General features: G+C 74.3%; 39 protein-coding genes, 1 tRNA gene, 2 pseudogenes and 1 riboswitch (1 of these 43 running past the window's edge). Of the genes and pseudogenes, 25 read left to right on the top strand and 17 right to left on the bottom strand.

What is annotated here, in order from left to right; translation table 11 throughout:
• Both ACFY30_RS36070 and ACFY30_RS36065 read right to left on the bottom strand, forming a co-directional pair.
• Window positions 1-3755: the 5' portion of a beta-ketoacyl synthase N-terminal-like domain-containing protein gene (locus ACFY30_RS36070; protein ID WP_390849436.1), read on the bottom strand. It extends 1093 nt beyond the left edge of the window; 3755 of the gene's 4848 nt are visible here — the first part of the coding sequence; it begins with the start codon at window positions 3753-3755; its stop codon lies beyond the left edge, outside the window.
• Between the two features lie 80 nt (window positions 3756-3835).
• Window positions 3836-10900: an SDR family oxidoreductase gene (locus tag ACFY30_RS36065; protein ID WP_390849357.1), complete on the bottom strand. Its 7065-nt coding sequence runs from the start codon at window positions 10898-10900 to the stop codon at window positions 3836-3838.
• Between the two features lie 536 nt (window positions 10901-11436).
• On the opposite strand from ACFY30_RS36065, the gene ACFY30_RS36060 reads away from it, so the two are divergent.
• From ACFY30_RS36060 to ACFY30_RS36045, 4 genes are all read left to right on the top strand, one after another.
• Entirely contained in the window at window positions 11437-12462 is a 1026-nt protein-coding gene (locus ACFY30_RS36060) for a substrate-binding domain-containing protein (RefSeq protein ID WP_390849356.1), read from the top strand.
• 240 nt (window positions 12463-12702) lie between these two features.
• Window positions 12703-12776 (top strand) — tRNA-Pro (locus ACFY30_RS36055).
• A gap of 289 nt (window positions 12777-13065) precedes the next feature.
• Complete coding sequence (locus ACFY30_RS36050; protein WP_390849355.1) at window positions 13066-14061, top strand: GerMN domain-containing protein; 996 nt, start codon at window positions 13066-13068, stop codon at window positions 14059-14061.
• Window positions 14062-14222: 161 nt separating this feature from the next.
• Window positions 14223-14732, top strand: a complete 510-nt coding sequence (locus tag ACFY30_RS36045; protein ID WP_390849354.1) for a flavodoxin domain-containing protein — start codon at window positions 14223-14225, stop codon at window positions 14730-14732.
• Window positions 14733-14854: 122 nt separating this feature from the next.
• Here ACFY30_RS36045 and ACFY30_RS36040 read toward each other — a convergent pair whose 3' ends face one another.
• The gene (locus ACFY30_RS36040; protein WP_390849353.1) at window positions 14855-15493 is read right to left on the bottom strand and encodes a TetR family transcriptional regulator; all 639 of its coding nucleotides are present in this window, start codon (window positions 15491-15493) and stop codon (window positions 14855-14857) included.
• Between the two features lie 57 nt (window positions 15494-15550).
• Here ACFY30_RS36040 and ACFY30_RS36035 point away from each other — a divergent pair, with 57 nt between their 5' ends.
• From ACFY30_RS36035 to ACFY30_RS36010, 6 genes and pseudogenes are all read left to right on the top strand, one after another.
• Complete coding sequence (locus ACFY30_RS36035; RefSeq protein ID WP_390849352.1) at window positions 15551-16237, top strand: class II aldolase/adducin family protein; 687 nt, start codon at window positions 15551-15553, stop codon at window positions 16235-16237.
• Window positions 16238-16262: 25 nt separating this feature from the next.
• On the top strand, window positions 16263-17192 hold the full coding sequence (locus tag ACFY30_RS36030) for a carbohydrate kinase family protein (protein ID WP_390849435.1): 930 nt from the start codon (window positions 16263-16265) through the stop codon (window positions 17190-17192).
• 587 nt (window positions 17193-17779) lie between these two features.
• Window positions 17780-17902 carry a putative leader peptide gene (locus tag ACFY30_RS36025; RefSeq protein ID WP_390849351.1) on the top strand — a complete coding sequence of 41 codons (123 nt, stop codon included), beginning with the start codon at window positions 17780-17782 and terminating at the stop codon, window positions 17900-17902.
• 145 nt (window positions 17903-18047) lie between these two features.
• Window positions 18048-18917 carry a glutathione S-transferase C-terminal domain-containing protein gene (locus ACFY30_RS36020; protein ID WP_390849350.1) on the top strand — a complete coding sequence of 290 codons (870 nt, stop codon included), beginning with the start codon at window positions 18048-18050 and terminating at the stop codon, window positions 18915-18917.
• Between the two features lie 65 nt (window positions 18918-18982).
• Window positions 18983-19106: riboswitch (SAM riboswitch) on the top strand.
• A gap of 358 nt (window positions 19107-19464) precedes the next feature.
• Window positions 19465-20442 carry an amino acid ABC transporter permease gene (locus ACFY30_RS36015; RefSeq protein WP_390849349.1) on the top strand — a complete coding sequence of 326 codons (978 nt, stop codon included), beginning with the start codon at window positions 19465-19467 and terminating at the stop codon, window positions 20440-20442.
• A 96-nt stretch (window positions 20443-20538) separates the two neighbouring features.
• Window positions 20539-21617 (top strand): annotated as a pseudogene (locus ACFY30_RS36010) (NtaA/DmoA family FMN-dependent monooxygenase); the annotation flags it as partial.
• A gap of 166 nt (window positions 21618-21783) precedes the next feature.
• Here ACFY30_RS36010 and ACFY30_RS36005 read toward each other — a convergent pair.
• On the bottom strand, window positions 21784-22869 hold the full coding sequence (locus ACFY30_RS36005) for a M12 family metallopeptidase (RefSeq protein WP_390849348.1): 1086 nt from the start codon (window positions 22867-22869) through the stop codon (window positions 21784-21786).
• A 132-nt stretch (window positions 22870-23001) separates the two neighbouring features.
• On the opposite strand from ACFY30_RS36005, the gene ACFY30_RS36000 reads away from it, so the two are divergent.
• Window positions 23002-24705 carry a LuxR C-terminal-related transcriptional regulator gene (locus ACFY30_RS36000; RefSeq protein ID WP_390849434.1) on the top strand — a complete coding sequence of 568 codons (1704 nt, stop codon included), beginning with the start codon at window positions 23002-23004 and terminating at the stop codon, window positions 24703-24705.
• 31 nt (window positions 24706-24736) lie between these two features.
• On the opposite strand, the gene ACFY30_RS35995 is transcribed toward ACFY30_RS36000, so the two are convergent.
• Window positions 24737-27301 (bottom strand): CHAT domain-containing protein, encoded by a 2565-nt coding sequence (locus tag ACFY30_RS35995; protein WP_390849433.1) that lies wholly within the window; start codon window positions 27299-27301, stop codon window positions 24737-24739.
• Between the two features lie 351 nt (window positions 27302-27652).
• On the opposite strand from ACFY30_RS35995, the gene ACFY30_RS35990 reads away from it, so the two are divergent.
• From ACFY30_RS35990 to ACFY30_RS35980, 3 genes are all read left to right on the top strand, one after another.
• Window positions 27653-29065: a S8/S53 family peptidase gene (locus ACFY30_RS35990; RefSeq protein ID WP_390849347.1), complete on the top strand. Its 1413-nt coding sequence runs from the start codon at window positions 27653-27655 to the stop codon at window positions 29063-29065.
• A 142-nt stretch (window positions 29066-29207) separates the two neighbouring features.
• On the top strand, window positions 29208-29783 hold the full coding sequence (locus ACFY30_RS35985) for an RNA polymerase sigma factor (protein WP_390849346.1): 576 nt from the start codon (window positions 29208-29210) through the stop codon (window positions 29781-29783).
• Window positions 29784-29788: 5 nt separating this feature from the next.
• Window positions 29789-30277, top strand: coding sequence for a hypothetical protein (locus tag ACFY30_RS35980; protein ID WP_390849345.1), 489 nt, complete (start codon window positions 29789-29791; stop codon window positions 30275-30277).
• 15 nt (window positions 30278-30292) lie between these two features.
• Here ACFY30_RS35980 and ACFY30_RS35975 read toward each other — a convergent pair whose 3' ends face one another.
• Both ACFY30_RS35975 and ACFY30_RS35970 read right to left on the bottom strand, forming a co-directional pair.
• Window positions 30293-31087 carry an N-formylglutamate amidohydrolase gene (locus tag ACFY30_RS35975; protein ID WP_390849344.1) on the bottom strand — a complete coding sequence of 265 codons (795 nt, stop codon included), beginning with the start codon at window positions 31085-31087 and terminating at the stop codon, window positions 30293-30295.
• 152 nt (window positions 31088-31239) lie between these two features.
• A complete protein-coding gene (locus tag ACFY30_RS35970) occupies window positions 31240-33459 on the bottom strand; it encodes an NADP-dependent isocitrate dehydrogenase (protein WP_390849343.1) in 2220 nt (739 codons plus the stop codon).
• Between the two features lie 218 nt (window positions 33460-33677).
• On the opposite strand from ACFY30_RS35970, the gene ACFY30_RS35965 reads away from it, so the two are divergent.
• Window positions 33678-35243, top strand: coding sequence for a M1 family metallopeptidase (locus tag ACFY30_RS35965; protein ID WP_390849342.1), 1566 nt, complete (start codon window positions 33678-33680; stop codon window positions 35241-35243).
• 99 nt (window positions 35244-35342) lie between these two features.
• Here ACFY30_RS35965 and ACFY30_RS35960 read toward each other — a convergent pair whose 3' ends face one another.
• On the bottom strand, window positions 35343-36440 hold the full coding sequence (locus ACFY30_RS35960; RefSeq protein ID WP_390849340.1) for a mechanosensitive ion channel family protein: 1098 nt from the start codon (window positions 36438-36440) through the stop codon (window positions 35343-35345).
• A gap of 235 nt (window positions 36441-36675) precedes the next feature.
• Window positions 36676-37635, bottom strand: coding sequence for a YbhN family protein (locus tag ACFY30_RS35955; protein ID WP_390849338.1), 960 nt, complete (start codon window positions 37633-37635; stop codon window positions 36676-36678).
• A gap of 162 nt (window positions 37636-37797) precedes the next feature.
• On the opposite strand from ACFY30_RS35955, the gene ACFY30_RS35950 reads away from it, so the two are divergent.
• Complete coding sequence (locus tag ACFY30_RS35950; protein WP_390849432.1) at window positions 37798-39666, top strand: ABC transporter ATP-binding protein; 1869 nt, start codon at window positions 37798-37800, stop codon at window positions 39664-39666.
• 10 nt (window positions 39667-39676) lie between these two features.
• On the opposite strand, the gene ACFY30_RS35945 is transcribed toward ACFY30_RS35950, so the two are convergent.
• From ACFY30_RS35945 to ACFY30_RS35935, 3 genes are read right to left on the bottom strand one after another with little or no spacing between them, the layout of a single operon-like run.
• Complete coding sequence (locus tag ACFY30_RS35945; protein WP_390849337.1) at window positions 39677-41845, bottom strand: bifunctional serine/threonine-protein kinase/ABC transporter substrate-binding protein; 2169 nt, start codon at window positions 41843-41845, stop codon at window positions 39677-39679.
• A gap of 10 nt (window positions 41846-41855) precedes the next feature.
• On the bottom strand, window positions 41856-44234 hold the full coding sequence (locus tag ACFY30_RS35940; protein WP_390849336.1) for a bifunctional serine/threonine-protein kinase/ABC transporter substrate-binding protein: 2379 nt from the start codon (window positions 44232-44234) through the stop codon (window positions 41856-41858).
• The gene (locus ACFY30_RS35935; RefSeq protein WP_390849335.1) at window positions 44234-45055 is read right to left on the bottom strand and encodes a hypothetical protein; all 822 of its coding nucleotides are present in this window, start codon (window positions 45053-45055) and stop codon (window positions 44234-44236) included. The genes ACFY30_RS35940 and ACFY30_RS35935 overlap by 1 nt, the downstream gene beginning before the upstream one ends.
• 294 nt (window positions 45056-45349) lie before the next feature.
• Between ACFY30_RS35935 and ACFY30_RS35930 the strand changes: the two genes are divergently transcribed.
• The 6 genes from ACFY30_RS35930 (at window position 45350) to pqqE (ending at window position 49840) form a co-directional block, all read left to right on the top strand.
• Window positions 45350-46471, top strand: coding sequence for a PQQ-dependent sugar dehydrogenase (locus ACFY30_RS35930; RefSeq protein WP_390849334.1), 1122 nt, complete (start codon window positions 45350-45352; stop codon window positions 46469-46471).
• 63 nt (window positions 46472-46534) lie between these two features.
• Window positions 46535-46684 carry a pyrroloquinoline quinone precursor peptide PqqA gene (gene pqqA, locus ACFY30_RS35925; protein WP_390849333.1) on the top strand — a complete coding sequence of 50 codons (150 nt, stop codon included), beginning with the start codon at window positions 46535-46537 and terminating at the stop codon, window positions 46682-46684.
• A gap of 9 nt (window positions 46685-46693) precedes the next feature.
• On the top strand, window positions 46694-47593 hold the full coding sequence (pqqB, locus tag ACFY30_RS35920; RefSeq protein ID WP_390849332.1) for a pyrroloquinoline quinone biosynthesis protein PqqB: 900 nt from the start codon (window positions 46694-46696) through the stop codon (window positions 47591-47593).
• Window positions 47590-48411, top strand: coding sequence for a pyrroloquinoline-quinone synthase PqqC (pqqC, locus tag ACFY30_RS35915; protein ID WP_390849331.1), 822 nt, complete (start codon window positions 47590-47592; stop codon window positions 48409-48411). The genes pqqB and pqqC overlap by 4 nt, the downstream gene beginning before the upstream one ends.
• 47 nt (window positions 48412-48458) lie before the next feature.
• Window positions 48459-48680, top strand: coding sequence for a pyrroloquinoline quinone biosynthesis peptide chaperone PqqD (gene pqqD / locus ACFY30_RS35910; RefSeq protein ID WP_390849431.1), 222 nt, complete (start codon window positions 48459-48461; stop codon window positions 48678-48680).
• Window positions 48677-49840, top strand: coding sequence for a pyrroloquinoline quinone biosynthesis protein PqqE (gene pqqE, locus ACFY30_RS35905; RefSeq protein WP_390849330.1), 1164 nt, complete (start codon window positions 48677-48679; stop codon window positions 49838-49840). Before pqqD ends, pqqE begins: the two co-directional genes overlap by 4 nt.
• On the opposite strand, the gene ACFY30_RS35900 is transcribed toward pqqE, so the two are convergent.
• The 3 genes from ACFY30_RS35900 to ACFY30_RS35890 all read right to left on the bottom strand — a co-directional run bounded on the left by ACFY30_RS35900 (window position 49800) and on the right by ACFY30_RS35890 (window position 52588).
• A complete protein-coding gene (locus tag ACFY30_RS35900; RefSeq protein ID WP_390849329.1) occupies window positions 49800-50261 on the bottom strand; it encodes a hypothetical protein in 462 nt (153 codons plus the stop codon). The genes pqqE and ACFY30_RS35900 overlap by 41 nt on opposite strands.
• A 78-nt stretch (window positions 50262-50339) precedes the next feature.
• Window positions 50340-51812, bottom strand: coding sequence for an APC family permease (locus ACFY30_RS35895; protein WP_390849327.1), 1473 nt, complete (start codon window positions 51810-51812; stop codon window positions 50340-50342).
• A gap of 77 nt (window positions 51813-51889) precedes the next feature.
• Window positions 51890-52588, bottom strand: coding sequence for a FadR/GntR family transcriptional regulator (locus tag ACFY30_RS35890; protein WP_390849326.1), 699 nt, complete (start codon window positions 52586-52588; stop codon window positions 51890-51892).
• A gap of 184 nt (window positions 52589-52772) precedes the next feature.
• Between ACFY30_RS35890 and ACFY30_RS35885 the strand changes: the two genes are divergently transcribed.
• Entirely contained in the window at window positions 52773-54236 is a 1464-nt protein-coding gene (locus ACFY30_RS35885) for an amino acid permease (protein WP_390849324.1), read from the top strand.
• Window positions 54237-54552: 316 nt separating this feature from the next.
• Here ACFY30_RS35885 and ACFY30_RS35880 read toward each other — a convergent pair whose 3' ends face one another.
• Both ACFY30_RS35880 and ACFY30_RS35875 read right to left on the bottom strand, forming a co-directional pair.
• Entirely contained in the window at window positions 54553-55419 is an 867-nt protein-coding gene (locus ACFY30_RS35880; protein ID WP_390849322.1) for a sugar phosphate isomerase/epimerase family protein, read from the bottom strand.
• Window positions 55416-55667: pseudogene (locus ACFY30_RS35875) on the bottom strand (inositol 2-dehydrogenase); the annotation flags it as partial. The gene ACFY30_RS35880 and the pseudogene ACFY30_RS35875, both read right to left, overlap by 4 nt.
• Window positions 55668-55790: 123 nt before the next feature.
• On the opposite strand from ACFY30_RS35875, the gene ACFY30_RS35870 reads away from it, so the two are divergent.
• Together ACFY30_RS35870 and ACFY30_RS35865 are read left to right on the top strand one after the other, a co-directional pair.
• The gene (locus ACFY30_RS35870; protein WP_390849321.1) at window positions 55791-56897 is read left to right on the top strand and encodes an NAD(P)/FAD-dependent oxidoreductase; all 1107 of its coding nucleotides are present in this window, start codon (window positions 55791-55793) and stop codon (window positions 56895-56897) included.
• Between the two features lie 203 nt (window positions 56898-57100).
• Window positions 57101-57514, top strand: a complete 414-nt coding sequence (locus ACFY30_RS35865) for a DUF6069 family protein (RefSeq protein ID WP_390849320.1) — start codon at window positions 57101-57103, stop codon at window positions 57512-57514.
• Window positions 57515-57671 lie beyond the last annotated feature (157 nt).

Below are 57671 nucleotides of genomic sequence, written 5' to 3'. Positions count from 1 at the left end.
ATCGCGGTCAGCTCGGTGACGCCCTGGAACGCCGGGCCGTGGAACATCCACCGTTCGCCGTAGAGCTGGGCGGCGGTGTGGCCGGGGGTGTGCTCGGCGGCGCGGACCGGCCAGGGGGCCGGAGGCGGCGCGGGATGGCGCGGGGCCAGTTCGACGGTGGCGCGGGCGCGGGGGCCGAAGGACACCGCCATGCGGTCCGGGCCCTCGGGCGTCGCGGTCACCGGGACGTCGACGGCCGGGGTGGCGGTGAGCCACTCCTCGAACCGGGCGCCGTGCACCGCGACCGGCACCGTGCCGGGCGCGGCCTCGGCCGCCGCGTCCATGATGTGCTGCACGATCGTCGTCGCCGGGACCACCGGCCACCGGTCGGCCACGTCGGGCCAGCCCGGGCGCTGCGGGAAGAAGCAGTGGTCCAGGAGGTGGGGCATGGTGTCGGGGGAGACGCGGACGGTGGTGCGGCGGGGGGTGAGCGGGGCGGGGACGCGGGGCGGGGCGGTCCGGGCCGGCGCGGGCGCCGCGGCGGTGTCCGCCCTCCCGCGCAGGAGAATCGCTGCCGTGTCCGCCGTCTCACGCATCAGGGCGTTCAACTCGGCGGCCAGCGGGGAACGTTCGGCGAGCGCGTCCAGCGGTGAGGTGCCGCCGGGGCCGGGCGCGGGGCCGGGGCCGGGCGCGGAGCTGGTGCCGGGGCGGGGGCGCAGTCGCGCACGGAGCGGGGCGAGGGTCTCGGGCGCGAGAGACACGAGCGCCCCGCCGAGGTCCAGCCGGACGGGCGGCCGTCGCGCCCCCGTGGCCGGCCGGGGCCGGTTCGGCGAGGGTGCCACTCCGGCCCCCGCCGTCCACAGGGCGGTGGCCACCCGGCGCAACTGCGCCAGGCCGGTGCGCTGAGGCGAGTTGGCGGCCACGACCAGGTGATCGTGTCCGCCGAGGGTGTCCCCCACGAGGGAGCCGAGCCGGCCGGGGCCCACCTGGACGAACACCCGGTGCCCGGACGCGTGCAGGGCCTGTGCCAACTGCCGGAAACGGACGGGCTCCAGCAGATGCCGGACGAACAACTCCCGTATCTCCGACTCCGCTTCGGGGAAGGGGGCGGCGGTCGTGCCCGACCAGACGGGAGTGTGCGGCGGGTGCAGCCGGAAGCGTTCGGCGGCCGCCTTGATCGGCCCGAGGTGGGGCTCCAGCATCGGCGTGTGGAAGCCCGACCGGAACGGCAGCACCTGGCTGAGCACACCCCGGGAGCGGAACAGGCGGACGAAGTCCTCCACCGCCGCCTCCGGCCCGCAGACCATCGACTGGCCGGGCGCGTTGTCGTGGGAGAGGACGAGCCCCGCCCCGGCCCCGCCCTCGTCGCGCAGGGCGGCCAGCACCCGGTCGGCGGACGCGCCGATCGCACCGAAGGCCAGCCCGGGGACGGTCACCGAGCCGGGGTCGAAGCCGGCCATGAAGGCGTCGACCTCGTGCCCGGCGTACAGTCCGCCCGCCGCCATCGCCGTCCACTCGCCCACGCTGTGCCCGGCGACCGCGTCCGGCACGATCCCGGTGCGGCGCAGCGCGGTGTCGAGGAGGCGGCCCACGGCGACCACACCGAAGCCGTGGTGGCCGATGTCCTCCGTCCGGCCCCGCGGGAGCGCGGGGGCGGGCAGGCCGAAGTGGGCGGCGACGTCGTCGACCCGGGGCGTGAAGTCGCCCTCCAGGCCGGGGAAGAGGAACGCCAGCTTGCCGCCCCCCGCGCCGAGCAGGGGATCCGGCCGGAACCAGACGTCGCCGCGGCCGTGCCAGGCACGCCCCTTGCCGACCGCGCGCCGGGCCAGCGCGAGCCGCTTGGCGGTCGGCTCGACGATCCCGAGCCGGACCGGTCCCGCGTCCGGATGGGGTCGCGCGGGATCGAGCCCGGCCGCGCGTAGGGCGTCGTCGTCACGGTCGAGCAGTGCGAGGAGGCCCTCCGGGGACCCGGCGGCGAGCAGCAGAACGCGTTCGGTCTCACCGACCTGCGCGACGGCGGCGGGGCGGGCCGCCGGTGTGCCGGCAGCGGAGGAGGAGGGGCGGGCCGCGGGCGAGCCGGTGCCGGTGCCGGGGTGGGGCGTGGGGGTGTCCGTGCCGGTCGCGGGGTGGGGCGGGGGCGCGTCGGCCGGGGCGGCGGGTCGGGACCCCGGTCTGTCCGCAGCGGCCGGGCGCATGCCCGGCGGGCCGGCGGCGGGGGAGGAGGGGCGGGCCGAGTTCGTGATCGCGGCGGTGGCGGGGCGGGCCGCTGGGGCCTCGGCAGCGGCGGCCGTGGTGTCCCTCGGGGTGTCCGGAGCGGTGGTGGGGTGGGCCGGGGGCAGGAGCGGGCCGGTGGGCGGACGCGTCACCGGGGTGAGGGCAGCGGTTGCCGTGTGGGTGCCCGGGGCCTGTTCCAGCACGACGTGAGCGTTGATTCCGCCGAAGCCGAAGGCGTTGACGGCTGCCCGGCGCACCGGGCGGTCCCGGGTGGTCTCCCACTCCGCCGCCTTCTCCAGCGTGCGGAACCGGGTGCGGGCCAGCGCGGGATGCGGATCTTCGCAGTGCAGCGTGGGCAGCAGCGTGGCGTGGTGGACGGCGAGCGCGGCCTTGACCAGACCGGCGACACCGGCGGCCGGCATGGTGTGCCCGATCATCGACTTCACCGAGCCCAGGACGGCGTCCGCGCCCCCGTCCCCCGGCCCGAACACCTCGGCGAGGGTGGTCAGTTCGGCACTGTCGCCTGCCGGGGTCGCGGTGCCGTGCGCCTCCAGCAGGCCGAGCGAGCCGGGCGCCGCGGGGTCGAGCCCGGCGGCCCGCCACGCCTGCCGTACGGCCTGTGCCTGTCCGCCGGGGTCGGGGTTGACCAGCCCGGCCGCCCGGCCGTCGCTCGCCACTCCGGTGCCCCGGATCACCGCGTAGATCCGGTCGCCGTCCCGCTCGGCGTCGGCCAGCCGCTTGAGGACGACGACCCCCGTGCCCTCGCCGATCAGGAGGCCGTCGGCGTCCCGGTGGAAGGGGCGGATGCGCTGGCTGGGCGAGAGGGCGCGGAGCTGGGAGAACACGCTCCACAGGGTGATGTCGTGGCAGTGGTGGACGCCTCCGGCGAGCATCAGGTCGCAGCGCCCGGAGGCCAGTTCGCCGACCGCCTGGTCGACGGCGACCAGTGACGACGCGCACGCGGCGTCCACGGTGTACGCCGGGCCGCGCAGGTCGAGCCGGTTGGCGACCCGGGAGGCGGCGAGGTTGGGCACCAGACCGATCGCCGACTCGGGACTGTCCGGGCCGAGCCGCTCGGTGAACGCGTCTCGTACAAGGTCGAGTTGGCCGGCCGTCAGGTCGGGCAGCAGCTCGCCGAGCGTGCGCACGAGCTGGCCCGCCGTGCGCACCCGCTGGTCGAGCCGGACCAGCCCGGGCGTGAGGTAGCCGCCCCGGCCGAGGACGACGCCGACGCGCCCCCGGTCGGGGAGACGGTCCGGGCCGCCCGCGTCGTCGAGGGCGGCGGAGGCCACGTGCAGGGCGATGAGCTGGTCGGGCTCGGTGCCGGCCACCGAGTTCGGCATGATCCCGAACCGGGTGACCTCGACCTCCGCCAGCCCGTCCACGAACCCGCCGCGCCGGGCGTAGACCCGGTGCGCGACGGCCGGTTCGGCCGCGGTGCCGGGCCGGTAGTAGTCGGCGTCCCAGCGGCCGTCCGGGACCTCGCCGATCGCGTCGACGCCGTCCCGGAGGTTCTGCCAGTACGCGTCCAGGCCGGCGGCGCCCGGCAGCAGCACCGCCATCCCGACCAGGGCGACGGGCACGTGACGGGCCGTCGAGGGGGCCGGGGCGGACCCCGGGTGGAGTGCTGTCACCGTGCCCGTCACCAGCCCGACGCGGTGTGGACCACGGCGGTGGCCGACTGCTCGCCCCAGGCCAGCTCCCGCAGCAGCGCCGCGGTCCCCTCCTCGGGGTCGATCAGCCGGATGCCGCGCCGGGCGTACTCGCGGGCCAGCTCCGCCCCGACCATCCCGGCGTGCCCGGGCGCGGGCGCCCACGGGCCCCAGTGCACGGTCACCGCCCGCCGCCCGGTGCGGGCGGCGAAGGCGGCGCCGAGGGTCTCCAGCGCGTCGTTGGCGGCCGCGTAGTCCACCTGGCCCCGGTTGCCGAGGACGGCGGAGATGCTGCCGAACAGCACGGTGAACGAGGGCGCGGACGGCAGTTCCTCCAGCGCCGTGAGCAGGGCGTCCGCGCCGGTCGCCTTGGTGCCGTAGACCCGCTGGAAGGACTCGGCGGTCTTCTCCGCGATCAGCCGGTCCTCGATGATCCCGGCCGCGTGCACCACGCCGTCGAGCCGGCCGTGCTCGGCGTGGATCTCCTTGACCGCCTGCACCACCGCCTCGGGCTCCCGGAAGTCGACCGAGCGGTAGCGCACCCGGGCGCCGAGCGCGGTGAGTTCGGCGAGCGTGGCGGTGATCTCCCGCTGCGCCAGCAGGAGTTCGGCGGTCCGGTTGATCTCGGCCGGCTTCAGCCCGCCGCGCCCGGCGAGCACGGAGCGCAGCTCGGCCGGGGTGCGGGCGGCGGCCGTGTCGGCGGCCTCGGGCCCGTCCGGGGCGGGCGTACGGCCCAGCAGCTCCAGCCGGCAGCGGGCGGCACCGGCGAGCGCGGCGGCGAACTGCGCGGTGATGCCACGGGCCCCGCCCGTCAGCACCACCACCGAGTCCCGCTCCAGGCCGAGCGCGGCCGCCTCCGCGACGCCGTCCCCGGCGGGCCCGGCGCCCGTCCCGGCGAGCGCCCCCAGCGGCTCCTCGGCCAGCTCGAAGCCGTGGCGTCCGTGCGCCGAGCGCACCACCACCGGCGTCCGGTCGGCGGCGACGGCCTCGGCGACCACCGCGTCCGCGACGGCGGACGCCGAGACATCGGCCAGGTCGACGACCCGGGCGACCGTCTCGGGGTACTCCCGCGCCACGGTCCGGAACAGGCCCCGCAGACCCGCGGACCGGGTGTCCGGCACCTCGCCGTCCGTGTGCCGCACGGCCAGCAGCCACCGCGGACCCCGGGCGAGGGCCGCCTTCAGCACCGGGAACGCGTCCGGCAGCACCGGGGTGTCGTCCTCCGCGCCCGCCAGGGCTCCGAGGTGGACCACGCCGTCCACCGGCCCGTCGGCCTCCGACAGCACATGGTCCCGGCGGCGTACGACGGCCTCGGCGCCGTGCGCCACCAGCCGGGCGGCGGTCTCCGGGGCGTCCCCGAGGACGGTCCAGCGGGTGCCGGAGAGCACCGCGGCGGGGTCACCGGCCGGCTCCTCGAGGAGGACCGGGCGCAGCACGTGCCGACGGGGCGGCTCACCGGTCACCTCCTCCCGCGCGCTCTCCGCGGACCGCGCGGACGCCTGCGCCGGACTCTCCAGCCGGGACGTGAGCCAGTCGGTCACGGCGGCGGCCGTACGTGCCTTGGCCAGCTCCTCCAGCTCGGCGTCGTCCATCGAGGTGAGGTCCGCACCGGCCCCGGCGCCCAGTCGTCTCGCCAGCTCACCGGCGATCTCGGCGCGCTTGATGGAGTCGATGCTGAGGTCCGCCTCCAGATCGAGGTCGGGCTCGATCATGTCGACGGGGTAGCCGGTGCGCTCACTGATGATCTCCAGGACGACCTGCTGGACGTCCACGGCCCCGGAGGCGGCGGCCTGCGGCGCGGGTGCCGCCGGTTGTGCCTGTGCCTGTGCCTGTGCCTGCATCTGTGGCCGCGGCGACGGGAGGGGCGCCACCGCCGGTGAAAGCCCGGGCCCCGCGACCACCTCGGGCGGGGCGATCCGTTCCCCGGGCGTGGCGCCGAAGTAGGTGAGCAGCACGTCCCGTTGGGCGGCGATCATCTCCCGGCTGGTGCGCAGGAACTCGGAGATCAGCGCGTCCCGGTCGGACGGGACGCCGTGCGGGGGGTTCGTCGTCACCGTCGTCACAGTCCTCTCGGCGGGGTCCACGACTCGTCGGGCCGGTGCGAGCGCACCGGGTAGGAGGGCCCCGGCGGCGGTGCGGACCACGTGCCCGTCCACCGTCCAGCCGGGGCGTTTCGGTACGGGGGTGCGGACGGCGTCGACCGCGTCCCGGCCGCGCAACAGCCATCCGGCGCGCACCGGCAGCCCCGCCACGGCGAGTTGTGCCAGGGCGTCCAGCCAGCCGCGCAGACCGCCGCCCGGCCGCGGCTCGCAGGCCACCGTGCGATGCGGACGGTCCCCGAGGATCCGCCCGACCAGCCGCGTCAGCACGGACCCGGGCCCGGCCTCGACGAAGATCCGCGCCCCGGCCTCGTACATCGCCTCGATCTGGTCGGCGAAGGCGACGGGCGCGCCGATCTGCGCGGCGAGTTCGGCCCGTACGGCGTCCGGGTCGGCGGTGTACGGGGCGGCCGTACGGTTGGACCACACCGGGAACTCGGGCGCGTGCACCGGCCGCACGGCGAGCGCCTCCGCGAACCGGTCGCCGGCGCCTGCCACGAGCGGGCTGTGGAAGGCGCAGGCGACGGGGATCCGCTTGGCTCCCAGACCCGCCTCGCGCAGCAGCCGTACGGCTTCGAGGACGGCGTCGGTCGGACCCGATATCACCGTCTGCTCGGGGGAGTTGCGGTTGGCGAGGACCACGGAGTCCGGTGCGCCCGCAGCCCGCAGGGCACCGGTCACCTCCTCGGCGCCGGCGGCGACGGCGGCCATCGTCCCGGGCTCCTCCCCGGCGGATTCGGCGGCGCCCAGGATCGCCGCCGCCCGCTCGGCGCTCAGCTCCAGCAGCGTCTCGGGATCGAGGGCGCCGGCCGCGCACAGGGCGACCAGTTCGCCGTAGCTGTGCCCCGCCGCCATGTCCGGATGCACCCCGGCCGCCGTGAGCACGGCGTGGGCGGCGAGCCCGGCGATGCCGAGGGCGGGCTGGGCGACCCGGGTGTCCGTCAGCGCGTCCTGCTGGCGCTCGCGTACGGCGTCGTCGAAGGCGGCCGGCGGATACAGCGAGTCGGCGTGCGAGCGGCCGAGTTCCAGGTAGGGCCGCAACTCCGGGAAGGTCACGAAGAGTTCGGCGAGCATGCCGGTGCGCTGGCTGCCCTGCCCGGGGAAGAGGAAGGCGACCTTGCCGACGGCGTCCTCGGCACGGGGTGCGTCGGGAGCGGCGGCGGGGCGGGCAGCGTCGGCCGGTGCGCTGGACACGCCGGGGGCGGACGCCGTACCGCGGGCGCCGTCCGGAACAGCCGTCGCGGGCCTGCCGGTCCCGCCTGTCTCGCCGGCCCTGCTGGTCCGGTCGTCGTCCCGGCCCGCCCGATGGAGGCCGTGTCCCGGATCGTGTTCGCCCCGCAGCGCTCGGCGCAGTTTTCCGACGAGGTCGTCCACGTCCTCCGCCACGACCGCGACCCGCACCGGATCGGCGCTCGCGTCCGAGCGGCGGGCCGCGCCGAGCGCGAGGTCCCTGAGGCGCCACGGCCGGCCCTCGGCCTCGGCGGCCTTCAGCAGCTCCTCCACCGCGCGGTGGGCCGCGTTCTCGTCCCGCCCCCGGAAGACGAACAGCTCGGCCGGCCAGGCCTCCAGGCCCCGCACCGGCGGCGCGCCGTCCGCGTAGGCGCCCAGCACCACGTGGAAGTTGGTGCCGCCGAAGCCGAACGCGCTGACCCCGGCGACCCGTTCCCGGGCGGGCACCGCCCAGGGCCGGGCCTCCGCGTGGAAGGCGAACGGGCTGCTCTGCGCGTCCCACGCCGCGTTCGGCGCCTTCACATGCAGGGTCGGCGGTCTGACGCCGGTGTACAGCGCCAGCAGCGTCTTGATCATCCCGGCCAGTCCGGCCGCGCACTTGGTGTGCCCGATCTGCGACTTCACCGAGCCGAGCACGCACTCCCCGGACTTCGCGCCGGCCTCCGTGAACACCTCGCTCAGGATGCGCAGTTCGGTGCGGTCGCCGACCACCGTTCCGGTGCCGTGCGCCTCGACGAGCCCGACGTCGGCCGGGGAGACGCCCGCGTTGCGGTAGGCCCGCTCGAGCGCCGACCGCTGGCCTTCCGGGCGGGGCGCCGTCAGGCCCAGGGAGCGGCCGTCGCTGGAGGAGCCGAGGCCCTTGACTACGCCGTAGATCCGGTCGCCGTCGCGCTCGGCGTCCGCGAGGCGCTTCAGGACGACACAGGCCACGCCCTCGCCGAGCGCGATGCCGTCCGCCGAGCCGTCGAAGGCGCGGGAGCGGCCGGTGGGCGACAGGGCGTGGACGGAGGAGAACAGGACGTAGTCGTTGATGCCGTTGTGCAGGTCGGCACCACCGCACAGCACGAGGTCGGAGGTGCCGGCGACGAGTTCCTTGCAGGCGACGTCCACCGCGGCGAGCGAGGACGCGCAGGCCGCGTCGACGGTGTAGTTGGCGCCGCCGAGGTCGAGACGGTTGGCGATCCGCCCGGAGATGACGTTGGCGAGCATGCCGGGGAAGGAGTCCTCGGTGAGCTGCGGGAGCTGGTCCTCCAGGCCCGCCGGGACCGTCCCGTAGTACGAGGGCAGGACGGCCCGCAGCGTGGCCGCGTTCGACAGGTCGCTGCCCGCCTCCGCCCCGAACACCACCGAGGTGCGCGAGCGGTCGAACTCCCGTCCCCCGTCGCCGTATCCGGCGTTCTCCAGAGCCCGCCGGGCGGCTTCCAGGGACAGCAGCTGCACCGGCTCGATGCTGCCGAGGGACGCGGGCGGGATGCCGTAGCGCAGCGGGTCGAAGGGGATCGGGGGCAGGAAGCCGCCCCACTTCGACGGTGTCGACGCGCCGTGATGGACGGCCGGGTCCCAGCGCTCGGCCGGCACCTCGCCGACCGCGTCCACGCCGCCGACCACGTTGGCCCAGAAGGTGGGCAGATCGGGCGCCTGCGGGAACATGCACGCCATCCCGACGACGGCGATGTCGAGCGGGGCCGGGGCCTCGGTCTCCGTGTCCGGCCCGGTCCGCACGCCCAACTCGGCCGCCCGCAGCGCCAGACGGCCGGCCGCGCCCGTCGTCACCGACGCGTGCAGCGCCGCGAGGGTGGTGGTCGCCGAGCGCAGCACGGCCACCTCCCCGGCCATGAACATCCCCTCGGCGTACTGGCGTTGCTCGTCGACCGGCGTGAGCAGTCCGTCGCCGTCCCGGGTCACGCCCTTGCTGGCGACGCGCAGCCGGCCGACGTTGAGGCGTTCCAGCTCCTCCCAGATCCGCCGGTCGGGCACGCCCGCCGCACGCAGCCGCGCCTCCTCCTCGCGGAATCCGGCCGCGAACGGGCTGGGCACACACCGGGTGGCATGCCCCGGCGCCGACTCCAGAAGCGTGGTGCGCTCGGCGTCCAGGACCTGCCGCTGGAACAGCGGCCGGATCGCGCCGTGCGCCACCGCCTCCTCGGTGAACAGGTACGCCGTCCCCATGAGCAGGCCGACCGCCGCACCGCGCGCGGTCAGCGGCGCGGCCAGCGCGGCGACCATCGCCGCCGACCGCTCGTCGTGCACGCCGCCGGCGAAGAACACCTCGAGGCCCGAGCCGTCCCCGTCGGTCAAGTAGTCCTCGATAACAGCGAGTTGGGCCTCCCACAGGGGGAAGCTGCCGCGCGGTCCCACATGCCCGCCGCACTCCGAGCCCTCGAACACGAACCGGCGCGCCCCTGCCTGGAGGAACTGCCGCAGCAGCCCCGGCGACGGCACGTGCAGAAACGTCCGGATGCCGTCCCGCTCCAGCGCCTGCGCCTGGGACGGCCGCCCGCCCGCGATGATCGCGTGCGTCGGCCGCAGCTCCCGTACCGCCTCCAGCTGGGCGGCGCGCACGTCCTCCGGCGCGAAGCCGAGCACGCCCACGCCCCAGGGCCGGCCCGCCAGCGCCTCCCTGGTCCCGGCGAGCAGCGCCCGCGTCCGCGCGCCGTCCGCCAGCGCCAGCGCGAGGAACGGCAGCGCCCCCGCCTCGGCGACCGCGGCGGCGAAGGGAGCCTCGTCGCTCACCCGGGTCATCGGCCCCTGCGCGACGGGCAGCCGGGTGCCGAGCGCCCGGCTCATCGGCGAGTCCGCCCGCAGCGCCCGTACGGCCGTGTCGTCGCGTACGGCGTCCAGGACCGCCTCGCGCAGGGCGCGCACCGTCCGCCGGACGTCACGCAGGCGCTCGGCGAAGCGGGCGGCGAGGAAGCCGTCCTGTCCCACCGGGAGCAGCTGGGTGCGCGGATCCCGCGCCCCCAGCAGCGCCGCCACCTCGTCCGGTCCGGCGCCGTCCGGGACCCGCGGGGCGTCGGGGCCGCGCCGCTGCAGGACGCGGTGACCGGCCACGACGACGGTCTCCGAGCCGTCCATCGCGCGCAGCGCGGCGGCCGCGGGCTCCGGCGTCGCCGCGTCGTCGAGCAGGGCGAGCTGGCTGTCCAGGACGACACCGGCCGCCCCGCCGGCCACCGCGGCGGCGGCCGTGCGCGGGCCGATGCCGCCGCACGCCCACACCGGCAGCCCCGGGCCGTCCGCCGCGAGCAACCGCTGGAGCAGGACGAACGTGCCCAGCTCGCCGATCCGGCCACCGCACTCGGCGCCCCGCGCGATCAGCCCGTGCGCCCCGGCGCGTGCCGCTTCCCGCGCGCCCGCCAGATCGGTGACCTCCACCAGCACCCGGTGGCGGCCGTTCACTTCCGCGACCGTCCAGGGCGCGCCGACGGCGAGAACCACCGTGTGCGGACCGGCCGGTCCGGGATCGCCCCCGGCAGGATCGGCGCGGGCGGCGGAAGGGACGAGATCGGCGGGGGTGAGCCGGCAGCCCGGTCCGATCCGCACGCCGAACGCGCCCGGGGACGCGCGGCGCAGCCGGGCCAGTGCCTCGCGCGCTCTTCGGTCTCCGGGCCCCAGGTCCAGCACGCCTAGGCCGCCGGCCCGGCCGACCGCGAGGGCGAGCCCGGCATCGGGCTCGCCGAAAGGGGTGATGCCGATGATCATGTCCTCGGAACGCGCAGCGGACGCCATGATTCTCCGAATCAACGTGAAACCGCAGGGTGGGGGGTTCAGGACAGCAAAGGCGGTGCACCGCATTCCGGCGGGCACGGATCACCGCGGAACGGGGGATTAAAACGCTTGCTCGAAACGCGTTGAAAGGTAGTGCTCTTATTACTCACCGGTCAACGATCGAACGATCGGCTGGTGACCAGCCGCAATGATTCGGTCAGTCATGGGCCGGTGGCCAGGGCGGAGGAAACCGGATGAATTCCTTTCGGGCCCGTCGGCGTTCACTCCGGACTCACGCGGTAGAAACATGAACGACCGAAAGAAATGGGTTCCTTTGGACGGCATGTCCGGATCGGGGTGCCCATTCCCGGCCCGCGCGGGGTGCGGGAGGAAAATCCGTGTGTCGGGGGCCGCGTGTCCGGGAAGGACCGGGAGGGGGCTTGACGTGCACACATCCAACGCCAAGACTGATGTGACTACGTAGTCAAGCCGGTCCTCGGGAGGTCGTCGACCGGCTTGGCCGCGTGGTCGCTTCCGCATGCGGCAGGGAGTCGCCCATGACGTCGGCCCGGCCCCGGCGCGGCCCGGGGATGACAGAGGTGGCGCGCGCCGCCGGTGTCTCCCAGAAGACGGTGTCCCGGGTCGTCAACGGCGAGCCGCATGTCGGTCCCGAGGTGCGGGAGCGTGTCCTTCGGGTCGTCCGGGACCTGGGCTACCGCCCCAACACCGCCGCCCGCGCCCTCCTGCTCGGCCGCTACCGCAGGATCGGCGTGGTCGCCCCCGGCTCCGCGCTGCACGGCCCGGCCTCGCTCCTTCTGGGCCTGGAGCAGGCGGTGCGGCGGGCCGGATACGCCTGCGCCCTAGCGACCGCCCCGGCGGGCCGGGGCGTCACCGCCGCCGTGGAGTCGCTGCTGGAGCAGGGTGTGGACGGCGTGGTGCTGGCCGAGCCGATCCACGACGGCCGCCCGCTCCGGCTCCCCGGACATCTGCCCGTCGTCAGCCTCGGTGCCCCCGTCGCGACGGCGGGCGGCCGCGGCGTCGTCGTACCGTCCGGAGGGGTCGCCGCCGCCCGGACGGCCACCGCGCATCTGCTCTCCCTCGGGCACCGCACCGTCCGGCACGTCCCCGGCCCGCAGCACTGGTTCAGCGCCCGTGAGCGGCTGCGCGGCTGGCGCGAGGCCCTCGCCGCCGCCGGGGCCACCGAGCCGCCCCTGCCCGCCGAGGGCGACTGGACCCCCGCGTCCGGGTACGCGGCGGGGCGCGAACTCGCCCGGCTGCCCGATGTCACCGCGGTGTTCGCCGCCGGAGACGACATGGCGATCGGGGTGCTGCGGGCGTTCGCCGAGGCCGGGCGGACCGTGCCGCAGGACGTGAGCGTGGTCGGCTGCGACGACGTCCCCGCGGCCGCCCACCTCTCGCCGCCCCTGACCACCCTCCGCCAGGACCTCGCCGCCGTCGCCGGCCACGCCGTCGCCGTCCTGACCGCCGTCGTCGAGGGCAGGCCCCTCCCGCCGGAACCCCTCGGCCCGGCCGTCGAGCTGCGGGTACGCGGCTCCACCGCACCGCCCTCCCTCACCCACTGACGCGCCCGCCGGCCGGGCCTCACGCCAGCGCCCGGCGCGCACCCCGTCCAGTGCGCCGGCCAGGACACGGTCGCGCTGGGCGCTCTGCCCGGGCGCAGCCCTGGCCTTCCTCCTGGTGCCCGCGGGACCTCCCGCCCGGCTGCCGGAACCGGTGACGCGGCAGTCGCCGACCCCGGCACCCGCCCGCGTACGGTAAGGTTTTCCTGCGCGTTCCCGCAGCTCACCGCCGCGGCAGCGCGGCGGGACGTGGCGCAGCTTGGTAGCGCACTTGACTGGGGGTCAAGGGGTCGCAGGTTCAAATCCTGTCGTCCCGACTTGTGACAGCACAGGTCAGGTCAGAGGTCGTATCGGAGCATTCCGGTACGGCCTCTTGTCGTTCCGGGAGCGGGACGGGGCCGGCGGGGGGGCAGGCCAGGGTCATGGGCGGTCGTCGGGGGCCGTCGGCTGTTCGGTCGGACGAGGCGCCGGCCGGTGTCGTGGCTGGACGGGGGACCGGTCGGCTCCGTGGGCGGACGGGGACCGGTCGGCTCTGTGAAAGAGGCCGGTCAGCCCTGGAAACCACGCCTGCGCGGAGCTTGGCTGGAGGGGTCACAGGAGGCTGCCATGAACAGCGAAGCCCCGAGCCCCCGCAGCACCCGCCGACGCCACCGCCCCGTGCTCACCGCGGCGTTGACGCTCCCTCTCCTCGCCGTGGCCGCGTGCGGCTCGGGCTCCGGTCCGGGCACGCCGGCCGGCACCGAGCGGCCCTCCGGCCCGGCCACGTCCGGCGGCGCCTCCGGCACCCCCGCGCCGTCCGCGTCGTCTCCCTCCACCGCCCCGAGGACGAGCCCCGCCCCGCCCGCCGCCTCCTCGACGAGCGGCGGCACCGGCACCGGCACCGCGGCGACGTCGGTCCGTACGGCGGTGTACTTCCTGCACGGCGAGCAGGTCTCGCCCGCCCCGCGCACCGTGACCGCGCCGGCCACCGCCACCGGAGCCGTGCGCGCCCTGCTGGCCGGCCCGGACTCCTTCGAGCGCGGGCACAGGCGTACGACGGCCATCCCGGCCGGCACGACGCTGAACTCCGTCGTGATCCGGGGCCGTGTGGCCACCGTGGACCTCTCGGAGAGGTACGACGACGGCGGCGGCAGCCTGTCCATGCGGGCGCGCCTCGCCCAGGTGGTGTTCACCGTGACGCGCCTCCCGGCGGTGGACAAGGTCGCCTTCGCACTCGACGGCAAGCCGGTGAAGCACTTCGGCGGCGAGGGTGTCGTCCTCGACGGGCCGGTGGGACGGGCCGACTTCGAGGACCTCGCTCCGGCCGTCCTGGTGGAGTCCCCGCTGATCGGTGACACCGTGCGGACCCCGCTGAGGGTCCGGGGCAGTGCCGACACGTTCGAGGCCGTGTTCCGGCTGAAGGTCACCGACAGCACCGGGCGCACCGCCGCCGACGTCCGGGTAATGGCCACGTCGGGCACGGGGACGCGCGGCACCTTCGACGTCACCTTCCCGTACAAGGCCGCGGGAAGCGGGCCCGGCCGGCTGACCGCGTACTACCTGTCGCCGAAGGACGGCAGGCCCGTGACCGTCGACACCGTGCCGCTGACCGTGAACCGGTGACGACGGCCCGGTGCGCACGGCCGGGCGGGCCCCGTCGCCCGCCCGGCCGGCCGACGGGCCGTGCCGGCCCGGTCCGGCTGCTCGCCGCGAGGGTGTGTGAGATTCTCGGACCGCGGATCGACGTGCCGCGCGACGGAGAAACGTCGGGGTGAGGTGACGTCATGAACGTTCTGGTGGGATACGCGACGGCGCACGGTTCGACGCGAGGGATCGCCGAGCGGCTGGCCGCCGGGTTGCGCGAGGCGGGGCTGACGGCCGAGGCGAGGCCGGTGGAGAGCGTGGACGACGCCTCCGCGTACGACGCGTTCGTCCTGGGCAGTGCCGTGCACGGGCAGACCTGGCTGGATCCGGCCAAGGACTTCGTACGCGCTCATGCGGAGGTACTGGGCACCCGGCCGGTGTGGCTCTTCAGCGTCGGGATGCCGGCCGCGCTGCGCGGACCGTGGAAGCGCATGGCGGACAAGGAGATCCCGGTGATCGTCGCGAGTCTGCCCGGTGATCAGGCGTACCGGGAGCACCGGCTGTTCTCCGGTGTCGTCGCGCGGGAGCAGCTGCCCGTCACCGGACGCGTCCTGTTCCGCCTGGTGGGCGGCCGGTTCGGCGACTACCGCGACTGGGCCGCCGTCGACGCCTGGGCGGCCGCGATCGCGGCGGAACTCGCCCGCCGCTGACGACGCCCGCCGCCCCGCGGGCGGCGGGCGCGGGCCCTCGTCACCGTCCGCCCGACGCCGTCGGACGGACGGTCGTCTCCTGGCGGCCGGACCAAGCCCCTGCGGTCCGCCGGGACGCCGGATCAGCGACGGCCCACGACGTCCGCCAGATAGCCGCGCAGCATCACCTTCGCCTCCCCGAGCAGCCGCGCGTCACCGTCCGCGTCCCTGCGGAAGGCCTCCTGGGCGAGGGCGTCCGCCGCGAGGACCGCCGCGTGGCAGGAGCGGGCCAGGTCCTCGCCGTCCCGTACGACGTCCAGCGCGAGCAGCACCCGGCGGATCCCGTCGGCCATCCGCCGCTTGTGCTCGCGGTCCGCCGCCCGGGTCTGCTCGGTCAGCCCGCTGCCGAACCAGAGCGCGCGGAAACCGTGTTCCGTGCGGTAGATCCCCGCGTAGGCGTCGATGAGCACGCCCACCGGGTCCTTCCAGCGCTCCTCGGCCGCCGCCCGGACCAGGTCGTCCATCACCCCTTCGAGGCGCGCGAAATATCCCGCCGCGAGGGCGTCGATGATCGCGCCGCGGTCCGGCAGGTACTGGTACAGCGAGCCCACCGACACCTGCGCCTCGGCCGCGACCCGGGTCGTGGTCAGCGCCTCCACACCCTCCTCGACCAGGATGCGCTCGGCGGCCCGCAGGACCAGCGCCAGGCGGGCCTTGCTGCGCGCCTGGCGAGGGGTGCGGCGCAGGGGAGGGGAACCCGTGTCTGCGGTGGGCCGGCCCAAGGATCGTCTCCGAACGTGAACGTGACTTTGTTTCAGGTTTACGCTACCTTCGCGCCCATGACCGCCTCAAGCTCGGCGCTGAGCCAGGAGCGGGCCGCCGTGGCGGACGCCTGCCGGCGCCTGGGGGCCGAGGGCCTCCTCATCGGCACGGCAGGGAACGTGAGCGTCCGCGTCGCCGACCGGATCGCCGTCACCGCCACCGGAGCGGTCCTCGCCGATCTGACGCCGGACCAGGTGACCGTGGTCGACCTCGACGGGAAGACGGTCACCGGGACCTTGGAGCCCACCTCGGAACTGGATCTGCACCTCGGCGTCCACCGCCGCCGCGGCACCGGCGCCGTCGTCCACACGCATGCCCCGAACGCCACCGCCGTGGCCTGCGTGCTCGATGAACTGCCCTGCATCCACTACCAGTTGCTGGCCCTGGGTGGCACGGTCCGGGTCGCGCCCTACGCCACCTTCGGCACCCCGGAACTCGCCGAGTCGGTGCTCACCGCCCTCGACGGCCGCAGCGCCGCCCTGATGGCGAACCACGGCGCGGTCACCCATGCGACCACCCTCGACCAGGCCGTCGAGCACGCCCTGCTCCTCGAATGGGCCTGCGGCGTCTACCGGCGGGCGGCCGCCATGGGCCGCCCGCGCGCCCTGGACGAACAGCAGCAACTGGCCGTGATCGAGGCGGCGATCGCCCGGAACTACGGAACCACCCGCCCCGTACCACCCGCGCAGGACGAGAGCCGATGAAGGGGAGCCGATGCAGGGGGAGCAGATGAAGGTCTTCACGATGGGCGTGCACGTGCTGGACGTCCTGGTGCGGCCGGTGGAGGAGATACCCGAGGGGCAGGGCGCGACCCTGGTCGAGGACATCCGGATGACCGCCGCCGGAACCGCCGGCGGCACCGCCCTCACCCTCGCCAAGCTGGGCGCACAGGTGCGCAGCGCGGGCGCCATCGGCTCCGATCCCACCGGCGACATGCTCGTCCAGCTGCTCGGCAGGGCGGGGATCGACACCGCGTTCCTGGTCCGCCGTACGGACACCGCGACCTCCGCGAGCGTCCTGCCCATCCGCCCCAACGGCGACCGGCCCTCCCTGCACCTGCTCGGCGCCAACATCACCTACGGCCCCGACGACGTGCCCTGGGACGCCCTCGCCGAGGCCACGCATCTGCACCTGGGCGGCCCCGAGCTGATCGGCGTCGAGACCGCCGCACGCATCCTGTCGTTCGCCAAGGAGCACGGCGTCGTCACCTCCGTCGACCTGCTGGCCCCCGGTGTCCTGGGCGGCTTCGAGCAGATCGAGGCGGCCCTGCCCCACATCGACCACTTCCTGCCCAACGAGGACCAGGTCCTCGGCTTCACCGGCGAGGACGACCTGCTGACCGGTGCGCGCAGGCTCCTCGACGCCGGTGCGGGGGTCGTCGCGGTCACCCGCGGCGGCGACGGAGCGCTGGTGGTGACCGCGGACGGCGCGGAGCCCGTGCCCGCCTTCGTCGTCGACGTCGTCGACACCACCGGCTGCGGCGACGCGTTCTCCGCGGGCTATCTGCGGGGTGTGGGCCTGGGCCGGACGCCGAGTGACGCCGCCGTCCTCGGCAGCGCCGCCGCGGCACTCGTCGCGCAGGGACTCGGCAGCGACCACGGCGACTTCGACCTCGCCGCGGCCGACGCCTTCGCCGCAACGGCCAAGCCCCGCAGCTGAGTTCGGCGGACCATGGCCGGGCCGGTCCGTCGCCCCGCCGGGAGGAGCGGTCGCGCGAGCCCGCCCGGACGTCCGCCCGAGCCGGCCGGAGGAGCACACTCCGGTCAGTCGCGGCGCGGCGGGCCGTGACCACGGCCTTAGCGTCCTTCGTCGCCGCTTCCACCACCACCGCCTGCCGGTCGGGTGAGACCGACGAGGCCGGGAGCGCCCGGCCCCGGTCGAGTGCGGCCCCCGGTCCGCGCCGGTGAACCGTCCGCGCCGCACGCGCCGTTCCCCGGCATGCGCGAAGGAAGGTGGTGGCGCGGACGTCGTTGCGGGTGCCGGACCCGCTGAGGGTGTGGCACCGGCCGCCCCGGCATGCGCGAAGGCCGCCTCGTGACGCGCGCGGCGGCCTCCCGCGTGGTCCGGGGTGCGGCCGGGCCGCATACCGGCGCGGGGCGACGCCCCGCCCGGCGGCGTGGACGCCCCGGCGCCGGCCCGCTGCGGTCCGCGCGGCTCGTGGCGCTCACCTGGTGGACGACCCCTTGACGTCCGCCGGGGGCGGATCGACACTCGATCAGGGAATCCTAGTGAACAGGTAGGGAAACATGGGGCGCCTGGAGACGGTCACCGGCCGAGCGAGCCGCACGGCGTGGTCGTCGCCCCCTCTCACCTCCCGCCGTCACATCGACCTGCAGCGCGTCTGCAGCGCCATCAGCGCACGGGGCTGAGCCGGTTACCTCCCCGCGCGCAGCCGTTCCGGCAGAGTCTCCCGGGCGTCGCCCGGGCCGGCACGCGTGCCCGAGGGCCGTCTCCCTTCCGCCGTCGCATCCGCCGCGCGCACGGTCCTCAGTGCGCCCGCCTCCGGGGAGAGTCATGTCCGTCACACCGCTGGCCGCCCACCCCTCCACCCGCCCCGCCCCCGCCTTCCGGGGCCGCATCGGCAGGGACGCGCGCAGCGGCCACTACGCCGTGCCGCGCCGCTACCGCCTCCATCTGTCCACCGCCGATCCCGACGGCCTGCGCATCGCCGTCGTCCACACCCTCCTCGGCCTGGACCGGGTCTGTCCGGTGGCCTTCCTGCCCGCCGTCCCCGACTGTGCCGACGGTGGGCACCGGGCGCTGCGCCCGCTCTACGAGGCCAGCGCCCACCGCTACACCGGACCGGCCCTCGCGCCGGTGCTCAGCGACGACTGGTCCGGCCGGATCGTCTCCACCCACGGCCCGGACATCGCCCGCGACCTCGCCCGGCGCTTCGGCGGCGGCCGCCCCACGCTCCACCCGTGCGGCGCCGGATCGGAGATCGAGGCCGTCGAGCGGATGTGCGCGCAGGGCATCGAGGGGGCCGCCCAGCGCGCCGGGAACGCGGGGGCCGGCGAGGCGGAGCGTGCCGCCGCGCTCGGACATCTCCTCGCCACGCTCGCCGTGCTGGAGCAAGGGCTCAGTGCGCAGCCGTATCTGATCGGTGATCAGATCACCGCGGCCGACGCGGAGTTGTGGGTCGCTCTGGTCCGGCTCGACACCGTGCACCGGCACCACCTCGACGCGGACGCCGTGCGCCGGGTCGCCGAACACCCCGCCCTGTGGGCCTACGCCCGCCGGCTCGCCGCCCATCCGGCCTTCGGCGCCCACCTCGACCTCGACGGCATCGCCCGCCGTCACCACGCCCGCTGTCAGGGGCTGGAGGCCGCCGGCGCCGCCGTCCAGATCCTCGACTGGGCGGCCCACGCCGCCCCCACCCGGTAGCCGTCCAGTCAATGGACCGGCGTTGACATTCGTTCGGGCAGTTATCGTAATTTACGGCCCAGAACGGTCATGAGCGTCAGCGACAAGCCCTGGCTCGCTGACCGGCAACCCTCGCGCCGCGGTGGGGTGCCCCAGGTGACGACCGGACCGGACGACGTACCGACAGGGACGTTCCGGTAAGCGCGAGGTCCCTCCGGGGCCGTGATCACGACGGAGAACACCATGTACGCAGCCCTCAGGACGGCGCCCCGCCGTCTTCGGGGGCCGCGTACGGCCCTCAGCACAGCCACTCGTCGCCGACCGCGCCGTCGATCTGCTCCGCGTGAACAGCGCACTGTGTACCGCACCGGGCCGTGCCCGCTGTCGGGGCTGAACTCCGCACCTCCCTTCGCCCCGCTTCCGCGTCTGTGACGAACACCGCCCCCGCGGTGTGCCGTTGACCGCCTCACCCCGGTTCTTCGTACGCACCCGTGCGCCGTGCGCCTGACGACGGCCACCCCACGCGACGGTGCCGACCCGGGGTGCCCGACTCCCGCCGGAGCCCCTCATGAGTGAACCCCCAGGCGCCGTGGCCCTCGCCCAGGCGCCCGCCGCCGACCTGCCGTCAGAAAAGCTCACCGCCCGGCGGGTTCAGCCGCTGCGCCGGCCGGGCCGCTGGATCGCGACCGCCGTCGTGCTGGTGCTGGTCGCCCAGTTCGCGCACGGCCTCGTGTCCAACCCCTTCTACCAGTGGGACCGCTTCGGCTACTGGTTCCTGCGGCCGGTGATCCTCGACGGACTGCTGATCACCCTCGAAGTCGCCGCCTACAGCGCCGTACTGGGCCTCCTCGGCGGGATCCTGCTCGCGGTCGCGCTGCTGTCGAGGAGCCCGGTGCTGCGCGCGGTCAGCTGGACCTACGTCTGGGCGCTGCGCTCCATCCCGCTGATCGTCGTCCTGCTCTTCCTGTACAACTTCAGCGCCCTGTACCGGACGCTGAGCCTGGGCGTCCCCTTCGGCCCCGCCTTCCTCACCTTCGACGAGTCCCGGCTCGCCACCGACATGGTGATCGCCGTCGTCGGCCTCAGCCTCAACGAGGCCGCCTACGCCGCCGAGGTGGTCCGCGGCGGCATCCTCTCCGTCGACCAGGGCCAGCACGAGGCGGCCGCCGCGCTCGGTCTGCCCCGGGGCTACCAGTTCTGGAAGATCGTCTTTCCGCAGGCGCTCAGGTCGATCACCCCGAACTACGTCAACCAGCTGATCGGCCTCGTGAAGGCCACCTCGCTGGTCTTCTACGTGTCACTGCTCGACCTGTTCGGCACCGCCCAGACCATGGGCGCCACCTACCCGGGCGACATCGTGCCGCTGCTGCTGGTCGTCACCGTCTGGTACCTGATCCTGACCAGCCTCGTCTCCGTCGTCCAGTTCTACGTCGAGCGGTACTACGCCCGGGGCGCCACGCGCTCCCTGCCGCCGACGCCGTTGCAGAAGCTGCGGACCGGTCTCACCGACCTGCGGGCCCGCATCCGCCGGGAGGCCGCCGTATGACCGCCGAGACCGTGCAGACCGAGGCGGCCGCCGGGATCGTGCCCGCCGCCGTGGAAGTGCACGACGTGCACAAGTGGTACGGCGCCCACCGGGTTCAACTCCACCTTCAACGAGCCCTACGAGGTGGCCCGCCAGTTCGCCAGCCTCGACCACCTCTCCGGCGGCCGCTCCGCGTGGAACGTCGTCACCTCCTGGGACGCCTTCACCGGCGAGAACTTCCGCCGCGGCGGCTTCCTCCCGCAGGAGGAGCGCTACTCCCGCGCCCAGGAGTTCCTCGCCACGGCGAACGAGCTCTTCGACTCGTGGCGGGGCGACGAGATCGTCGCCGACCAGGCCACCGGCACCTTCCTGCGCGACGCCAAGGCGGGCGCCTTCGTCCACGAGGGCCGCCACTTCGACATCCACGGCCGCTTCAACGTCCCGCGCAGCCCGCAGGGCCGCCCGGTGATCTTCCAGGCCGGAGACTCCGACGAGGGCCGCGAGTTCGCCGCCTCCTCCGCCGACGCCGTCTTCAGCCGGTACGCCGCCCTCGACGCGGGCCGGGCCTTCTGCACGGACGTCAAGTCCCGCCTCCCCAAGTACGGCCGACGCTCCGACCAGTGCTGATCCTGCCCGCCGCCGCCTTCGTCCTCGCCGACACCGACGCCGAGGCCGAGGAACTCGCCAAGGAGGTGCGCCGCCGGCAGGTCAGCGGCGCCACCGCCATCAAGCACCTGGAGTTCGTCTGGAACCGGGACCTGTCCTCCTACGACCCGGACGGCCCCCTGCCCGACATCGACCCCGACCCCGGCGAGAACCACATCTCCCGCGGTCGCGCCCAGGCCCGCATGTACCGCGACCCGCTGGCCACCGCCCGCGAGTGGCGCGAGCTCGCGGCGGCCCACCACTGGTCCATCCGCGACCTGGTCATCGAGACCGGCAACCGCCAGAACTTCGTCGGCTCGGCGCGGACCATAGCCCGCACGATCAACGACTACGTCCAGGCCGACGCCGCCGACGGCTTCATCCTCGTCCCGCACATCACCCCCGGCGGCCTCGACGAGTTCGCCGACAGGGTCGTCCCGCTGCTCCAGGAGCGAGGCGTCTTCCGCACGGACTACGAGGGCCCCACCCTTCGCGACCACCTCGGCCTCGCCCACCCGGACGCGGCGGTCCGCGCACGGGTCGCCTCATGAGGCTTCCGCCGCGCGACCCCGACGCGCCGTGCCACTTCGCCGTGCCGGCCCCCGCCAGGGGCCCGGAAGCCGGTGCGGCCGGGGCACGTCTCCCTCCCCCGAAGGAGACGTGCCCCGGACCTTCCCCCGGCGCCGGACAGTGGTCGGCGGGCGGTCGTGTGCTCCCTCACCAGCACATGACCGCCGTCTCGCCCGAGCCCCAGCCGGAGTACAGCCGGATCCGGACGAAGTAGCGGCGCCCCTTGACGAGCCGGGCCCTGATCGTGGCGTTGCGCGCGGTGCCGCCGTCGTCCTGCCCGGCGAGGAAGCGGGGTTCGCCGTCCCGTTCCTCGAAGACCACGACGACCGAGTCGCTCTCCCCGAAGGTGCCGAGGGTGTACTCCCGGGTCTCCTTCGGCTCCACCGTGAAGTCGGCCTGCTCACCCGGCCCCAGCGACAGCGCCACCGACCGGAACGGCACCAGCGCCGGCGGCCGGGGCGCGTCGAGCGGGGGGTACCAGCGCAGCACGAACTCCTTGTCCAGCGGGGACAGCGCCCCCGCCGGGTGGACACCGCCCCGGAACTGCTCCGGCTCCAGGACCAGCCCCGCCTCGAAGGGGTACTCCATCACGGAATGCGGGTCCCACACGGGGCCGTTGACCTCGGCCGGGTCCAGCTTGCGCAGGATGTTGAACCAGGTGCGGTCACGGCTCCAGTGGTTCGGCGGGCCCGCCAGATCGGCGTAGACGGCCTCGTCGTCCCAGTGCAGGCCGGCGAACGGGCTCTGGTGCTCGTGCTGCATGCCGAGCGCGTGACCGATCTCGTGCAGGGCCGTCGCGCGCTCCCCGGGCGCGGTCAGGTCCCAGCCCAGGTTCATGGTCCGCTCGTTGAGACCCGCCCGCAGAGCGTCCCGGCCCACCGCCGACCAGGCCCCGTCACCCTGCTGGAAGCCGATCCGCAGCTCCGCCTCCGAACGGTCGGCGACCTCGGCGAACGACACCCCGATGCCGAGGCCGGACCACTCACGGAAGCAGTCGCGCACCACGTCCCGCTGCGCCTCGTCGCCGACCCACGACACCCGGCGGGTGCCCCCGGCACCCGGCACGGGGATCACCGACGCGTCACCGTCGCCGTCGAAGAAGCAGTAGTGCAGGACCGTGCCGTTGACCCACATCCGGCGTCCGCTCAGGAGCGCGCCGAGCCGCTCGGCGGCCAGCCCCGGCGGGAACGCGGGGGCCGGCTGCTGCGCGAGCGAGCAGTAGCGGGCGGTCATGGCCACCAGGGTGCCGTGACCGCCCCGCCGGACGCCTGAGTCGGGGGCTACTCAAGTCGCCCTGTATCAGGTGTGAGTATCCGCGCTCCTGATGACGTGACGACGATCGAGACGCATGCCAGGTCCGTGCGGATGCCGTGGCCGTTCACCGGCCGGGAGGAGGAACGGGAGCTGGTCCGCCGCTCGCTGGCGGCCGGCCGGCCCGGAATCGTGGTGACGGGACCGGCGGGCTGCGGCCGCACCCGTCTGGCCGCCGAGGCGGTCCGCGGCACCGGCTGCGCCCGCGTGGCCGCCACCCCGGGCGCCCGCAGCACCGCCTTCGCCGCGTTCGCCCACCTGCTGCCCGACGGGGTCACCCTGCACCGGGCCGTCCAACTGCTGGCCGACGTCAGGGTGTTGCTGGTCGACGACGCCCATCTGCTCGACGGCGCCTCGGCCGCCCTGCTGCACCAGCTGGCCGTCCAGGGCCGCACCCGGCTGCTGGTCGTGGCGACGGACGGCACCCCGGTCCCGGACGCCGTCACCCGGCTGTGGACCGGTGAACTGCTTCCCCGCCTGGCCCTGGAACCGCTGCCCGCCCACGACACCGCCCAGCTCCTCACGGCCGGCGCCGGCGGCCCGCTGGAGCCCCTGACCGCCGGCCGTCTGCACCGCCTGTGCCGGGGTGATCTGCGCCTCCTGCGCGACCTCCTGGGCGCCGTACGCGACGAGGGCCTGCTCACCCCCGTCCCCGGCACCGGCGAACGGGCGTGGCGCGGCCGCGTCCCGCTGACCGCCACCCTCCGCGAACGCGCCGCCCCCGTCCTCGCCCGGCCCTGCCCCGGCGAACGCGAGACCCTCGACCGCCTCGCCTTCGCGGAACCCCTGCCGCTGCCCGTGGACACGCTCGACCTGAGGGTCCTGGAGCGCCTGGAGACCGACGGCCTGATCGAGGTGGACGACACCGAGGCCGCCACGACCGTGCGCCTGGCCCACCCGCTGCACGGCCCCGTGCTGCGCGCCGCCGCCGGACGGCTGCGCGCGAGGCGGCTGGCCGGCGCCCGCGGATCGCTGCGCGCGGCCCTGGACGCCGAGGCGGCCGCCCTGACCCGGTCCGTCGGACGTGCCGACGTCCGCACGAAGCGGGCGCCCGTGGGGGAGTGGCTGGTCGCCGAGGGGGAAGGGGTCCCGCCCGGGTACGCGGCCGTCCTCGCCCGCTTCGCACGGCTGCGGGGCGAACTGCGCGAGGCCGCGGCCTGGGCGCGGGAGGGCCTGGCGAGCGCCGGGGAGGACGCCGCCTGCCGTCGGGAACTCGAGCTGACCGCGGCCCGGTCGGGCGAGGCGGACGCCGCCGCCGGCTTCGACGCCTACGACGCCGTACGCCTCGGCGCCCCCGGGCGCGCCGCCGGCCTCCTTCCGCCCGGCAGCGTCTTCGCCCGCCACGCCCGTGCCCTCGCCGACGCCGACGGGCCCGCCCTGGACCGGGTCGCAACAGAGCTGGCGGAACGCGGCTTCCTGCTGTACGCGGCCGAGGCGCACGCCCAGGCGGCACGGGTCCACCGCGACCCCACGGCCGCCCGCACCGCCCGCACCCGTGCCGTCGCCCTGGCCCGGCGCTGCCAGGGAGCCTGCACCCCGGCCCTGTCCGGCCTCGTTCTGGGGGAACTCACCGCCCGCCAACGGCAGATCGTCACCCTCGCCGCAACGGGGCTGAGCAACCGTCAGATCGCCGAGCGCCTCACCCTGTCCGTCCGCACCGTCGGCAACCACCTCTACGGCGCGTACACCCGCCTCGGTGCGAGCGACCGCGGCGACCTGCCCCGGCCGGCGGACCTGTCGCAGGCCCAACCCGCCTAGCGGCAAAGGGCGTTCACGTCGATCACACCGTTCACGCCGCCCCGAACGCCGTGAACGCCCATCCCGTCGCCTGATGCAGCGCGTCCCCCGGAAGCGCCGCCCGCGCGTCGCGCAGCGCCTCCGCCAGGGACAGGCCGTCGCCGAGGCCCTTGTGCAGGCCCAGCATCAGGGGCACGACCGCCGCGTCGTTCACCGGCGCGCTGCTCGCCAGCACGCCCGCCGTGCCCAGCGGGAGCAACGCCGTGACCAGGCCGAGGAGTTCGTCGGCGCCGACCGAGGCGAGCCGGGCGGTGTCGCAGCTGGAGAGGATGATCCGGTACGGGCTGCGGGCCAGCCGCTCGAAGTCGTGGACGATCAGCGGGCCGTCGGCCATGCGCAGGGACGAGAACATCGGGCTGTCGGCGCGGAAGGTGCCGTGCGCGGCGATGTGCGCCAGCGCGGCCCCGTCCAGCTCCCGCAGGACCCGCGTCACATGGGCGTCGTCCTGCTCCAGCACCGTGAGCCTGCTGTACCGTCCGGCCACCTCCGGCACCTCCGCGCCGCCGGTCGCCAGACCCGGGCCGCGCACCAGGACGTGCCGGCCGCCGCGCGGCTGCTCGGTCTCCCGGGCGCGCAGCCAGGCACTCGCCGACGGCGACACGCTGACCACCCGCTCCCGCAGCGACGGCAGCAGCGCCCACGGGACGCGGTGCAGACGGGCCGGGGGCACGACCACCAGCGGTCCGCGGCCCAGCTGCCCCGCCGCCTCGCCCAGCAGCAGCTCCTCCAGCCGCCGCCCCGCCGTCTCGGCCAGCGGCAGCCGCCCCTCCCCGCCCGGATGGGCCAGCCGGCGCAGCGCCGACTGCACGTACTCGGCCTCCCGCTCCGCCTCGGCCAGCAGCCCGCCCGCGAACCGTCTGACCCGCCCCCCGCCGCACAGCAGGACCTGAACCCGCCCGTCCAGCACGGCGAGTTCGACCAGCCGGCCGTCGCCCAGCCGGTCCAGGAGCCGGCCCGCGTCGAACCGGCCCCCGCAGCCCGGCACATGTCCCCGGATGTGCAGGGTGCGGGAGCGGATCTCCCGCTCCAGGCGGCGCTGTTCGCGCTCCAGCGTCGGTACCGGGCGGCCGTCCATCCGGGCCTCCTCGGCGCGCGCCGCGATCACCCGGAACGCGGTCAGCCCGCTCAGCAGCGCCGGGTCGGCGGGCGGCCGGGTGGGCGGGGTGGACAGGGCCGTGGCCCGCCAGCGCTCGCTCCACACCAGCAGCCGCCGGGGGCCGCCCCGCTCCAGGCTCACCTGCTGGGCCAGCGCGGCCAGTTCGGCGCCCTGCGCGGTGGCCCGGGCCCGCAGCTCCGAGGCCCCGAGCGTCGTACGGTGGTCGTCGAGCACGTCGAGGCCGCGCCGGCAGGCCTCCAGCACGCCCCGCCCGGAGCCGGTGGCCCGCGCCCACAGCGCCTGCGCCGCCCAGCCCGTCATCCGCGCCAGCGGGGGCCCGCTGCGCCGGCTGCGCGCGGCGACCTCCAGATACCGTTCGGCGTCCGCCGCCCAGTCCAGCCCGAGCGCGATCCGGCCCGCCAGCAGCCAGGCCTCCGGGGCGGCGGGCGCGCCGAACGCGGACAGCCGTTCGGCCACCCTCACCGCGTCGGCGACCAGCCGCCCCGAACCGCGTCCGGCGGCCACCCGCGCGTCGATCAGCACCAGCCGGGCGTGCGCCTCCCACCAGGTGCGCCGCTGCCCGGCGAAGAGCCGCACGGCCACCGCCGCACGCGCGATCGCCGTCCCCGGGTCGCCCGCCAGCCGGGCCGCCTTCGCGGCGGCCAGCAGCAGCTCCGCCTTGCGGGTGGACTGGCCGCCGATCCGGTCCAGGACCGCTGTCGCCGCGTCCGCCTCGGCGCGGGCCTCCGGCGCGAGACCGGCCGCCATCAGGACCTCGCAGCGCCGGATGTTCAGCATGAACGTCGGCGTGCCGAGCTTGGCGTACCGCTCCTCCGCCTCGTCGAGGAGCCGCAGCGCCGCGGGGACGTCTCCCGAGCGGAACGCGGCGAGGCCCCGGCTCTCCACCGCGTCCGCCTTGTCGTGCTCCTGGCCGGTGGTGTCCCACAGCGCCTCGGCCGCCGTGAAGTCCGCCTCGGCCCGCTCCACCGCCCCGAGCGCGAGATGCACGGTGGCGCGCAGGGTCAGGGCGCGCGCCGTCCAGATGACGTCGTCCGCCTGCCGCAGCACGGGTATCGCCCGCCGGACGTCCTCCAGGGCCTCACGATGGTGCCCCAGCACCCACCAGGAGTAGGCCCGCCGGTACAGCACCCGCGCGCGGGTGTGGCCCGTACCGCGCTCGACCCCCCGCTCGAACGCCGCGAGGCCCTGCCGGGTGCGGCCCGCGTGCACCAGCGCGACCCCCAGCGTGGCCAGCACGTCCGCCTCACGCTCCGCCGAGTCCGCGCGCGCCGCCAGATCGCGGGCGCGTCGCAGATGGTCCAGGGCGAGCCGCATGTCGCCCCAGTCGCGCTGCCAGATGCCGATCACCTGGTGGGCGACCGAGGCGTGCAACGGCGTCGGATCGGTGTGGAGCAGTGCTTCCGCCCGCGCCAACGCGTCGTTGGGGGCGGCGAACACCATCGGCAGCAGTTCGAGAACCGAGTCGTTTCCCGCTGTCACCCCACGGATGGTAGTGCTCCGCCCGGCACGCCACACCCGTTCGGCGCCGTATCCACCCGTATCAAGAAGGCATCACGTCAAGGGGCTTGGCGCGGCAGGGGAGGCGCACACGCCCGGTACGAGGGGCGCGCGCCGGTACGAGGGGCGCGCCGAGGGGCGCACACGGGAGGGGCGTACGGAGGGGGCGTACGGCCTCAAGTGCACCACCTGCTTCCGCAACCGCACCACCCGCACCCGCCGTCGCACCACCTGTATCAGACGAGGGACGCGGGGATCCGACTGACGACACACCGTCCAGGGGGAGGACACGCCATGGCACCACAGCGATTCCACGAGCAGTTCGACCAGATCCAGCGCGCGCTGCCCGGCGTCCCGCTGGCGATGGGGCCGGACGACTCGGCCGAGTTCATCTACGAGAAGGGCGTCGTCCTCGCCCGCGACGGCGAGGAGGCACAGGTCGTCGAGGACACCGTCCGCACCCACTTCACCGAGACCGCCGGCCTCGTCCCCGACCATGTGCGCCGGGCCGGACCGCGGGCCAACCGCTCCGGCATCACCCGCATCCAGGTAGGCGACCCCGGCCACACCGACCGCACCGCGGACCACGCCGTGGCGGGTGCCCTGCGCGCCCTGCGCGAGGCGGAGGGCCGCACCGGACGCCGGCTCGTCAGCCGCAACCACCTCGTGTCGATCTCCGTCAACGCCTGCCCCGGCGACGAGCCCGTGCCCGCCCCGTCCAGCGGGACGCCCAACCCCGCCCGGGCGGAGGGGGAGCACGACCCGGACAGCGCCGTCGGCGTCCTGGTGATCGACACCGGCCTGATGCACGACTACCGCTCCTACCCGCCGCTCGCCCACACCGCCGGCGACCTCCAGATCCGGGAGACCGACGAGGACGGCGTCCTGCAGCAGTACGTCGGCCACGGCACGTTCATCGCCGGACTGGTCGCCGCCGTCGCGCCGAACACCGAGGTGACCGTGCGCAACACGCTCAACGACTGCGGCGCGATCCTCGAGGACGAGTTCGGCGAGAAGCTCTTCGACGCGGTGGAGGAGGGCGGCTGGCCGGACGTCCTCAGCCTGTCCGCCGGCACCTCCAACGGACGCCTCGACGGCCTCCTCGGCCTCGACGGCTTCATGCGCGCGCTGCGCGAGCGGCACACCCTGCTGGTCGCCGCCGCCGGGAACAACGCCAGCGCGACGCCCTTCTGGCCCGCCGCCTACGCCTCCCTGCCCGCATACGCCGACGCCGTCCTGTCGGTCGGCGCCCTGCGCGCCGACGGGGAGTACGGCGCCTGCTTCTCCAACCACGGCCCCTGGGTGCGGGTCTACGCCCCCGGCGAGCGGCTCACCGGCGCCCTCACCGGCTTCGACACGCCCGTCCCGTACGTCTACCAGCACTCCACCTACGAGACCTGCCGCTACGGCTTCGGCTACGCCTGCACCTGCCGCTCCCCGCGCCACACGGGCGTACTGAGCGACGCCTCCGGCAAGCCGGACCAGGTGATGTTCGAGGGGTTCGCGTCCTGGAGCGGGACCTCTTTCGCCACGCCCCTGGTGGCCGGGCTCGTCGCCGCCCACATGACCGCGACCAAGGAGACCGATCCCCGTGCCGCCGCCCGCCAACTGCTCGCCCGCAACACCCACTTCGCCGAGGTGCGCGGGGCCCACGTCCCGGCGCTGCGCCCGCCCGGCTGGCGTCCGGTCCCGGTCGGCTCGGCATGAGGTCCGCGACGAGGGCCGTGCCGGCCGCCGGCCCGGCGGCCCGGGCCGAAACCGCCACGACGACCGGCCCGAGGTCCGGATGAGGTCCGACGGCGCACCCGCCACGGCGTACGATGACAGGCCGTACACGAGGGGTGGGGCCGTGGACCGTACAGATGTCGGCGCGCTCGTCCGGTCGGCCGTCGACGGTGAAACGGCGGCCTGGAAGGCGCTCGTGGAGGGGCTGAGCCCACTGGTGTGGTCGGTCGTGCGCGCACACCGGCTCTCCGAGGCCGACGGACACGAGGTCTACCAGACCGTCTGGTTCCGCTTCGCCCAGCACCTCGGCCGGATCCGCGAACCGGACAAGGCGGGCTCGTGGCTCGCGAGCACGGCACGCAACGAGTGCCTGAAGGTGCTCAAGAGTTCGAGGCGGCTCACGCCGACCGACGATCCCCAGCTGCTGGACCGCGCCAGCGAGGAACCGACTCCCGAGGAGTCGGTGCTCGACTCGGAGGAGGCGGCCGCGCAGAGCGAGCGCGTCCGGTTCCTGTGGCAGGAGTTCGAGGCCCTCGGCGACCGCTGCCGGCAGCTGCTGCGGGTGCTGATCGCCTCGCCGCCGCCCAGCTACCAGGAGGTGTCGAGCGCGCTCGGCATCGCCGTCGGCAGCATCGGGCCGATGCGCCAGCGATGTCTGCGCCGGCTGAGGGCCAGGCTCGACGCACGGGGGGCACTGTGAGCGACATGCGCGACATGAGCGACGACGACCGCGCGGGCGAAGGCTCCTCCGGCGACGAGGAGTTCGACCACCGACGTCTGGAACTGGAGCTCCGCCAGGCCGCCGCCATCCTGGACCCGGTCCCGGCCGAGCTGCGCCGCATCGCCGTCGAGGCGTACGCGCTGCACGACCTGGACGCGCGGATCGCCGAGCTGACCTTCGACTCGCTGACCGACGCGATCCCGGTCAGGGGAGCCGTGGACGTGCCCCGGATGCTGACCTTCCACACGGGTGGACTGACGGTCGACGTGGAGGTGACCGAGGACGGTCTGATGGGCCAGCTGCTGCCACCGCAGCCCGCCTCGGTCGAGGTCCTGCACGGCCCGCGCGCGGGCGCCCCGCTCACCGCCGACGACATGGGCCGCTTCTTCTGCGACGCCCCGCCCACCGGCCCCTTCGCCCTGCGGCTGCGGACCGGCGGGGAGGTGGTCGTCACGGAGTGGCTGCGGGCCTGAGCTCCGCGGCGGGGTTCAGGAGACGGCGTCCACCAGGGCCGCCAGCGCCGACGCCAGCCGGGGCAGTCCCGCCCCGGCGGGCCCGCCCGGCTCGCTCATGTAGGTGTCCCGGCGGATCTCCACCATCAGCGCGGACACCCTCGGCTCCCGCCCGTAGTACTCCAGCGGGACGTACGTCCCGGCGAACGGGCTGTCGAGTCCCGTCTCCCCGGCCTTCGAGAACGCCTCGCGCGCCGTGGCGAGCAGCTCCGGCGGGGTGTGGAAGGAGTCGGTGCCCAGGCAGACCGGCGGCCGCGGGCCCGCTCCGTGCAGCTCGTAGGGCAGCGGCTCGGCCGGATAGGAGTGCACGTCGACGACGACGGCCCGCCCGACCGCCGCCAGCCGCTCCCGCACGGCCTCGGTCATGGCCCGCGCGTAGGGCCGGAAGTACCGCTCGACCAGCGGCTCGGGGTCGAGGTCGTCGTCCCGCAGCACCTCCCGGTGCGTGGTCCGGGTGTACACGGCCCCCATCCCGACCGCCCGCATCTCCTCCCGCTCGTCCGGGAACCGCTCCGGATCGACCACCAGCCGCGAGAGCCGGTTGACGAACCGCCAGGGCCTCACACCGGCCAGCCCGGCCGCCTCTTCGGCGATCCGGGCGGTGTGCGAGTCGGTGATGTGATCCAGCTCCCGCTCCAGCTCCGCGTCGCCCAGCACGATCCCCGCCCGCACCTCGGCCGGTATCTCCCGCGCCGAATGCGGCACATGCAGGATCACGGGCGAACCGGCGGCCCCGGCGAGGAGCTCGAAGGAGGGTACGGCAGACGTCATCAGGCTGCTCCAGAGGCGTGGTCGGGGGTGACGGTGCGTGATCGCAGACGCCACCGCGCCCCGGCCGGGCGGTGCCGGCCGGGGCGCGGGGTGAGCGGGAACGGCGCCGGGGCCGCGTCCGCCCGGGGTCGGGCGGGACGGGCCGCGGGGCGTCAGCTCAGGGAGGCGAGCGCCTCGTTCCAGGTGGCCGACGGGCGCATGACCGCCGCCGCCTTGGCCGGGTCGGGCTGGTAGTAGCCGCCGATGTCGGCCGGCTTGCCCTGAGCGGCGATCAGCTCGTCGACGATCTTCTGCTCGTTGGCGGAGAGCGTCTCGGCGAGCGGCGCGAAGGCCTTCGCGAGCTCGGCGTCGTCGGTCTGCCGGGCCAGCTCCTGCGCCCAGTACAGGGACAGGTAGAAGTGGCTGCCGCGGTTGTCGATGCCGCCGACGCGACGGGTCGGGGACTTGTCCTCGTTGAGGAAGGTCGCCGTGGCGCGGTCGAGGGTGTCGGCGAGGACCTTGGCGCGGCCGTTGCCGGTGGCCGTGGCGAACTGCTCGAGGGAGGGCACGAGCGCGAAGAACTCACCGAGGGAGTCCCAGCGCAGGTAGTTCTCCTTGACCAGCTGCTGGACGTGCTTCGGCGCGGAACCGCCGGCGCCCGTCTCGAACAGACCGCCGCCCGCCATCAGCGGGACGACCGACAGCATCTTGGCGCTGGTGCCCAGCTCCAGGATCGGGAACAGGTCGGTCAGGTAGTCGCGCAGCACGTTGCCGGTGACGGAGATGGTGTCCTCGCCGCGGCGGATGCGCTCCACCGACAGCTTGGTGGCCTCCTCCAGGGCGAGGATGCGGATGTCCAGACCCTCGGTGTCGTGCTCCGCCAGGTACGTGTTGACCTTGGCGATCAGGTTGGCGTCGTGCGCGCGGGTCTCGTCCAGCCAGAACACCGCCGGGTTGCCGGTGGCGCGGGCGCGGGTGACGGCGAGCTTCACCCAGTCCTTGATCGGCGCGTCCTTGGTCTGGCAGGCGCGGAAGATGTCACCCGCGGCGACCGGCTGCTCGATGAGCACGTTGCCGGCCTGGTCGACCAGGCGGACCGTGCCGGCGGTCTTGATCTCGAAGGTCTTGTCGTGGGAGCCGTACTCCTCGGCCTTCTGCGCCATGAGGCCGACGTTCGGGACCGAGCCCATGGTCGACGGGTCGTAGGCGCCGTGGGCGCGGCAGTCCTCGATGACGGCCTGGTAGACACCGGCGTAGGAGGAGTCCGGGAGCACCGCGAGGGTGTCGGCCTCCTGGCCGTCCGGGCCCCACATGTGGCCGGAGGTGCGGATCATGGCCGGCATCGAGGCGTCGACGATGACGTCGGACGGCACGTGCAGGTTGGTGATGCCCTTGTCGGAGTCGACCATCGCCAGGGCCGGGCCCTCGGCGAGCTCGGCGTCGAAGGAGGCCTTGACGGCGTCGCCCTCGGGCAGGGACTCCAGGCCCTTGAAGATGCCGCCGAGGCCGTCGTTCGGGGACAGGCCGGCGGCCGCGAGGGTCTCGCCGTACCGCTCGAAGGTCTTCGGGAAGAAGGCGCGCACCACGTGACCGAAGATGATCGGGTCGGAGACCTTCATCATCGTGGCCTTGAGGTGCACCGAGAACAGCACGTCCTCGGCCTTGGCCCGGGCGATCTGGGCGGTGAGGAACTCGCGCAGCGCGGCCACGCGCAGCACGGACGCGTCGACGACCTCGCCCTCGAGGACCGGTACGGACTCGCGCAGGACGGTGGTGGAGCCGTCCTCGCCGGCCAGCTCGATCCGCACCGCGCCGGCCTCGGAGATCACCACGGACTTCTCGGTGGAGCGGAAGTCGTTCTCGCCCATGGTGGCCACGTTGGTCTTGGACTCGGGGGTCCAGGCGCCCATGCGGTGCGGGTGCGTCTTGGCGTAGTTCTTCACCGACGCGGGGGCGCGGCGGTCGGAGTTGCCCTCACGCAGCACGGGGTTCACGGCGGAGCCCTTGACCTTGTCGTAGCGGGCCTGGATCTCCCGCTCCTCGTCGGTCTTCGGGTCGTCCGGGTAGTTCGGCAGCGCGTAGCCCTGCGCCTGCAGCTCGGCGACGGCGGCCTTGAGCTGCGGGATCGACGCCGAGATGTTCGGCAGCTTGATGATGTTGGCCTCGGGCGTCTTGGCCAGGGCGCCGAGCTCGCTCAGCGCGTCCGGGATGCGCTGGTCCTCGGTCAGGTACTCCGGGAACACGGCGATGATGCGCCCGGCCAGCGAGATGTCCCGCGTCTCCACGGCGACCCCCGCCTGCGAGGCGTACGCCTTGACCACCGGCAGGAAGGAATACGTCGCCAGGGCCGGGGCCTCGTCAGTGTGCGTATAGATGATGGTCGAGTCAGTCACCGGGTGCTCCGCTCCACGTCTGCAACATTGCTCGACATCAAGATATCTCGTGACGGAGGCGGGCTCGACAGGGGTCCGCCAGGGGTCCGCTCACAATTTCCGCGGTCCGTGCCCCCGGCCGGGCAACCGATCCGCCGGAACCGGTGGTCCTGGGGGTAGAGAGTCGACCTCGTCCACCGGCCGGACCGACCATCCGGCCGCCACAGCGAAAGCGGACCATGAGATATCGCACCAGAGTGACGGGCCCCGCGGCGGCCCTGATCGGCACCGCAGCCGTTCTCACGGGGGGCACCACGGCGCATGCCGTCCCGGCAGGCACCACGACGGACGGCGCGAGGACGGAGGGCACCGAGGCCCCCGAGACCCTCGGCGACCCCGTCTTCCCGGCCCTCGGCAACGACGGCTACCGGGTCACCTCCTACCACCTCGACTTCTCCTACGACGCCACGACCACCCTGGTGGACGCCGTGGCGACGCTGGAGATCCGCACCACCCAGGCACTGTCGCGCTTCTCCCTGGACGCCCTCGGCCTGGACATAGCCTCCGTGCAGGTCGACGGCCGCGCGGCGCCGTTCGAGCAGGTGGCGGAGAAGCTGCGGATCACACCGCCCCGCCCTCTTCCCGACCGCGACCGTGCCACGGTCCGGGTGACCTACACCGCGGACCCGCGCCGCACCCTCGCGCACACCGCCTGGGTCCCCACTCCCGACGGGTTCGCCGTGTGCCCGCAGCCGGACTCGGCGCACACCGTCTTCCCCTGCAACGACCACCCGTCGGACAAGGCAGGCTTCACCGTCCGCCTCACGGTCCCGGCGACCCTGAAGGCCGTCGCGAGCGGCAGCCTCGTGTGCACCGAGCACCTGGCCGGCGACCGGACCGCGTACACCTACCGCTCCCGCTCCCCGATCGCCACCGAGCTCGTGCAGATCACGGTCGGCGACTACGTCGTCAAGCAGCGGCAGGGCCCGCACGGGCTGCCCCTGCGCGACGTCGTCCCCGTCGCGCGGGCCGAGGCGCTGGAGCCCGCGCTCGCCCTCACCCCGGGCCTGGTGGAGTGGCTCGAGCAGCGGCTCGGCGCCTACCCCTTCGAGACGTACGGCCTGCTGCCCTGCAACTCCGACGACCCGGCCGCCTTCGACTTCACCGGCCTGGAGACCCAGACCCTCACCCTCTACAAGCCGAACTACCTCCTGCAGGCCGAGCCGAAGATCGGCTCGCACATGATGCACGAGCTGGTCCACTCGTATTTCGGCAACAGCGTCAGCCCCGCCACCTGGGCCGACCTCTGGCTCAACGAGGGCCACGCCGACTTCTACGGCCTGCTCTACCGCTACGAGCGCGGCTGGCCGGACTCCCTGGGCCTGACCACCTTCGAGGCCCGGATGAAGGACACGTACGCGCGCGGCGACCAGTGGCGGCGGACCTCGGGCCCCGTCGCCGCGCCGAACGCGGCCAACCTCTTCGACAGCCAGCGCTACCTCGGCGGCGTCCTCGTCCTGTACGCCTTGCGGCAGTTGATCGGCGAGGACGCCTTCCACGCGGTCGAGCGTGCCTTCCTGGCCCGCCACCGCAACTCCTCGGCCTCCACCGAGGACTACATCACCGTCGCCTGCCAGGTCTCCGGCCAGGACGTCTCCGGCTTCCTGCGCGACTGGCTGTACGGCACGACGACGCCGAGGATGCCCGGTCACCCGGACTGGACGGTCACCCCGGTGCCGCCGTCCCTCACGGCCCCGCGCGACAGGTCCGGCGCCCGCCGGCACGAGAACTCGGCGACGCTCTGATCCCGGCCTCGGATCCGGGGGTCCTGGAACGCCGGGACCCGCCGGCGTTCCAGGACGCCCGTCCCGCCCGTCGATCCGGGCGGGACGGGCGGGACGGGCCTACCCGTCGACCCGGACGGAGAGCGCTTCGCCGGTCTCCTCCGGGGTGCGCGGGTGGGGGATGACCACCGTGCCCTGCTGCAGCGACACATTGCGGGCCGGCGCCGGGATCCGGATGCCCTCCTCGCGGTAGCGCCTGTGCAGCCGCTTGATGAACTCGTGCTTGATCCGGTACTGGTCGCTGAACTCGCCGACGCCCAGGATCACGGTGAAGCCGATGCGGGAGTCGCCGAAGGTGTGGAAACGGACGGCCGGCTCGTGCTCCGGGACCGCGCCGGTGATCTGCGTCATCACCTCGGCGACCACGTCCATGGTCACCCGCTCCACGTGCTCCAGGTCGCTGTCGTAGGCCACGCCCACCTGCACCAGGATCGTCAACTCCTGCTCGGGCCGCATGAAGTTGGTCATGTTGGCCTTGGCGAGCTGCCCGTTGGGGATCACGATCAGGTTGTTGGACAGCGCCCGGACCGTGGTCTGACGCCAGTTGATGTCCTCGACGTACCCCTCCTCCCCGCTGCTCAGCTTGATGTAGTCGCCCGGCTGGACGGTCTTGGAGGCGAGGATGTGGATGCCCGCGAAGAGGTTGGCGAGGGTGTCCTGCAGCGCCAGGGCGACGGCCAGACCACCGACGCCGAGGGCGGTGAGCATCGGCGCGATGGAGATGCCCAGGGACTGCAGCATCACCAGGAAGCCGAGGGCCAGGACCAGGACGCGCGTGATGTTCACGAAGATCGTGGCGGATCCCGCGACCCCCGAGCGGGACTGGGTCACCGACTGCACCAGCTCGGCGACCACCCGGGCCGCCGACACCGTCACCACGAAGATCAGCAGCACCGTCAGGCACTGGTTGACGGTGTGCTGGACCGGCTTCGTCAGCGGCAGCACCGCGGCCGCGGCGGCCGTCCCTCCCGCTATCGCCGCCCACGGCACCACCGTGCGCAGCGCGTCCACGATGACGTCGTCGCCGTTCCACCGGGTGCGCTTGGCGTGCTTGGCCAGCCAGCGCAGCAGCGTGCGCGACAGGAAGGCCACGAGGAAGCCCGTGGCCACAGCGATCCCGGCGAGGACGAGGTCGTCCAGGGTCAGCGCGCGGTTCACCGCTCACCTCCGGGGAGTCGCTGCGCGGCAAAGAGGGCCGCAGACGGCCGGATGTGAAGAATCGTCACGTAGTCACCTGCTCGTTTCGGATGTGCCGGCATGCCCGCGTGAACGGGCACGACCGTTCATCCTGCCGCATGGTGCCGGGTGGTCAGCACCCGCGCACCTGCCCCGACGACGTCTTTCGGGCACGTGTCACCCGGGTCACCGTGTGCCCGTGGACCGGCCTGCGTTCTCAGATCACCTTCCACCGCACCAGCGCCCCCAGCGTCACCGCCCCCGGCACCAGCGGCAGCCACACGGTGATGACGCGGTAGGTGACGACCACCGCCGTCGCCGTCGCCACCGGGCCGCCCGCCGCGACCAGGGCCACGATCAGGGCCGCCTCCACCGACCCGATGCCGCCCGGGGTGGGGACCAGGGCGACCGCCACCGTCGCCGCGAGATAGGCGACCGCCATGTGCGCCGGCGGGACCGGCAGCCCCAACGCCCGCCCGACCGCGGCCAGTCCGGCCGCCTGCAGCACCGGGAACGCCAGGGAGCCGCCCCACAGGGCCAGCGCCCGGGAGGGGCAGGTGTGCACCGAGCGGGCCTCGCACAGGGCCGTGCGCAGGAACGACGACACGGCCGTCCGCAGCCGCCGTACGAGGACCAGGGCACCCGTCGCGGCCAGGAGGGCCGCCGCCACCGCGGCCAGCAGCGGGGCCAGCGACCCCTCGGGGAGCAGGGAACCGAACCGCAGCGCGCCGGGGAAGGCCAGCAGCAGCGCGGCCAGCAGACCCACCCGGGCCACGCCCTCCGCCAGCAGATACAGCGCGAGCGCCGCGGAGGAACGGGCCAGCGGCACCCCGCACACCGTCATGAAGCGGAGGTTGACCGCGCTCGCGCCGAGGCCCGTCGGCAGCAGATGGTTGGCCGCGCCCGCCGCGAACTGCGTGGCCAGCAGCCTGATCCGGGGCAGCCGCTGCACCACCGCACCCTGCCGGGTGACGGCCGCGGCCACCCACGTCAGACCGGTCGCCCCGGCAGCGGCCAGCAGCCAGGGCCACTGAGCCGTCCGCAGATGGCCGAAGCCCTCGGCGAGCACCGAACGGTGCCGCACCGCGACCACGCCGACCAGCAGGACCGGCAGCAGGCACAGGATCCGGCGGACGGGGAGACGCCGGGGGAGCGAGGGGAGCGGGACCGCTGTCACAGGGGGAGAGGTTGTCCGCGCGGCGCCAACAGCGGGTTGCGGAAGCGGGGACAACGCATTACGTACGGTCATCGGGTCCTTCGGGGAAGCACTCGGACGAGGGGACGGGGGGCCGGCATTGACCTCAAGGGCGGTCGAGGTCCTACGGTCGCTCCCATGAGCATGGACGCCATCGCCATGACGCAGCTGTACAGCGTCATGAACTCCCAGCAGGAACGCCGCCCCTTCGACCCCGCCACGCTGCGCCGCATCGGCGCGTTCGCGCGGCCGCACCGCCGCCGGATGGCCCTGTTCGTCGTGCTCGGGGTGGTGACGGCGCTGCTCGCCGTCGCCACCCCCGTGCTCGCCGGGTGGGTCGTCGACGCGATCGTGTCGCACGGCGATCCCGACCGGGTGGTGCGGCTCGCGCTGCTCATCGCGCTCATCGCGGTGTCGGAGGCGGCGCTGGGCATCCTGGGCAGGAGGCTCTCGGCGACGCTCGGGGAGGGGCTCATCCTCGATCTGCGCACGGCCGTGTTCGATCATGTGCAGAAAATGCCGGTCGCGTTCTTCACGCGTACTCGTACGGGGGCGCTCGTCTCCCGTCTCAACAACGACGTGATCGGCGCGCAGCGGGCGTTCAGCAACACCCTCTCCGGCGTGGTCTCCAACCTGGTCACCCTGCTGCTCACCCTCGCCGTCATGCTCACCCTGTCCTGGCAGGTCACCCTGCTCGCGCTGGCGCTGCTGCCGGTGTTCGTGATCCCGGCCCGGCGCATGGGCCGCCGGATGGCCGGAATGCAGCGGGAGGCGGCCGCCCTCAACGCGGCGATGGGCACCCGGATGACCGAGCGGTTCTCCGCACCCGGCGCCACCCTGGTCAAGCTCTTCGGGCGCCCCGAGGAGGAGTCGGCCGAGTTCGAGGCACGCGCCGCCCGCGTCCGGGACATCGGCGTCCGCACGGCCACCGCCCAGTCGGTCTTCCTCACCGCCCTGACGCTCGTCTCCGCCCTGGCCCTCGCCCTCGTCTACGGCCTCGGCGGCCGGCTCGCCCTCGAAGGCACCCTGGAACCGGGCGCCGTCGTCGCCCTCGCCCTGCTGCTGACCCGCCTGTACGCCCCGCTCACCGCGCTCGCCGGAGCCCGCGTCGAGGTGATGAGCGCCCTGGTCAGCTTCGAGCGGGTCTTCGAGGTACTCGACCTGAAACCGCTCATCGAGGAGAAGCCCGACGCCCGCGAGGTCCCCGAGGGGCCGGTGTCCGTCGAGTTCGACGACGTCCGCTTCGGCTACCCGTCCGCCGACAAGGTCTCCCTCGCCTCCCTGGAGGAGGTCGCCTCCCTCGACACCCGCGGCGGCACCGAGGTCCTGCACGGCATCTCCTTCCGCGCCGAACCCGGCCAGACCGTCGCCCTCGTCGGCTCCTCGGGCGCCGGCAAGTCGACCGTCGCCCAGCTCCTGCCGCGCCTCTACGACGTCGACGCCGGTGCCGTCCGCATCGGCGGCATCGACGTCCGCGACCTGAGCGCCGGTTCCCTGCGGGCCACCCTCGGCATGGTCACCCAGGACGGCCACCTCTTCCACGACACCGTCCGCGCCAACCTGCTGCTCGCCCGCCCCGCGGCCACCGAGGAGGACCTGTGGGACGCGCTGCGCCGCTCCCGCCTCGACGACCTCGTGCGCTCCCTGCCCGACGGCCTCGACACGGTCGTCGGCGAACGCGGCTACCGGCTCTCCGGCGGGGAACGCCAGCGCATGACCATCGCCCGGCTCCTCCTGGCCCGCCAGCGCGTCGTCATCCTGGACGAGGCCACCGCCCACCTCGACAACACCTCCGAGGCGGCCGTCCAGGAGGCCCTCACCGAGGCGCTGACCGGCCGCACCGCCGTCGTCATCGCCCACCGCCTGTCCACCGTGCGCGCCGCCGACCAGATCCTCGTCGTCGAGTCCGGCCGCATCGTCGAGCGCGGCACCCACGACCAGCTCCTCGCGGCGGGCGGCCGGTACGCCGAACTGCACCGCACGCAGTTCGAGGAGCCCCGGCTGGCGGCCTGACCCCGCCCGCTCAGGACGTGGCGTCCTTGTACTGGCCGAGGTAACGGAAGTCGCCGGAGGCGGCCCGGAACAGGTACAGGGCGTCCATGGTGTAGCGGGTGCTCGACCCCGTGTAGCGCAGCCGCTTGGTGATGCCCCGGTAGTCGGTCTCCCGCAACCGGCCCACGATCGCGCCCCGTTCGGCGTGCGCCGCGCCCAGCGAGGTCAGGGCGCGGCCGACGAACAGGGTCGCGTCGTAGGCCTCGGCCGAGTACGGCGGCGGGGCGGTGCCGAAGCGGGCGCGGTACGCGGAGACGAAGGACTTCGCGGCCGCCACCCGGGCCGGGTCGAGGAAGGCGGTGGAGAAGACCCAGCCGTCGGCGGCGTCGCCCGCCGAGGTGAGGAAGCGCGGGTCGAGGGCGCGCTGGGTGGCCAGTCGCGCGCCGGTGAAGCCGGCGGAGCGCAGCGCCCGGGCCAGCCGTGCCGCGCGCGCGTACCCGCCGCCGAACACCACCGCGTCCGCTCCGGCGTCCGTCACCGCATCGGCGACGGCGCGGAACGCGCCGTCGGAGTCGTCGTCGGCGGCGAGGGTGCGACGGACCGTGGTGTGCCGCCCGGACCGCACGGCCTCGGCGACGCCCGCGCAGACGGTCCAGCTGAAGTCGCCCTCGGCCGCGTCGTCGACCAGCACCGTCCGGCGGGCCCCGGCGGTGCGGACGAGGTACGCCACCAGGGGGGCCGCGAGGTTCGCGTCCGGGGGACGGGTGGCGGCGTACACCCGGTAGGTGACGGCGGACACCGCGTCGAGGCCGACCGACACGGAGACCATCGGGAGCAGCGCCTGCTGGTAGAGGCCGAGGGTGGCCCGCGCGCAGGCGTCGGTGGTCGGCCCGATCACCGCGCGGACCTGTTCGTCGGCCGCCAGCCGCCGGGCGACCTGCCGCGCCCGGGCGGTGCCGCCCGCGTCGTCGTGCACCCGGAGCGCCAGGTCGAAGCCGCGGCCCGCACGGGAGTTGAGGTGGTCGACGGCGAGCCGGACGCCGTTGTGCTGTGCGCGGCCGCTCGTACGGCCGGCGCCGCTCAGATCGGCGTGCAGGGCGAGGGTCAGCCGTTCGCGCTCGCTGTCCCCGCCCCGGGCCGGGGAGCCGCCGGGGCGGCCGGTACTCCACCAGGCCGCCGTACCCCCCGCCGCCAGGACTCCGGCGGCCGAGCCCAGCACCAGGAACCGGCGCCGTGCCGGTTTCGGCCCGAGGACGGGATCGACGACCGTCGCGGGCCCGCCGGGTACCGCCGTCACCTCGGTCGCCTCGACGTCGGGCAGGGCGAGGACGGCGGCCGAACGGCGGGCGATCAGACGGGTGAGGGACCCCGGCAGCCAGGCGTCGCCGTAGGGCTGCGCCCCCTCCAGCGTCCGCCGGAGGTCCGCCACGGCCGGGCGGGCCGCGGGCTCCTTCGCCAGACAGGCGCGCAGCAGCGGCAGCAGCGGCTCCGGTACGCCGTCCAGCTCCGGCTCGTCGTGGACCGTACGCATCAGCATGTCGGCCGCGGAGCCCCCGCCGAAGGGGCGTTCGCCCGTCACGGCGTACGCCAGCAGACAGCCGAGTGAGAAGACGTCACTGGGCGGGCCGATCTCCCGGCCCCTGCCCCGGGCCTGTTCGGGGGAGAGGAACCCGGGCGAGCCGACCACCATGCCGCTGGCGGTGAGCGCGGTGTCCTCCGGCATCCGGGCGATACCGAAGTCGATCATCCGGGGCCCGTCGACCGCGAGCAGCACGTTGCCGGGCTTGACGTCCCGGTGCACCAGCCCCGCCCCGTGGACCGCGTCCAGCGCCTCGGCGAGACGGGCGCCCAGCACACGGGCGGTCCCGTACGGCAGCGGCCCGCACTCCTCGACCGCCTCCGCCAGCGAGGGGCCCGGCACGAACGCCGTGGCCAGCCAGGGCGAGGACGCGTCCGGGTCCGCGTCGAGCAGCGGCACCACCCAGGGGCTCGCGACCCGGCCCGCGGTCTCCACCTCGCGGCGGAAGCGGGCCCGGAACCCCGGATCGTCCGCGTGCCCGGCACGGATCACCTTCAGCGCGGCGAGCGAACCCGCCGTGGTTCGGGCCAGGTACACCACACCCATGCCGCCCGCGCCCAGCCGGCGCAGCAGCCGGTAACCCGCGATCCGGGCCGGGTCCGCGCCGCGCAACGGCTCCATCTACGCCCCCTCAGGCGGACACCTGGTACGGCGCCACGCCCTGGTACGCGAACCGCCCGCCGGTGACCTTCCACAGGTGGACCCCGCTGCCGTCGACGACCAGCGCGCCGGTCGTCCTGTCGAACGCGAGGTTCCGGCTGATCCCCTTGTACGTGGCCGAGCGCAGCGCCGTCGTCAGGTTCTGCCGGGTACGGCGTCCGGCGGTCAGCGAGCCCAGACCCTTCAGGACGAGCTGCGCCACGTCGTAGGTCTCGACGGCGTACCGCTCCGGCTCCGCGCCGAAACGCTCGCGGTACGCGGCCGTGAACGCCTTCGCCTCGGGCGCCGCGGTGGCGTCCATGACCGGGGCGACGATCGCCCAGCCCTCGGCGGCGTCCCCGGCGGCGGACAGGAACCGGGCGTCGAGCACCCCCTGGGCGGCGGCCCGGGCGCCCGGGAAGTCACGGTTGCTCAGTTCCCGGGCCAGCAGCGCGGCCCGGTCGTGGTAGCCGGCGAAGACCACGGAGTCGGCGCCCCCGTCGAGCAGAGCGTCAAGGGTCGGCGCGAAGTCGGTCCGCAGCGCGCTGACCACCTTCGGCACGGCCGGCTGCCGGTCGTCCCTGAGGATCCGGGCGAGCGTACTGCTGATCTCCCAGGCGTGGGCGTCCGCCGCCCGGTCGTCGACGATCCCGATCGTGCGCGCCTTCGCGGTGCCGCGCAGGTACGCGTTCAGATAGAACGGCAGGATCGTGTCCGTGACCCGGGCGTGGAGGAAGGACCGGCTGCCCATCACGCCCAGCACGGTGGCGCCGGGGGACACCGCGATCAGGGGCAGTGACGCGGCGTCGTACGGCGCCAGGCAGGCCAGGGCGGTGGCGTCCGTGGTGGGACCGATCACGGCCAGCACGGACCGGTCGGCGACGAGCCGCTTCGCCACCTCGGGTGCCCGGTCCGGGTCGCCTCCGTCGTCCACCGTCTTCACAGCGAGCGTGAACGGCTTGTTCCCACGCGAGTTGAACTCGTCCACCGCGAGCCGCAGCCCCCGCTCCTGCGCCCGGCCGACCGCCTTCTGGTCCCCGCTCAGGTCGGCGTGCAGGCCGACGGTGTGCACGGGGCCGGTGGCCTTCGGGGCGGGGTCGTCGTTCCCGCCGTCACCGGCCAGCGCCGCCCACGCGGCCAGGCCACCCGCCGCGGTGACCGCCGTCGCGCCCCCGGCGAGGAGGAAGCGGCGTCTGCCGAGGGAACGGCCCGGCGGCGGCGCGGCCGCGGTGTCCGCCGGAGCGGTGCCGGCGGACGCGGCGTCGATCTCGGTCTCGTCGGCACCGGGCAGGGCCAGTCCGGCCGCCGACCGCTCGGCGATCAGCCGGACCAACGGCTCGGGCAACCAGACGCCTTCGCCGGACGCCTCGTCCTCCACTGCCTGGCCCGCGGGCGCCGTGCCCTGGGCCGCCTGGCCCTCGGCGGCCGTGCCCTGGGCCGCCTGGTTCCCGGGCGCCGTGTCCTTGCTCGCCTCGTCCCCGGGTGCCGGACGGTGCTCGGCGGGCCGGTCCGGGGCCGCGGGGCGCACCGCCCGCAGGGCCTCGCGCGGGTCGGGGGGCGAGGCGGGCGGGGCGGCGGCAAGGGACTCCGCCAGTGCCCCGGCCGTGGGCCGCAGCTCCGGGTCCTTCTCCAGACAGCCGCCCACCACCTCGGCGAGTTCCGCCGGGACACCCTCCAGGTCCGGCGCGTCGTGCACCGTGCGGTACAGCAGCGCGTCGAGCGAACCGGTGCCGAAGGGAGGGCGGCCGGTCGCCGCGTACGCCAGCACACAGCCCAGCGAGAAGACATCACCGGCCGGGCCCGTCTCCCGCCCGCCCCCGGCCTGCTCCGGGGAGAGGAATCCGGGCGTGCCGACCACGACACCGGTCGACGTGAGCGAGGTGTCCTCGGGATCGCGGGCCACACCGAAGTCGATCAGCCGTGGACCGTCGAGCGCCAGCAGCACATTGCCCGGCTTGACGTCCCGGTGCACGAGACCGACCGCGTGCAGGTCCCGCAGGGCCTCGGCGAGCCGCGCCCCCAGCACCCTCAGGCTCCGCGCCGGCAGCGGCCCGTGCGCGGCCAGGGCCTCGGCGAGCGAGGGACCCGGCACGAAGACGGTCGCCAGCCAGGGCTGCGCCGCCTCGGGATCCGCGTCCACGAGGGACGCCACCCACGGGCTCGTCATCCGGCGCGCCGTGTCCGCCTCGCGCCGGAACCGCTCCCGGAAGCCGGGGTCCTCGGCGTACTCCGCCTGGATCACCTTCAGCGCGACCAGGGTTCCGCCGGCCGAGCGGGCCAGGTACACCACGCCCATGCCGCCCGCGCCGAGCCGCCCGAGGAGCCGGTGTCCCGCCACCTTGGCGGGGTCGGAGGTGCGCAGCGGCTCCATCACTTTCCCTTCAACCGCTGCTGGATCCGCTCCAGCATCTTCGCCAGGGCGTCCGCGCCCAGCTGGGTGAGTTCCTGCTCGGTGTTTCCCTTCGCGCCCGTCACCGAGACGGCCACGACGACCGTGCCGAGCCGGGCGACCATCCACCGGTACGGCTGGGCGGAGCCGCCGTTCCCGGTGAACTCGCCGGCCTCCAGGACGGAGTCGTCGGCGTACTCCTGCTCGCGGGCGCCGAAGGGGGTGCCGAGCGAGTTCAGGCCCGTGATCCGCTCGTCGCTCCGCGGCTGCTGCTCCGGGCACCGCAGCACTTCCTCGAGCGTGGTGCCGAGCTGGTCGTCGGCGCCGAGGACGGAGGCGTGCACGGTGGCCGCGGCCGTCACCTTGACCGTGCCCCTGCCGTCGCCTGCCGGGAGCATGCTGTAGCGGGACGAGCTGGCCAGCACCCCGTGCGGCAGCTTCTCCCGCTCCCAGCGGCAGGCGTCGTCCAGCACGGCCCAGGTGCCCGCGGCACTCGCGGCCGGGGACTGGGCGACGAAACCCCGGCCCCAGTCGCCCGGGGCGAGCACCACGGAGTCGGCCAGGACACGCCCGTCGGCGGCGGTCCGGGGGACGAGGGAGGCATCGGGGGTGAAGACGGCGGAGGCCGGGGACGCGCCGGCCGAGGGGGCCGCCGTGGCGGCCGGGGAGCCGGGAGAGGACGAACCGCCCTTCGCGGACGGCGTGCCGTCCGCCTCGTGGGCCGAGCACCCCGCCAGCAGACTCCCCGCCACCAGCAGGGTCACCACCCAACTGCCCCGCACGCCTTGGGCGTTGCCGCTCACTCAGTCCCCTCAACACCGCTCGCACCGTTCGACTCCCCGAACGTAGACGGCCGCGCGGAGAGGGGCCTCCGTAGAACCACGTAACCGACTACGTATTCGGCCGTCGGCGCGGTCGCCGTCGCGCTCGCCGTCAGCAGGATGGACGATCTCCGGTGGCCCGCGCGAAACCCCGGCCCCAATACTCCTTGAGGGAGTCGAAGCCGTCGTACGGTCCGGCCTCCCCATGTCACCGATGCGGCGGCGCACTTCCTTTCACCGTGCGGCCGGTCGGCCCACGAGACGAAGGGCTTCGGAATGTCACGATCGACGCGACCGGCGCCGCATAGCGCCCGGTCCGGCAGGGCCGCGGCCGTCGCCGTCACCGCCGTCCTCGGCGCCTGCCTGCTGCAGCCCGCGTCGGCCGCCGCCGCCGACGCGGGAAGCATCCGCGCCGGCGCGGCGCCGGCGGGCGCCACCGTGCTCTCCGGCCAGTGGACCCGGCCCTGGGCCATCACCTTCCTGCCCGGCGGCAAGAAGGCCCTGGTGACCGAACGCTTCACCGCCGCCGTATGGCTGCAGGCGGGCGACGGCTCCAAGAAGAAGGTGGGCACGGTCCCCCACACCGTTCCCCCGTCGCCGAGCGGGGGCAAGGGCGGCCTGCTGGGCGTCGCCCCCTCACCGACCTGGAACGGCACCACGGACAAGGACGTCTTCTTCGTCCACACGGCCGCCTCCGACATCCGGGTCGCGCGCATGCACTTCGACGGCACCTCGCTCCGTGACTACAAGGTCGTACTCGGCGGAATCACCCGGGGCGGCGACCACAACGGCGGAAAGATCGCGTTCGGCCCCGACGGGTATCTGTACGTCAGCGTCGGAGACGCCCTGAAGCGCAACCTCGCGCAGGACAGGAAATCCCTCAACGGAAAGATCCTGCGCATCACCAAGAGCGGTGCCGCGGCCCCCGGCAACCCGTTCGGCACCCGCGTCTACAGCCTCGGCCACCGCAACCCGCAGGGCCTCGCCTGGGACAGCCGCGGCAGGCTGTGGGAGACCGAGATCGGCGAGAACACCTGGGACGAACTCAATCTCGTCGAGCCGGGCAGGAACTACGGCTGGCCCGCCTGCGAGGGCTCCTGCTCCAAGGCCGGCATGACCAACCCCAAGAAGGTCTGGCACCCCGACCAGGGCGGCGTGCCCGCCCAGATCGCGATCAAACGGGACGTCGTCTACGTCACGACGCTGCTCGGGCAGCGGCTGTGGGCGCTGCCGATCGACGGCACCGGCAAGGCCGTGGGCACCGCGAAGTCGTACTACAACGGCACCTACGGCCGGCTGCGGGCGCTAGCCAAGGTGCCCGGCGCCGACGAGCTCTGGCTCGGCACGACCGACCGAGGCGACAACCGGGACCGCATCCTGCGGATCACCCTCAAGTGACTCCCCTCCGCACGCATCCCGCGCAGGGGTGAACCCACCTCCCTCGAAAGGAAGGCACCCACCATGAACGACACCACCGAGCAGCCGGCCCAGGCACAGCGGCCGGCCGGGACCACGGCGGAGCGGACCGAGCCGACCACGTGGCAGACGCCCGGGTACACGGTCGTCGACACCGCGCTGGAGGTCACCGCCTACTCCCTCTCCGCCCGCTAGTCCGCCGCCATGCTGCTGCAGGTGCTCGGCACCGCGGCCGGCGGCGGCATCCCGCAGTGGAACTGCGCGTGCCCCGGGTGCTCCGGGGCACGCGCGCATCCCGAGCGCCGCCGCCGCCACGCCTCCCTGGCGGTCCGCACCGAGGAGGGCCGCTGGTACCTCGTCAACGCGACCCCCGACCTCGGCGACCAGATCGAGGCCCACCCGGCGCTCCACCCCGGGCCCGGGCCCCGCCAGACCCCGATCGCCGGCGTCGTCCTCACCGACGCCGAACTCGACCACACCCTGGGCATCGCCCGGCTGCGCGAGGCGGACGCCCTGGAGATCCACGCCACGGCCCCGGTCCGCGGCGCACTGGAGGACCGCCTGCGGCTCGGCGAGGTGCTCGGCCCCTACACCGCCCTGACCTGGCGAGAACTGCCCTGCCACGGCACCCGCTCCCTCGGCCCGCCGGACCGCGGCGTCCGCGTCAGCGCCGTCCCCGTCTCCGGCAAGCGCCCCCGGTACGCCGCCGACGCCCCCGAGGACGACGCCTGGGTGGTGGCGCTGCGGCTGTACGAGCCGGCCACCGGCCGGACGGCGGTCTACGCCCCCGCCGTCGCCATCTGGTCCGACGCCCTGCACCGCGTCGCCGCCGAGGCCGACTGCGTGATCGTCGACGGCACCTTCTGGGACGACGAGGAGCCGCGCCGCGCCGGCATCTCCTTCCGTACCGCGACCGGCATGGGCCATCTGCCCGTCGACGGTCCGGGCGGCACCGCCGGCATCCTCGCCACCCTGTCCGCCCGCTGCTACTACACGCACCTCAACAACACGAACCCCCTCGTCGATCCCACCGCGGCGCAGCACAAACGGCTCGCCCGCCTGGGCATCGAGGTGGCCGACGACGAGTTGGTGATCGAGCTGTGACCACGACACCCGCCCCCCGGACCGGGAAGGCCCCGGCCGAACCCTGGAGCCCCGCCGAGTTCGAGGACCGCCTGCGGGCGGTGGCCCGGGAGCGGTACCACGACCGCCACCCCTTCAACGTCCGTATGCACGAGGGCGACCTGTCCCCGGCGGAGGTGCGGGCCTGGATCGCCAACCGCTTCCACTACCAGCGGCACATCCCGGTCAAGGACGCGCTGATCACGGCGAAGCTGGACTCCCCGCGGCTGCGCCGCATGTGGCTGCGGCGCATCGAGGACCACGACGGCCGCGCGGAGGGAGAGGGCGGCATCGAACGCTGGCTGCGGCTCGGCGAGGCGGCCGGACTGGACCGCCGCGGCCTGCTCGCGGGCGACCGCGTCCTGCCGGGCGTCCGGCTGGCGGTGGACGGTTACGTCAACTTCTGCCGCCTGCGTCCTCCGCTGGAGGCCGTCGCGGCCTCGCTCACCGAGCTCACCGCGCCCCATCTGATGCGGCTGCGCATCGACGCCTTCGAACGCCACTACGCGTGGATCGCGCCGGAGGGGCTCGCCTACTTCCGCGGCCGCGTCTCCCAGGGCCGCCGCGACAGCACGGAGGCCCTCGCCCTCGTCCTGGAGTGGGCCCGCACCCGCGAGGACCAGGGACGCGCCGTGGCCGCCCTCACCTTCAAGTGCGACATCCTGTGGTCCCTGCTCGACGCGGTCCAGCACCACACCGCCCCCGTGCCGTCCCCCGACCGCCCAGAGGATCCGGACCGGCGACCGCGACCTGAACCGGACGGTCGGGTGGCGCGTCGTGGTGGGCGGGGGGAGGGGTGAGGGGCGTGGGCGCGGGGCCGTGGCGGCCGGTGCCGGCCCCGGCCCTGATGCTGCGGCACGACCCGGTGCGGGGCGCGGACCTGCTGGTCCTGCCCGAGAGAGTGGTCGTCCTGGAGGGCCACGCCGGGCAGATCCTCGGCCTGTGCGACGGCACGCGCACCGTGCGCGGGATCGTCGACGAACTCACCGCGCGTCACCCGGGCGCCCCGGTGGCCACCGAGGTGCCCGCCTTCCTCGACCGGCTGCGCCGGGAGGGGTGGCTCGCATGACCGTCCCCCGGACGCCCGCCCACCCGCCGCGCCCCTGGGCGCTGCTCGCGGAACTGACCCACGCGTGCCCGCTGCACTGCCCGTACTGCTCCAACCCGCTGGAACTGGCCCGCCGCTCCGGCGAACTGAGCACCGAGGAGTGGACGGACGTCCTGCGCCAGGCCGCCGCGCTGGGCGTCGTCCACACCCATCTCTCCGGCGGCGAGCCGCTGCTGCGCCCCGACCTGGAGCGGATCGTCGCCGCCGCCGAGGCCGCCGGGATCTACACCCAGCTCGTCACCAGCGGCACCGGCCTGGACGAGGAGCGGCTCACCGCACTGCGCGCGGCGGGGCTGCGCAGCGTCCAGCTCTCGGTCCAGCACGCCGACCCCCGGGCCAACGACCGGATCGCCGGACGCCCCTCCGCCTTCGCCGCCAAGGAACGGGCCGCGGCCCTCGTCCGCGCCGCCGGGCTCCCGCTCGGTCTCAACGTCGTGCTGCACCGCGACAACCTGGACGCCGTCGGCGACCTCATCGACCTGGGCGAGACCTGGGGCGCGGACCGGGTCGAGCTGGCCAACACCCAGTTCTACGGCTGGGGCCTGCTCAACCGCACCGCGCTGCTGCCCTCCCGTGAGCAGCTGGCCCGCGCCCGGGAGACCGTGGAACGCCGGCGCGAGCGGCTCGCCGGGCGGCTCGACCTGGTGTGGGTCGTCCCCGACTACTTCGACGGTGTCGCCAAGCCCTGCATGGGCGGCTGGGGAGCGGTCTCCCTCACCGTCACCCCCGACGGCACCGCGCTGCCCTGCCCGGCCGCCGCCTCCCTGCCGGACCTGGACCCGCCCAGCGTCCGGGACCGTCCGCTCGCCTGGATCTGGGACCGTTCCCCGGCGTTCGCCCGCTACCGCGGCACCGACTGGATGACCGGCCCCTGCGGCACCTGTCCCCGCCGCGAGGAGGACTTCGGCGGCTGCCGCTGTCAGGCGTACGCGCTCACCGGCGACGCCACCCGCACCGACCCGGCGTGCGCGCTCTCCCCCGACCACGGCCTCCTGCGCGCCCTCACCGCCACCGGTGCCGCGCAGGATCCGCCGCCGTACGTCTACCGTCGCCCCGGAGCGGACGTGGGCGCCTCGTCCGCTACTCGTTCACCGCGGAGCGTGCGAGCCCCCAGCCGATGAGGGCCAGGACCCCGGCGACGGGTCCCAGCGCGGGCGCGAGCGTCGTGTTCACGACGGCGGCGCCGATCAGCCCGGTCGTCTGCCAGGCCGCCCCGAGCACCGCGAGAGCCGACAGCCAGTGCCATCGGTTGTACCGCGCCACCACGAACGGCAGCAGCACGAAGGCGGCCGTCTGGACGAGGTATCCGATCAGGAAGTAGGTGTCGCCCAGGGACTCCCACCACTCCAGCTCGGTGGCGCCGACGCGGCCCGCCAGGTGCTCGGTACGGAAGTCGAGGAACGACTGGCCGCCCCAGACGCTCTCCGGGAACCAGTCCATGACGTAGAGCCCGATGAGGGTGAGGGCCGAAGCGGCCACCGTCAGCACGTAGGCGGTGGTCAGTTTCCCGTCGGTGGCCGCTGGGCTGCTGGAAATGGTCATGGTCCAGCGTGGCCCGTGCCCGGCCCGCTCCGCGTCCGTAGAACTACGTAGGTCGCCACGCAGGACCGGCGGACGGACTCACTCCGCGTCGGCGACGACCGAGCCGACCCGCTCGGCCAGGGTCGGGTCGCGGCGCACCAGGAGTGTCGCGTAGCCGACGGAGCCGAGCAGCGCGGCCACCGCCGCGTAGGGGAACCAGCTGTACGGCGCCGGCTGACCGGGCTTGGCCAGGTAGTAGAGCGGGACCAGGATGGCCAGGGCGCCGATCGCGGGCAGGACCAGGTGGCGGACCGTGCGGAACTCCTGGGGACGGTATCTGCGGTAGTACAGCGGCAGGGCGATGTTGGACGCGAGGTAGACCAGCAGGATCAGGATGGCGCCCAGGCTGGAGGACTCGGTGAAGAAGACCACCGGATCCATCGGGCCGCCGGCGGACCCGAGCAGATGCCCGAGACCCCAGCCGCCGATGATCAGCAGCGCGGTGACGGTGAAGGTGACGATCGCGTTGGTCGGCGTACGGCGGGTGGGGTGGACGTATCCGAAGAAGGACGGGAGCAGCCCCTCCCGCCCGGCGTTGAACACCAGCCGGGCCTGCGAGTTGATCCCGGCGATCAGCACGCCGAGGGTGGAGGTCAGTCCTCCGAGGTAGGCGACGAACGCCAGCGCCCCGAGCGCGTGGTGGGCGACGTCGATGAAGGGGATGGGGGAGTCGCCGAGCCGGGCCGTGTCGTAGTCGAAGCCGGTCACGGTGGCGTAGGAGAAGAGGATGTAGCTCACCGTCATGATCGCGACCGAGGAGAACACGGCGCGGCCGACGTTGCGCCGCGGGTTGGCCGTCTCCTCGGCCAGCGCCGCCGAGTTCTCCCAGCCGATGAACAGGTACACGGCGAGCGGGAATCCGGCCGCCAGCCCGCTCAGGCCGTGCCTGATGTGGCCGGGCAGGAACGGGGCGGCCGAGAGGCTGCCACGGTGTTCGACGAGCGTGGCGACCGAGACCACGACCAGCACCAGCATCTCCACGCCGAAGAAGTAGCCGGCCCATTTGGTGGAGACGACGATCCCGCGCAGCATCAGCACGACCGCCAGCCCGGTCAGCAGCAGCGTCCACAGGATCCACGGCAGGTCGACGCCGGTGTAGTGGTGCAGGGTGATCTGCACGAACCCGCCGGAGATCGCGATCACCGAGGCCATCGCGATGATGTAGCCGAGGCCGGCGAGCAGGGCAGTGGTCACGGCGCTGACCGGCCCGAACGTCTTGCCGACGAAGGTGATGAAGCTGCCGGCCGAGGGGTGCGCCCGGGAGAACTCGGCGAGGGTGTTCCCGAGCAGCGCGACGGCGACTCCCGCGGCGGCGATGGTCAGCGGGGACGCGACACCGGCGGTGGTGGCCAGGAAGGCGAAGCCGAAGAAGAAGCTCATGGCCGGGCCGACGTTGGCCATCGTGGCGGCGGCGATGTCCGCCATGCCGAGCACGCCGCCGCGCAGGCGCTCGGGCGCGCCGCCGACGGGGCCCGACGCCGGCGGCGGGCCGACGGCTCCTGGATCGGACATGGCGACAGCTCCTTGTGCGGTGGGGCGGCGCGCACCGGGGTGCGCGGGGTCGTGGGCCGGGCCGGGCCGGCCGGGCGTCAGCCCGGGCGGACCCGCTGGTGGTCCTTCACGGCGCGCACGGCCGGATCCATCGCGCCGCGGCCGAGTTCGGTGAGCAGATCGGCGTGGCAGCGGTTGCGGGCCCGTACCACCGAGGGGTCCGGGGCGGGCACCAGCAGGCACTGCCGGCCGAGCAGGTCGGCGGCGAACTCGCGGATTCCGGCGCCGCCGAGCAGTTCCGCGAGGTCGAGGTGGAAGCGTGTCTCGAGTTCGACCAGCCGTGCCGGGTCGTCGGCCAGGTCCATCTCGTCGACGAGCGAGCGCAGTCCGTCGAGGTGAGCGGCCGGGACCTCGCCCGCACCGTGGGCGACGAGACCGCACTCCAGGAGCAGGTGGAAGGAGTCCAGTACGGCCGCCTCCTCGGCGTCGTGCATCAGGGCGACGACGGTGTCCCAGTCCGCGGCGACGAAGGTGCCGCCCGCCCGGCCCCGCCGCCGGTCGAGGAGGCCGTCCTGGCACATCCCCTCCAGTGCGCGGCGCACGGTGATCTCACCGATCCCCAGCTCCTCGGCGAGGACGCCGGCGTCCGGCAGCCGGTCACCCGGCGCGACGGACTTCAGGCGCACCCGCAGCGCGACCCGGGACCGGACCAGGTCCGAACCCGTCTGACTCCCGCCGGACCGGAGGCGGGTGTCCCCGCCGCCGTAGGGCCCGAACTTGCCCGCTGCATTCACCACGGCGCCACCCTAACTGCCTGCTGAGCGGGGTCACGGTGTGGTGCACAGAGGGCTCCCGGAAGTGAGGGTTCCGCGGTTGCCTGCAAAATAGAGCAAGGTGAACACTTAAACAAGTCTTGTTCTTTTCGATCGTAGTGAACTAATTTCGCGCCTCGTCACCGTCCCCTCCTCCACGGATGTCGAGATGACCACACGTCCCCCTGTCCCCGCTCCCTCCGAGACGCCTCCGGCGGCCCCCGCCGCGGGCAACCCGGCGGACTCCGGCCTGCAGGCCGGCCTGAAGAACCGCCATCTGTCGATGATCGCCATCGGCGGTGTCATCGGCGCCGGCCTGTTCGTCGGCTCCGGCTCCGGCATCGCCGCCGCGGGCCCCGGCATCCTCGTCTCCTACGCCCTCGTCGGCGTCCTCGTCGTCCTCGTCATGCGCATGCTTGGCGAGATGGCGGCGGCCAACCCCACGTCCGGCTCCTTCTCCGCCTACGCGGACCGCGCGCTGGGCCGCTGGGCCGGATTCACCATCGGCTGGCTCTACTGGTTCTTCTGGGTCGTCGTCCTCGCGGTCGAGGCGACCGCCGGCGCCAAGATCCTGGCCGGCTGGATCCCCGCGGTCCCGCAATGGGGCTGGGCGCTGATCGTCATGGTCGTCCTCACCGCCACCAACCTGGTCTCGGTCAGCTCCTACGGCGAGTTCGAGTTCTGGTTCGCCGGCATCAAGGTCGTCGCCATCGGCGCGTTCATCGTCATCGGCGGCCTCGCGATCTTCGGGCTGCTGCCCGGCTCGGACCACCCGGCGAGCGGCTTCTCCAACCTCACCGCGCACGGCGGCTTCCTGCCGAACGGACCGGGGGCGATCCTCACCGGCGTCCTGATGGTCGTCTTCTCGTTCATGGGCAGCGAGATCGTCACGCTGGCCGCCGGCGAGACCTCGGACCCGCGCGGCGCGGTCACCAAGGCCACCAACAGCGTGATCTGGCGGATCGCGGTGTTCTACCTGGGCTCGATCCTGATCGTCGTGTCGCTGCTGCGCTGGGACGACCCGGCGATCCTCGAGGACGGCTCGTACGTCGCCGCGCTGAGCTCCATCGGCATCCCGCACGCCGCCCAGATCATGAACGCCATCGTGCTGACCTCCGTGCTGTCCTGTCTCAACTCCGGCCTGTACACCGCCTCGCGCATGGCGTTCTCGCTCGGCCGCCGCAGTGACGCCCCGGCGGCCTTCGGGCGGACCACGGACCGCGGCGTCCCCCGGTCGGCCATCCTGGCCTCGGTCGTCTTCGGCTTCGTCGCGGTCGCCTTCAACTACCTCTGGCCCGACACGGTCTTCCAGTTCCTCCTCAACTCCTCCGGTGCGATCGCCCTGTTCGTCTGGCTGGTGATCTGCTTCTCCCAGCTGCGGATGCGCAAGATCATCCAGCGGGAGTCGCCGGAGAAGCTGGTCGTCAGGATGTGGCTCTACCCCTACCTCACCTGGGCCACGATCGCCCTGATCACCTTCGTCCTGGGCTACATGCTCACCGACACGGCCGAGGGCGGCGGCCGCGACCAGGTCGTCCTGTCCACCCTGGTGGCCGTGGGCGTGGTGGTCGTGGCCGTGGTCCGGCAGCGGCTGGGCCGCACCACGGCGCACGACGCCGTCACCCCGTCGTAGCGGCGGGCCCCGCCGGGACGCGGGCCCGTTCGAGCGGGCCGGCCCCGGCATGATCCCGGCCGCGGCGGCCGGGCGGTTCCCCCCGCCCGGCCGCCGCGCCCGTCGCTCAGGCGAGGGGCTTGCCCTCGCGAGGGCGGTGCAGGCCCTCCGGTCCCTCGACGACGGCCGCGGGTCTCCGGCGCGCCGTAGGTCGTTCTGCCTGGTGGGGAGGGTGTTCCTGGGCAGCAGAAAGGGCCCTGCCGGGTGAGGGTGCGCTCCCCCGCAAGGCTCTTGCTGCACTTTTCCGTGCGGCGGTCGGGCTGATGTCTCCCCTGAATCAGACCGCGAGTTCCTTGGCGATCCGGTCCCGCATGAAAGCGGAGGATTCCCGGGCGCGCTCCTCCCAGGCGAAGACGCACGCGGTGGCGACACCGTCGAATTCCAGCGCGCGCAGGGTGCCGAAGAACGCGTCCCAGTCGACCTCTCCCTGGCCGATGTCCAGGTGCTGGTGGATCCGCGCGGTGGTGCCGGGCGGGTTGAGGATGTACCGCAGGCCGGACGAACCCTTGTGGTTGAAGGAGTCCGCGATGTGCACGTGGTGGAGCTTGTCGCCGGCGTAGCGCAGCATGGCCGCGATGTCCGCCGTCGGGTCGGCGCCCGAGAGATGGAAGGAGTGCGGAGCGCAGTAGAGGTAGTTCACCCAGGGCTTTGCGACCGCCCGGACCAGGTCCACCGCCGGTGTGTTCTCCTCGCAGAAGTCGAACGGATGGGCCTCCAGATCGAGGGCGATGCCCTCCCGCTCGAAGAGCGGCAGCAACTCCTCCAGCGAGCGCCAGAACGCGGCCTCGCTCTCGGCCGCGCGCTCCGGGCGGCCGTTGAACTCCGAGTTCATCAGCGGGCATTCGAGGTCCGCGGTGATCTCGATCATCCGCTTCCAGTAGCGGACGGCGGCCTGCCGCTCGGTCTCGTCGGGTGAGGACCACTTGTAGAGGGGCAGCACCGAGGACGGCTTCACGCCGTGCGTGCGAAGGGAGTTCTTCAGCTCCCGGACGCGCTCGTCGTCCGCCCGCGGATGCAGGAAGAACGGCATGAAGTCCTCGCGCGGCGACAACTCGATGTACTCGCAACCGAGTTCGGCCACCGTGCGCACCATGTCGTCGATGGGCAGCGCCCGGAACATGTACGGGTCGAGGGCGATCTTCACCCGGCACCTCCGTAGCAGGCGGGTCGGGGCTTCATGTCGACGGTGACGACCGTGCCGTCGGACTCCAGCGAGCGGACGGCGGCGTCGGTGATGACGGTGGCGGCGTATCCGTCCCAGGCGGACGGACCGGTGGGTTCGGCGCCGGCCGCGACGGCGCCGATCCACTCACGGAACTCGGTGTCGAACGCCTCGGCGAACCGGCCCTTCCAGTCCTGCGGGACGGCGGTGCCGTGCCGGCCGGCGGTTCGCCGTGAGCGGCCGAGGGAGCGGTGCCGCACCCTTCACAGGACCTGCACAGAGCCCCAAGGTGCTTTAGGTTTCAAGGGGCTACGCTCGCGCTGAATCCCCCCACCCGGTACAGGAGATCCGTTGTGCGAGACGGCAACGTAGTGGTGATAGGCGGCGGTTACGCGGGCGTCCGCCTGGCGAAACGGCTGGACGCGACGGCGAGTGTCACGCTCGTGGACCGCAAGGACGTCTTCTTCCACCGGATCGCCTCCTTGCGCGCCGGTGTGCGTCCGGAGTGGACGGTGACCCCGTTCATCCCGTACGACCGGCTGCTGCGCAACGGCAGGGTGGTCAGGGGCAAGGCGGTCCGTGTCGACACCGCCGGGCGGGAGGTCGTGCTGGCCACCGGTGAGCGGCTGCCGTACGACGTCCTGGTGATCGCCACCGGCGCCGACTACCCGGAGCCGGCCCGGTTCACCGGGGGCACCGCCGAGGAGGCGGTCAAGTCGTTCGCCGGGCACCAGCAGAAGATCGCCACCGCCGGGCACGTCCTCGTCGTCGGCGGTGGCCCCTCCGGTGTCGAGCTCAGCGCCGAGATCCGCCTCGCCCGCCCGGACGCCCGGGTCACCCTCGCCCACGCCGGGACCGAGCTGCTGAACTCCACGGGCAGTGCCCGCGCGGGCCGCCGGGCCCGTGCCTGGCTGGAGGCCCACGGGGTGGAGGTGCGGCTGGAATCCTTCATGTCCCCCGGCAACGACTTCGGCACCTACCGCGACGCCCGCGGCACCGTCCTCGCCGCCGACCTCTCCTTCTGGGCGACGGGCACCACGCCCAACACGCTCTGGCTGCGGCTGGCCGGGCACGGCGAGTGGCTGAACGGCGCGGGGCACGTCAAGGTCGACGCGATGCTGCGGGTCGTGGGGTGGCCGGACGTGTTCGCGGTGGGCGACGTGAACGACGTCCACGAGCTCAAGGTCACCCCCGCCGCCCTCTCCCAGGCGGAGACCGCCGCCCACAACATCGGTTCCTATCTGCGCGGTTCGGGCAGGCACGGGAAGAACTCCCGCTCCTATCGCGCCGTTCACCGCACCCCGCTCGTCGTGCCGTTCGGCCCGGCCGACGGGGTGACCGTCCTGCCCGTGCCGGGCGGCGAGACGGCGGTCCTCGGTACCCGCACCTCCACCCTGGCCAAGGCGAAGACCCTCATGACCCCCTTCATGCGGCGCCAGCTCGGCTACACGGTGGCCTGACCGCCCCGGCCCCCGGCTTCAGGGGTCTCCGGCCTCAGGGGGCCCCGGCCTCAGGGGCCCCGGCCGCGGGGGTCCGGGCCTCCGTGCGACCCTACGCTTGAAATTTCAAATGTATTCGGCCAGACTCATGCCGAGCTACTGTTTGATTCTTCAAACACACCCGTCCTCGGGGCTCATCCCCCAGCAGCCTTCCTGGAGTTGTCATGTCAGTCGCCTCTGAACCCGTTGCCGTCCGCCGGGGCCCGCTCGTGGTCGTGGGCGCAGTGGTGGCCGCCGTCGTGGTGGCGTCCGTGGCGGACGCCGTGCTCGCCCTGCTCGCCCTGGCCGCCGGCGCCCCGGACGACTTCCGGCCGCTGAAGGCGTCCTCGTACGTCTTTCTGACGGCGGTCGGCGTGATCGCGGGAGCCGTCGGCTGGGCCGTCCTGCGCAAGGTGGCGAAGGCCCCGCAGGCACTCGTGCGGTGGCTGGTGCCCGCCCTCGTCGTGGTGTCCTTCGTGCCCGACTTCCTGCTCTTCGGCGACGGCGGCGCGATCGGCGTGTCGGCGCTGCTCCTGATGCACGTGGCGGTCGCGGCGGTCGCGGTGTTCACCTATCGCAAGGTCATGCCGCTGTCGTAGGACGGGACGACGACGACGTGGGGGGGGGGGGGGGGGCCCCCCCCCCCCCCCCCCCCCCCCCCCGCCGGGCGCCCCCGGCCCGCCCCCCCCCCCCCCCCCCCCGGGCGCCCCCCCCCCCCCCCCCCCCCCCCCCCCCCCCCCCCCCCCCCCCCCCCCC

The organism is Streptomyces sp. NPDC000345 (assembly GCF_042898825.1).
In the GTDB taxonomy this organism is placed as follows: Bacteria; Actinomycetota; Actinomycetes; order Streptomycetales; family Streptomycetaceae; genus Streptomyces.
This window is presented reverse-complemented; position numbering and strand designations above follow the sequence as displayed.

Coding starts and splice junctions, on each gene's coding strand:
- ACFY30_RS36065 (WP_390849357.1), bottom strand. CDS start 10,900: ATGGCGTCCGCTGCGCGTTCCGAGGACATGATCATCGGCATCACCCCT.
- ACFY30_RS36060 (WP_390849356.1), top strand. CDS start 11,437: ATGACGTCGGCCCGGCCCCGGCGCGGCCCGGGGATGACAGAGGTGGCG.
- ACFY30_RS36050 (WP_390849355.1), top strand. CDS start 13,066: ATGAACAGCGAAGCCCCGAGCCCCCGCAGCACCCGCCGACGCCACCGC.
- ACFY30_RS36045 (WP_390849354.1), top strand. CDS start 14,223: ATGAACGTTCTGGTGGGATACGCGACGGCGCACGGTTCGACGCGAGGG.
- ACFY30_RS36035 (WP_390849352.1), top strand. CDS start 15,551: ATGACCGCCTCAAGCTCGGCGCTGAGCCAGGAGCGGGCCGCCGTGGCG.
- ACFY30_RS36030 (WP_390849435.1), top strand. CDS start 16,263: ATGAAGGTCTTCACGATGGGCGTGCACGTGCTGGACGTCCTGGTGCGG.
- ACFY30_RS36025 (WP_390849351.1), top strand. CDS start 17,780: ATGGGGCGCCTGGAGACGGTCACCGGCCGAGCGAGCCGCACGGCGTGG.
- ACFY30_RS36020 (WP_390849350.1), top strand. CDS start 18,048: ATGTCCGTCACACCGCTGGCCGCCCACCCCTCCACCCGCCCCGCCCCC.
- ACFY30_RS36015 (WP_390849349.1), top strand. CDS start 19,465: ATGAGTGAACCCCCAGGCGCCGTGGCCCTCGCCCAGGCGCCCGCCGCC.
- ACFY30_RS36005 (WP_390849348.1), bottom strand. CDS start 22,869: ATGACCGCCCGCTACTGCTCGCTCGCGCAGCAGCCGGCCCCCGCGTTC.
- ACFY30_RS36000 (WP_390849434.1), top strand. CDS start 23,002: ATGCCGTGGCCGTTCACCGGCCGGGAGGAGGAACGGGAGCTGGTCCGC.
- ACFY30_RS35995 (WP_390849433.1), bottom strand. CDS start 27,301: ATGGTGTTCGCCGCCCCCAACGACGCGTTGGCGCGGGCGGAAGCACTG.
- ACFY30_RS35990 (WP_390849347.1), top strand. CDS start 27,653: ATGGCACCACAGCGATTCCACGAGCAGTTCGACCAGATCCAGCGCGCG.
- ACFY30_RS35980 (WP_390849345.1), top strand. CDS start 29,789: ATGCGCGACATGAGCGACGACGACCGCGCGGGCGAAGGCTCCTCCGGC.
- ACFY30_RS35975 (WP_390849344.1), bottom strand. CDS start 31,087: ATGACGTCTGCCGTACCCTCCTTCGAGCTCCTCGCCGGGGCCGCCGGT.
- ACFY30_RS35965 (WP_390849342.1), top strand. CDS start 33,678: ATGAGATATCGCACCAGAGTGACGGGCCCCGCGGCGGCCCTGATCGGC.
- ACFY30_RS35950 (WP_390849432.1), top strand. CDS start 37,798: ATGGACGCCATCGCCATGACGCAGCTGTACAGCGTCATGAACTCCCAG.
- ACFY30_RS35945 (WP_390849337.1), bottom strand. CDS start 41,845: ATGGAGCCGTTGCGCGGCGCGGACCCGGCCCGGATCGCGGGTTACCGG.
- ACFY30_RS35940 (WP_390849336.1), bottom strand. CDS start 44,234: ATGGAGCCGCTGCGCACCTCCGACCCCGCCAAGGTGGCGGGACACCGG.
- ACFY30_RS35930 (WP_390849334.1), top strand. CDS start 45,350: ATGTCACGATCGACGCGACCGGCGCCGCATAGCGCCCGGTCCGGCAGG.
- pqqA (WP_390849333.1), top strand. CDS start 46,535: ATGAACGACACCACCGAGCAGCCGGCCCAGGCACAGCGGCCGGCCGGG.
- pqqB (WP_390849332.1), top strand. CDS start 46,694: ATGCTGCTGCAGGTGCTCGGCACCGCGGCCGGCGGCGGCATCCCGCAG.
- pqqD (WP_390849431.1), top strand. CDS start 48,459: ATGCTGCGGCACGACCCGGTGCGGGGCGCGGACCTGCTGGTCCTGCCC.
- pqqE (WP_390849330.1), top strand. CDS start 48,677: ATGACCGTCCCCCGGACGCCCGCCCACCCGCCGCGCCCCTGGGCGCTG.
- ACFY30_RS35900 (WP_390849329.1), bottom strand. CDS start 50,261: ATGACCATTTCCAGCAGCCCAGCGGCCACCGACGGGAAACTGACCACC.
- ACFY30_RS35895 (WP_390849327.1), bottom strand. CDS start 51,812: ATGTCCGATCCAGGAGCCGTCGGCCCGCCGCCGGCGTCGGGCCCCGTC.
- ACFY30_RS35885 (WP_390849324.1), top strand. CDS start 52,773: ATGACCACACGTCCCCCTGTCCCCGCTCCCTCCGAGACGCCTCCGGCG.
- ACFY30_RS35865 (WP_390849320.1), top strand. CDS start 57,101: ATGTCAGTCGCCTCTGAACCCGTTGCCGTCCGCCGGGGCCCGCTCGTG.